Here is a 56,120-nt window from a genome sequence, read left to right as displayed (position 1 = left end):
CTTTTCGCCGAGGACACGAAGCTCACCACCGATTTCGTTCTGACCTAAAGCTGTCAAACGCTGTAGGCGCAATTCCAGAATAGCTCGCGCTTGAGCTTCAGAAAGCTGATATGTTCCATCTTCCTTTATTGCATATTCCGGATCATCAACAAGCTGGATCAATGCAGAAACAGAGCTTGCATCCCAAGCCTTACCCATCAATTGTGTGCGAGCAGTCACTGGGTCCGGGGCTGCGCGAATAAGTTTGATAATCTCATCAATATTTGCTACGGCAATCGCCAAGCCTATCAATACATGGGCCCGCTCGCGCGCTTTGTTCAAAAGATATTTTGTTCGCCGGGTAATAACTTCTTCCCGGAAGTCCAGGAAAGCTTCCAGCATTTCCTTGACGTTAAGCAATTCCGGTTTTCCGTGATTAAGCGAAAGCATGTTAACACCAAATGATGTTTGCAACGAGGTGTAGCGGAAGAGTTGATTTAAAACGACTTCCGGCATTGCATCTCGTTTGATCTCAACGACGACACGTACGCCATGACGATCAGATTCATCCCGCAAGTCACCAATACCTTCGACCTTTTTAGCTCGTACAAGATCGGCAATCTGTTCGACAAGCCGCGCCTTATTCACTTGATAGGGAATCTCTGTAACGATCAGAGCCTGACGGTCCTTTCTGATCTCTTCAATATCGACTTTGGCCCGAATGATTACGGATCCCCGGCCTGTGGTAAGCCCACTTACAGAGCCGGTTCTGCCAAGGATAACTCCGCCTGTTGGAAAATCCGGGGCAGGAATAAATTCAAGCAATTCTTCCGCAGCCATTTCCGGCTTAGCTAAGAGTGCAATACTGCCGTCAATAACTTCACCTAGATTATGCGGCGGAATATTTGTCGCCATTCCAACAGCGATACCACCGGCGCCATTGACTAAAAGATTTGGATAACGGGCAGGCAGAACCGAAGGTTCGCGCTCACTATCGTCATAGTTGTTAACAAAATCGACTGTATCTTTATCGATGTCGTCGATAAGACTTTCCGCCGCCTTTTGCAGCCGGGCTTCTGTGTATCTCATGGCCGCCGCTTTATCACCATCCATGGATCCGAAATTGCCCTGACCTTCCACAAGCTTCAAACTCATGGAGAAGTCCTGTGCCAAGCGAACCATGGCATCATAAATCGCGCTATCGCCATGGGGATGATATCGACCCATAACATCCCCGACTACACGGGCAGATTTTCGGAATGCTTTATCCGAGGTATAGCCATTTTCGTACATGGCATAAATAATCCGCCGATGGACGGGTTTGAGGCCGTCACGCGCATCCGGCAAAGCACGGGAAACAATGACACTCATGGCATAGTCCAAATAGGACCGCCGCATTTCCTCTTCTATGGTAACAGGGACAATATCGTTATCAGAAGGGGGTATAGTTACGTCGTTCAAGGCAGGCTTCCAGAATAAACTTATCCATGCTCAGAATGATCTCTAGCATGCTGTAAAACTCAAAACTCCCTTCCCTTTTTAAGCGCAAGAGAAGGTTACCTTGTTCTACAAGAAAAGAGGCGCCCGCGCAACCTTTTGCAGTTGCGAGATAGCGCCCAATAAACTCTTTCTATGTATCGACTTGAATCAACTGGATTGGCAGCTCAGACACCGGAAACGGTACCGTTTTTTGCTCCCGGCAACGGGCTTGTTCTTACCACCCGGTTAGCGACCATTCGGCCATGTAACTTGTTGATAATTTTACTGCCCGTCTTTTCGAACATAAAGGGAAAAATGGCATGTACTAAAGCACAAAATCCAGCAACGAACAGCCAGAAGGAAAATGTTGAAGACATTTCCATATGCTCAAAATAGGTTTCATTGACCGATGAAGGGTGTTCCGTGAATAATGTTGATAAGGCCATAATCTTTGTCCGTTTACTTGAATTTCTATACCTGTTATATAAGAAGCATAATACCTAATTTCAGCGAAATATTTACCCTTTTTTGACATATTTAGTTACTAATGTGAAACAAATATCCCTATTTTAGCCGTATATTGGATTTAAATACCATGGACACCATAGATAAGAAAATAATGAACTGGCTGCAACAGGATAGTTCCATTGCAGTCGCAGATCTGGCTGAGAAAGTAGGCTGTTCGCGAACCGCTTGTTGGCGGCGAATTAAATCAATGGAAGAAACCGGCTTGATAAGGCAGCAGGTTACGCTTCTCGATCGAAATAAACTCGGATTGTCCGTCACGGTATTCGTCGCAATCAAAACCAGCCGCCATGACGTGGATTGGCTGCAAAAATTTGCAGAGACCGTTGATAATTTTCCAGAAATCATGGAATTTTATCGCATGAGCGGAGACATAGATTATCTGCTAAAAGTTGTCGTTCCAGATGTTGCAGCTTATGACAATTTTTATCATCGGCTTATTCAAAAAATAGACTTATCAGATGTCAGCTCAAATTTCGCCATGGAAGAAATTAAATTCACGACCGCGCTTCCCCTTTAAGATAGCCAAAATCATTTTGTGATCCGAGGTCGACCGTATGCGGTGGCCTTGAGAAGACTTTCGACGAAGAATTCCTTCCCCTCGATAACGGCGGTGTTATCTTCCCTTTTGAATTTTACGCGAATGTCGTCGGCACCTGCCAACCGTGCATGCTCTTTTGCTTCATCCCGCAGAGTTTGTTCAGCATCGGCAACCGCCTTCTCTAACGTCGAAAAATCTCTTGGATCACCGGAGTGATAAAGTCGAAAGTAATCGCTTTCCGTCTTGGAAATTGACGCATCAACGCTAACGCGCACCTGCCCTACAACTGCGCCAATAGCATTCGCCACACCGGCATATTCAGGAATTAGTGCTGTCGTGTTGAGCTGAGCGGCAACGTCAGGATAATAAACATGGGCGGAAGCCCCCAACGCAACGATGGGCAATTTAAATTTAACGTCGACGTCCACAAATGGATTAGGCTCTTCGCGTACCGATCCGGCAATTAACGTTTGAGACAATGTTGGAGATAAAAAACGGTCCCCTTCAAGGGCCGCCGCCAGCAGGGTTTCGTTTGATTTTCTGACCAGCGTTTTAATAATCAGTTTACTCATATCCACGGCGGAAAGCGCGATTGACTTACCCTTACTGTTCTTATTATTGGCAAAAAGCCTGGCTGCCTTTTCCGCGGCACTGCGATCCCAGTCCGTGTGCAAATGCAAAACATGGGCTGCATCTGAAGGCGTCAAGCCGCAAATCATCACAGCTCCCTTGGTCACCAAGCTTTCAAGAGCTATATGGTGCTTTCGTTTTGCCAGCCATTTTTCCAATGGACGCGGACCTCCAGATAAGTCTGCGAGCATCTCCTTTTCCAGATCACTAAATGACCCCATAAGGGATAAATTTTGACCAACGGCGACAGCAAACCGCCCATAAAGCTCATTGCCTCTGCCACGACTAAGCTGCAGTTCTAGAGTGTCATGCACGAGAGCCGGATAACTTTCTGCCAGCAAACTTACAGGAATGAATCTACGTGGACCCAGTTCAAGCTGCAAATCAAGACCGGATTGTCGTACAGAAACTTCGCTATCGCCCCCTAGGCCAATCGTATACATGGCGACGGCTTCAACCATAGTCCGCCATCCGCCCACCGTTGCGCCATTCTCATCGAGACGGGGATTGCCGTCCTGTAAAACAGCAATATCCGTCGTTGTCCCGCCAATGTCTGAAACTACAGCATTTTGCAAACCACTTAAATAAGCGGCACCGACCAAACTGGCTGCCGGCCCCGACAAAATAGTTTCTATAGGCTTGATTTTAGCTATTTCTGCGGAAATCAAAGCACCATCACCTTGCACGACCATTAACGGAGCGGCAATGTTATGGGCTTCAAATAATCCTTCTGTTGCTTCGATTAAATGATGGATCAAGCTGATCAGGCGGGCGTTCAATACCGACGTCAGGGCACGTCTCGGGCCGTCCAATTTACTGGATAATTCGTGGCTACAAGTTACACTCGCCCCAGTTCGTTCCAGTATGATTTCTCGTGCGCGAATTTCATGCTCAGGATTACGAGTAGCGAATAATCCAGCAACGGCAAAAGCAGTGACTTCATTACCCAGTCGATCCAACTGCGTCTTCAATTCCTTCTCGTCAAGATCAGCCAAAGGCTCCCCTTGCCCATCATGACCACCGCTTAAAAAAACAACTGGATCTTCTTTAACGGCGCTTCGTAAATCATTCCGCAATAACGCAGTTTCACCAAAGCCGATCATTATAAGGCTAATATGACCTCCCTGCCCTTCAACTAAAGCATTCGTTGCCAGCGTTGTCGACAAAGAGACCAGAGCAATTTCACTTGGATCAGTTTCCGCCGTTGCCAGGACTTTTTCAATTGACTGACCAATTCCAATCGCAAAATCATGTCGTGTTGTGAGGGATTTTGCACTCGCGACAACACCTTGCTCTTCATGGAATAACACCGCGTCCGTGTAAGTTCCACCCGTATCAATACCCAAAAGCAGCGACATGTTTCTAGGATCCTTCAAGATCTGGTGTTGGAAAAGTTACCACTTCAATTTTATTACCATCTGGGTCCTTTATAAACGCACCAAAATAGTTGGTCATCTCACCCTGCCTCGGTCCAGGAGCCCCATCATCCAGCCCACCTAAAGACAACGCAGCCCTGTAACATCTGGTCACGATTTCTTCACTTCGAGCCCGCAAACAAATATGGCTCCCGACATTTGCCGGCACAGCAGATATCTCGGGCCGCAAGTTCAGCCAAAATTCTGGATATTTTTTACCATATCCAGCTGTCGCAGGGCGATCCACAATCCGGGTCATACCAAGCTCAGCCAGAAACGCATCATAAAAAATCACACTGCGTTCAAGATCTTTTACTGCGATGGAAATATGATCTATCAAAATCCTGAAGTCCTACCCAAATGCAATTACAAACACAAAAAGGCTGCCCTTGACGGACAACCTTTTGTAAATTCGAAGCGACAAAAGATAACGGTTCCTAGAAAGGAATGTCGTCGTCAAAGTCACCGCCCATACCGCTGCCGGACGGGCCGCCATATCCGCCGCCCTGCTGTGCGCTGCCTTGCTGTGCGCCGCCAGTAGGCGCGCCACCAGAAGCTGCTCCTTCGCCATAGCCGCCACCTTGGCTGCCACCTTGACCACCGCCGGCACTATCAAGCATTGTAAGCGCTGAGTTGAAACCCTGCAAGACGATCTCAGTCGAGTATTTTGTAATACCATCCTGTTCGTACTGACGTGTTTGCAATTGGCCTTCCAGATAAACTTTCGAGCCCTTTTTTACATATTGCTCAACAATCTTGCAGAGGCCTTCATTAAAAATCACGACACGATGCCATTCGGTTTTTTCTCGGCGCTCTCCGCTCTCTCGGTCACGCCAAGATTCAGACGTGGCTATTCGAAGATTGCACACCGGTTTTCCATTCTGCATATGGCGAACTTCAGGATCCGCCCCCAGGTTTCCAACGAGGATGACTTTATTAACACTACCGGCCATGTTTTAACTGCTTTCGATTCTAATTCTGCGTAAAAATTTCTGGCCAGACAATAGCGTGCAAAATCCTCTTTGAACAGAGGAATTCGATGATTTTGCCAACCGTGAACAAAATGAAAACATTTTTTTGTTTAGGGACTGGTAATTTCACTAATTCCGCTATAAATTCCAGCTCAGATTCACGTTCATATCAGGTACCTTATCCGAATGCAGAAAACGCTCAGCATCCGCGGCGCACGCGAACATAACTTGCAAAATGTAAATATTGACATCCCACGCGACCAATTGGTGGTTATTACTGGGATGTCCGGTTCCGGCAAATCCTCCCTCGCCTTTGATACCATCTATGCCGAAGGCCAGCGGCGCTATGTTGAAAGCCTGTCGGCTTATGCTCGGCAATTTCTCGAAATGATGCAAAAGCCTGATGTTGATCATATTGATGGGTTAAGCCCGGCTATTTCCATTGAACAGAAAACAACATCGAAAAACCCGCGATCGACTGTGGGAACCGTCACAGAAATATACGATTATCTACGTCTTCTCTATGCCCGGATCGGCGTGCCCTATTCTCCTGCAACTGGGTTGCCAATTGAAAGCCAGACTGTCAGTCAAATGGTCGATCAGGTAATGGCGAAAGGTGCGGACAAAAGATTTTTCCTTATGGCGCCAATTGTCCGGGGTCGTAAAGGCGAATATCGAAAAGAGTTTTTGGACCTGCGCAAACGCGGTTTCCAACGGGTAAAAGTTGACGGTGAAATATATGATATCGAAGATATTCCAGAGCTAGACAAACAAATAAAACATCATATTGACGTTGTCGTAGACCGCGTTGTTATCAATGACGACATCCAAAGTCGCCTTGCTGATTCCATTGAAACAGCATTGGAACTGGCTGATGGTTTATTCGTCGTAGAAGATGCGGATAGCGCAGAACGATTTATTTTTTCGGCGAAATTCGCCTGTCCTGTTTCCGGCTTTACCATAGAAGAAATTGAACCCCGCATTTTCTCGTTTAACAACCCTTATGGTGCCTGTACATCCTGCGGCGGACTCGGCACTGAAATGTATTTTGATCCGGATCAGATTGTTCCCGATGTCACCTTGACATTACGAGGCGGCGCAATTGCCCCCTGGTCTCGTTCGCAGATACCGGCGCCCTATTATATGCAAACGCTGGAAGCTCTTGGCAAGCATTACGGTTTTACAACTACAGAGCCGTGGGAAGAAATTGCCGAAGAAGCAAGGAAAGCTATTCTTTTTGGAACCGCCGACGAAAAAATCCAGATCACGTTTGATGATGGAATGCGAACATATAAAACCAACAAGCCCTTTGAAGGTGTTATCCCTAATATTGAGCGCCGTTGGCGAGAAACCGATAGCAGTTGGGTTCGTGAAGATTTAGAGAAGTATCAAGATAAGACCAATTGCAGCAAATGCAGCGGTCATCGCCTGAAAGAAGAAGCGCTCGCTGTACAAATTGACGGCCATCATATTGGAGATGTGGTGAGCAAGTCGATTTTGGACGCACGCATATGGTTTGAACATCTGAGCACTGTCCTATCCCCAAAAGATCTCGCCATCGGGGAACGGGTTCTAAAAGAAATTAACGAGCGTCTCGGCTTTCTTGTGGATGTGGGGTTGGAATATCTAACGCTGTCCAGGGGCTCCGGCACTTTGTCTGGCGGGGAAAGCCAACGAATTCGACTGGCTTCACAAATTGGTTCCGGATTGACTGGTGTTCTTTATGTCCTGGACGAGCCGTCTATCGGTCTGCATCAACGAGACAATGCCCGTCTTCTGAAAACCCTAATTAATCTTAGGGATCAGGGCAACTCCGTAATCGTCGTAGAGCATGACGAAGAAGCCATCATGACAGCCGACCATGTGATTGATATGGGGCCGCGTGCAGGCAGCCACGGCGGTAAATTAATTGCCCAAGGCACACCCAAAGAAGTAATGGAAACTGAAGGCAGTGTTACTGGAAAATATCTTTCTGGCGAATTAGAAGTCCCGCTTCCCGCCGTTCGTAGAAAAATACAAGAATCCCGGCAGCTTAAAATCATCGGCGCCCGTCATAACAACTTAAAACGCGTCAATGTAAATATTCCACTTGGCACCTTTACCTGTGTTACCGGTGTGTCCGGAGGCGGCAAATCCTCTCTTATCATCGAAACCTTGTACAAAGCTATCGCTAAAAAGCTGAATAACAATCGTAATCATCCGGGACCGCATGACCGGATTGAAGGCATCGAATGGTTGGACAAAATTGTTGATATCGATCAATCCCCCATTGGCCGTACACCCCGATCAAATCCAGCGACATATACAGGCGCTTTTACGCCTATTCGTGAGTGGTTTGCGGGCCTTCCTGATGCGAAGGCGCGCGGTTACAAATCTGGACGCTTTTCCTTTAATGTAAAGGGCGGACGCTGTGAGGCTTGTAAAGGTGATGGTGTCATCAAAATTGAGATGCATTTCCTTCCAGATGTCTATGTACAATGTGATGTCTGCATGGGAGATCGCTATAACCGGGAAACGCTGGAAATCAAGTTCAAAGATAAATCGATTACAGATGTTCTCAACATGACGGTTGACGAAGCCGCCGTGTTCTTTAAGGCCGTTCCAAATGTACGCGAAAAATTTGAAACATTACAACAAGTTGGCCTCGGTTACATACATGTTGGGCAGCAAGCCACGACACTCTCTGGTGGGGAAGCACAACGTGTGAAGCTTGCCAAAGAATTATCCAGACGGGCAACCGGCCGGACCTTGTATATTCTCGACGAGCCGACGACAGGTTTGCATTTTGAAGATGTCCGGAAATTAATGGAAGTGTTGCAAGCTTTGGTCAACACCGGCAACAGTGTTTTGGTTATTGAACATAATCTGGAAGTTATTAAAACCGCGGATTGGGTTGTCGACATGGGGCCAGCCGGCGGTGACGCGGGCGGATACCTCGTTGCGGAAGGAACACCTGAAGATGTGGCGAAGGTCAAGGAAAGCTATACCGGCCAATACCTGAAAACGATATTAGCCAAGCGGCCTGCGGTAAAGCAAGCTCCTTCAAAATCCGGCAGAACCAAAGCCGCATAAGTAAAGTAGACAAACGACTATGGTCACAGAAACGAAACCCGTTCATATCGTCGGCGGCGGTTTGGCTGGCAGCGAAGCCGCCTGGCAATTGGCTTCCGCTGAGATTCCAGTTGTTCTGCATGAAATGCGGCCAGTTCGAGGCACCGACGCTCATTTAACTGATGGCCTTGCGGAACTCGTGTGTTCAAATTCGTTTCGTTCCGACGATGCGGAGAACAACGCTGTCGGACTTCTCCACAAGGAGTTGCGATTGCTTGGATCTCTGATTATGGAATCTGCAGATATCAACAAGGTTCCGGCTGGTGGCGCCCTCGCCGTTGATCGCAATGAGTTTTCTGCGTATATTCAGAAAAAAATCGAAGCCCACCCATTGATATCTATTGAGCGGGAAGAAGTGATTGGCTTGCCACCAGTGGAATGGGGCCACAGCATTATCGCGACCGGTCCTTTGACGTCACCAGCTCTGGCGTCAGCCATCCATGAGGCGACCGGCGCCGACGCTCTTGCGTTTTTTGATGCGATAGCACCTATTATTTATAAAGAAAGTATTGATTTCAATACAGCGTGGTTTCAGTCACGATACGACAAGGGTGACGGTTCCGATTACATCAATTGCCCGATGACTCAAGATCAGTATAATGATTTCATCGCAGCGCTTCTCGCGGGTGATAAAACCGAGTTCAAGGAATGGGAATCCAATACACCTTACTTCGACGCATGTTTGCCAATCGAAGTCATGGCGGAGCGCGGTCCGGAGACATTGCGGTTTGGTCCCATGAAACCCGTAGGTCTGACAAACCCTAATTCACCAGACAAACCTTACGCAGTAGTTCAATTAAGGCAGGATAACAAGCTAGGTACGCTGTATAATATAGTCGGCTTTCAAACCAAATTGACGTATGGCGAACAGAAGCGCGTTTTCTCGACAATTCCAGGGTTGGAAAAAGCTGAATTTGCACGCCTTGGCGGATTACATCGCAACACATTTATTAATAGCCCCGTTGTCCTTGATAGGGAATTACGGTTAAAAAACCTCCCGCATATTCGCTTTGCTGGCCAAATTACCGGTGTCGAGGGATATGTTGAAAGTACCGCGATTGGCCTCCTGGCAAGTCGACTGACAGCCGCCGAAATCAAGGGCTTTAGCCTTACGCCGCCGCCTGTAACGACGGCTTTAGGCGCTATACTTAGCCATATTACCGGCGGCGCCGATGCCAAGTCCTTTCAGCCCATGAACGTGAATTTTGGCCTGTTTCCACCATTCGAAGAGCGAATTCGAAAGAAGGAGCGAAAAATTGCCTATACCGGCCGTGCTTCCGATGACTTTCAAACCTGGCAAACCGAGAACTAGAAAACGATCGGTTTAGTAACCTTTTATATACGATGTCCGTTTACTATATGACCTAATCGGTTCAGAGATGACTTAGATGTTTCCTGAACCATCGATTGCCATTTGGCTTGAAATATAGTGGACAGTAATATGAGTAGTACGGAAGCAAACCAGAAAACCGCCGACAAAGACGAAGTGAATACTACTGGAGAAGCATTGGATCCGAGCGTGTATTTTTCGTTCGAACATAAGATCTTCACAGTCGAAGGTGCGTATTTTCAGCTGACTCATGACAGCAAGGAACCCTGCTTTTTTGTGAAACTTGGCGATATGAAAGGGGCGATACCGACCCGATCACTGTGCAAGGAATTTGGGATCGACGAAGAAAGCTCGGACGCGAAATTACTCGGTACTGTTGGTAGCGCTCTAAAATATGTCAAAGAAATCCGGCCAAATGATTCCATTCCACGAGAGTTACTTGACGGCTCGGCTTCATGGTCCATCGAAGAGCACCATAAAGATCTCGCGCGCGGCCGTATCACCGTCCAATTGATTTCATGGCTCAGCGGAAACGAAGAAATTGTACTGAATAGGAAAGAACTGGATACAATTTCTAATGATCCGAACACGAAAGAGCGTGTTCAGGATGCCTTTCGGGATATCGCTGAAAAACTTGGAGTAACAAGAGAAGACGTGGTAGCCAAAATAGACGATATCATTCGTGAACTCGCCTATATTGAAGCGCTGCGTGATTATTATACAGGCATCAAGAAAATCAGCACAAATCTGACACGCCTTTCTACAATCTACAAGCGGGATCGCGGTACTTCCGATGACATAAACCGCATGCAGATCTTACTTGATCCGGTTATTAAGAAATTCGACCGAACTTTTACCGAAATAGATGCACAAACATGTGAAGTTCTCGTTATTCTGAAAAATTTTGACCCAACGGTGCAAACTGTCCGTGATGCCCGAGACGATCTACATCAGCGATTTATGATCTGGGGAGAAATGGTAGAAGGTTGGAAAGGTATGATAATGGAAGAGGATTCCCTTATCGAGCGGCAACTTAAGGTTACCTATCAATTCCTTGCACGTAATTACATGCAATCGCAATCCTGGCGTCTGGGAAATCTTTGATTATCTTTTTCACCCTGTAAGTAGCGTAAATATTTTTCGAACCGGGCCTATATCCATTCGTCTATGCGCCGGATCGAACTTTGCGCTCGCTATCCTCGACAGATACAACTCATTTAACGCTAGCAAAGAATAACTCGGGTTTTCGCTCTTCGGCCGTCCCCGCACCACCTTTTTCGCTTCAGTCTGTTCTGTCTCAGCCAAGTCAACTAGGTCCTTCACGATGTTGTAAAAAGCGAGACGGTTTTCATCCTGAAAAACATTCTCCGGTAACAAAGTGTAGTTTTTCAATATCTCTTGCGGAATCAAAAGAAGATCCTGATTGGCATGGTAGGGAATAGCCCGAATAATTCCTGTTAACGCGAAGGCCTTTCCAGCCTGTTGCGCTGCATTGTACCCCGCCTCTTCCGTATTTCCCGTGACACGATAAATCAGACCATTCAAGAGGCCGCCCGTCCCCATCGCGTATTCCAGCAATTCAGAGTTTGTAACAAACGGGCATGGATCCAGATCTGTGGATCTTGTGTCAATTATGTTTTCGAAAAGCGAAACATCTAAATCATGTTCTGAAATGATAATTTTAAGGCTTCGCAATATTGGATGGTTCAAATATTTTTCATCACCCAAATTTTTCAGCGCGTCGCGCCACCACTGAAACCTAATATCTCCGAGCAGAACTTCTGATACTGTTTCCCGAACTTTCGAAATTTCTCCATTAAAGGCCAGTAACGCATGAATACGGCTTCGCGACGACGGCGGAGCAAATAACGATGCTAGCCAACGATCGTAATCAAATCTCTTGGCCTCTCTTGCCAAAAAAGGGGCATCTTTTAGTTCAGTCACAGGAAAATTTGACCTAGTTTAGAATTATTCACAAAAAGCTGGAAGCCTATAGATTTTGCTATATATCTGTCAGTACAACATATGGCGAGTTCTTTCCTGCTTCCGGGAAATGGATTTTACCACATAATTTAAAAACTGCTTAACCCAATAGATTGGTAAAGGATTTACTATGGCTTTTGAACTCCCGGCGCTTCCTTACGCGAAAGACGCTTTAGCTCCTCATATCTCGTCAAACACGTTAGATTTTCATCACGGGAAACATCACAATTCTTACGTTGTCAATCTGAACAATCTACTCGGCGAAGATAGCCGCTCACTCGAAGAAATCATGAATGAAACAGCCGGAAATGCTTCAAAAGCGAGTGTGTTTAATAACGCGGCACAGATTTGGAACCACACCTTCTATTGGCATTCTATGGCCCCTAGTGGCGGCGGTGCGCCAACAGGCGCAATTGCCACCAAAATCAACGAAGACTTCGGATCCTATGACAAGTTTGTCGAAGAATTCAAAGCCGCAGGTGCTACCCAGTTCGGAAGTGGATGGGCTTGGCTCGTTTTGGAAAATGGCAAGCTGAAGGTAACGAAAACTGGAAACGCCGGGTGCCCACTTACAGATAGCGCAGTTCCACTCCTGACAATGGATGTTTGGGAGCACGCTTATTACCTAGATTTCCAAAACCGCCGTCCAGATTATATCGCGACATTCCTAGAAAGCCTTGTAAACTGGAACTTTGCTAACGCTAATCTTGCAAAAGCCTAAACCATCGGCATATCAACACGAAAGGCGCCCGGATAATCCGAGCGCCTTGTTTTAATGTGATGCCGTCCGCCTCTAATAAAGGTTTTGAGCCGATATCATTGCATAAAGCATGGGAATAGACAGCAGAGTATTTGTCCGCGAAAACAACATAGCTGTTCTGGCAGATGCGGCTTTCGTAGCGGCATCAACCTCCACCATTCCAAGGGCTTTTTTCTGGTTTGGCCAAATAACGAACCATACGTTAAACCACATAATAATGCCCATCCACATACCAATGCCAATGGCGAGGCTCTTATCCACCGCAAAACCGTTTTGGGCGCCTAAAGTCAACGCATCAACTAGGTAGCCACTCATCCACGCGAGCAACAAACCAGTTACGATCGTAGCCATGGCTGCCCACCGAAACCACCAAAGAGCCGCTGGTGCTATCACTTTACCGATAGCTGGTTTTTGCTCATCGGGAATATTGGGCATATTTGGGATTTGGACGAAATTGAAATAATATAATAGCCCAATCCACATCACACCGCTCAACACATGCAGCCAACGCATTATGAAGGCGCCATAGGCATGTCCCATAGCAAAGCCATCCCCTGATGCCATGCTCACAACAACTGCCATAACAATTGTCAATACGATCCCAGCAATAACGGTGTTTCTCAGATTTGAAAGAATACTCGACATAAACTTGTCCCCTTTTCTCAAAAGATAAACATTCCCGCTATTTTCTTTATTATTGAGCGCAGAATGTTACACGCGCAAGATCATACGATCCGGCATACCTATGTGTAAAGGGTCGTTTTTTAGACCGCAACCAGAGCAGCAGCAACTTGCCGCCCTTCCAGCAAAAGAACATTATATGTTCGTACGGCAGCGCCTGTATCCATGGCATCGATAACGATACCTTTGTCGCGGCATGAATTTCGAATGTCTGTATCGATAAAAGCCATAGTAGCCCCGCAGCCTATCAGCAGAATTTCGACTTTAACATCCGCCGCATTGAGCGCATTCAAACTTTCGACCGACAAGTTCGCAATTGCGACGACATCCCAGAGTAATGTTTTTTCAGGAAGAACAACAACGGACCCGTAGTATTTAACGCCACTTACGCGAAAGCCGCCATCACCATACCCGTTTATTAACTGCTGGCCCGCACTTGGTATTCCGGAGATGTCCTGCATTTTACGTCCTCGGCAATCGGCAGATGTTAGCCTTTTTCGCCGGCTTCAGTGTCAACTGTATCGCCGCCCTGGAAACCATCCTCTTCCTCACTCCGATGACGAAGACCAATAACCGTCAAAATTGGCGCGGCGACAAAAATAGAAGAATATGTACCGATAACCACACCAAATATCATCGCCGTGGCAAACCCGCGGATTACCTCCCCGCCAAAAATATACAACGCGGCTAAGGCCAGTAACGTCGTCAAAGAGGTTATCGTTGTCCGTGCCAATGTCTCGTTGATAGAGAAATTGATCAGCTCCGTGACTGGCATTTTCTTGAATCGCCGAAAATTCTCACGAATACGGTCATAGACTACAACGGTATCATTGATTGAATAGCCGACTATGGTCAGGATAGCCGCAACGGACGCCAGATTGAATTCAATCCCGGTAACCGCAAACATGCCAATTGTCAGCACCACATCATGGACAAGGGCCACTACGGCGCCAACAGAATAATGCCATTCGAACCGCAACCAGATATAGACGAGGATGGCAAATACGGCGACAGCTACGGCTTCGATTGCAGCCAAAACCAGCTCTTCGGAAACCGTCGGTCCAACAAATTCGACCCGGCGGTAGGATATGTCCTCACCAAAATCCGAATTGAGCTGAGCCTTGATTATATTTACGGCCTCTTCCTGCGCTTTCGCTTCGCCAGGCTGACGCTGGACACGAATGAGGATGTCTTCCTCCGATCCAAATGTCTGAAGGGCCACTTGGCCCAAACCCAGTCCTCCGAGAGAATTTCTCATGTTACCAAGGTCCGGTGCCGTCGGCATGGCCACTTCTATGAGGATACCGCCTTCGAAATCGATACCCTTATTGAGTCCAGGGCCGAAAAACATGATAGCCGATCCGACCACCAAAAGAGATGAAAGAACTAACGCCATCAACCGGAATTTGAAAAAAGGGATATTGGTTTTCGCTGGGACGAGCTTAATTTTATACATGATGCCCGCTCCTAAATTTCTAATGTCTTTGGCCGCTTACGCTGCATCCAGAAGGATATCAGCATGCGGGAAAGCATGATGGCCGTAAACATGGAACTGATGATACCAATCAGCAAGGTGACAGCAAAACCCTTAACTGGCCCCGACCCCATGACGAAGAGGATCGTTGCCGCAATGCCGGTCGTTACGTTAGCATCGATGATTGTCGTAAAAGCGCGATTGAAACCGGATTCGACCGCATTGAACGGCGTTTTCCCGGTTCGCAACTCTTCGCGTATTCGCTCGAAAATCAGAACATTAGCGTCAACCGCCATGCCGATGGTCAGGACGATACCGGCAATGCCCGGTAATGTCAGTGTCGCGCCGAGGATCGACAGAACCGCCATAATAAGGAACATATTCATTGCGAGGGCCACATTGGCAACCATCCCGAACAAGCCGTACGTGGCAATCATAAAGAAAGCCACAGCCACAATACCAATAATACCGGCGACCTTACCGGCCGCAATAGAATCTGCACCCAAATCCGGGCCAACAGAGCGTTCTTCAAGTATCGTAAGTGGCGCCGGCAAAGCCCCTGCCCGTAAGAGCAGCGCAAGATCTTGCGCTCCTTGAACATTGAAACCGCCACTAATAACTGCACTGCCACCCAAAATAGGCTCGTTGATACGTGGTGCACTAACAACTTCGTTATCCAGAACAATCGCAAAAGGCCGGCCGACATTGTCGGACGTCGCGCGACCAAACTGCTTAGCACCTAACCCGTCAAACCGGATAGATACAACAGGTTGGCCATTTTGAAACGTTGCCTGCGCATCTTCAAGATTCTCACCTGAGACCATAACCCGGTTTTTAACAATATAGGACGGATCACCTTCTTCGACCGAGCGAAGACGCTTTGATCCCGGAGGGACTCGGCCACCTGATACGTTGGTTGCTGAGACATCCAAGAGGTGAAACGTCAGCTGCGCAGTTTCACCAAGCAGGCGCTTGATCCGATCAGGATCATCCACGCCCGGTAATTGCACCAAAACCCGATCTGCTCCCTGACGCTGAATGGACGGCTCGTTCACACCTGTTTCATCAACCCGTCGGCGGACAATTTCAATGGATTGATCGACAGCGGAGCTGATCCGTTGCGTAATTGACTGATCACTCGGCGTTAATGTTGCACTCCCGTCGTCATCGATGCTGAGTACATTGTCGCGCTGACCATTGGGCATGATATTTGATAACACGGATAAACGTTCACGTGCCTTTTCTTCATCCGCCATATCGCGCAGAACAAAAGATACAACATTATTCTCATGCCTCAGGTCTTTATACCCAACATTATCTCCTTGCTCACGCAAGTTATCCCGCACTGCGTCAACCAAACTTTCCATCATTTTTGTCGTTACAACTTCAGCATCAACTTGCAATAGCAGATGCGATCCACCTTGCAAATCCAGGCCCAGACTTACCTGCTTAGAGGGCAACCAATCTGGCAACCCTTCAAGAGCAGATTTACTGACAAAATTTGGAAGTGTGTACAGAATGCCGAAGGCGCAGACAAATGCGACGACGATAATCTTCCACGTCGGGAATTTAAGCATGCTCGAACGCCGTTATTTCTTGAACAACTTGGACAACAATCCACCGCCACCTGCGCCAGTGCTTTGATCCCCTGACGGAGCTGCCGCAGCAGGATCTACCTTGCCTTTGACATCCGTCAATGTTGACTTGACGACATTGATTTTGACTTCAGGCGCGATTTCGACTTGAACGACATTGTCATCACGAACTTTCGTCACTTTACCCATGATACCACCAGAGGTCACGACATTGTCACCGCGACTTACGGCTGCGATCATTGCCTTGTGATCTTTGGCCCGCTTTTGCTGAGGGCGAATAAGCAGAAAGTAGAAGACGACACCGATCAACACGAGCGGCATAATTTGCATAATTCCTTGGTCCATAACTCAGGTCCTTTGATCCATTTAAAATACGGATGCAGCGATAACCGCCCTACCCTTAAAATTCCAGAACGACTTTTATAGTGTTCTTAGGCCTCAATGCAAGCCGCAATCTACCTTGGAGGCATATTTGACCAACAAGAATTTCTGCTAGTAGGCCTTGTACAATCTTGTCGGCACTGGCATTTATAGTTTCCATCCCGTAATTTGGGTTTTTGTTTTCCTTTTTCAATTGGTCATCATGAGTGAAGAAAAAATTCTCGAGCAATTAAGACGCATTGCAGACAGTCTCGATCGAATAGCCCCCTCTTCGAGAAGCGAGCCGGATATTGATGCCGGAGACGCGTTCGTCTGGCAGGCAGAGAGTAACAGTTTAAGACTGATCCCGAAGGTCAATCACGTCGGCATGTCCATGCTGCAAGGTATTGACAGGGTGAAGGACATACTACTTGAAAATACAATGCGGTTTGCTAAGGGCTTACCAGCCAATAACGCACTTTTGTGGGGCGCGCGCGGCATGGGCAAAAGCTCACTGGTAAAAGCTGCCCATGCTCTGGTTAATCAGCAGTTGGATCATTCACTTGTCCTCGTGGAAATTCATCGCGAAGATATCCCTTCGTTACCGACCCTCATGCAAGTCCTTCAAAAAACGGAACGGCGTTGTGTCTTGTTCTGCGATGACCTGTCTTTCGATAGTGACGATTCAACGTATAAATCCCTAAAAACAGTTCTCGACGGCGGACTTGAAGGGCGCCCATCCAACGTAATTTTTTACGCGACGTCAAATCGCCGTCATATGATGCGGCGGGACATGATTGAAAATGAGCGCTCCACCGCAATCATACCGTCAGAAGCGATCGAGGAAAAAGTATCCCTTTCGGACCGATTTGGGCTTTGGCTTGGCTTTCACAGCTGCTCTCAGGATGAATATCTAGATATGATTCGGGGTTATCTTGCTCACTACAAAATTCCGATTTCTGAAAAAGAATTCACAGCAGAGGCCATCGAATGGACGCGCACACGCGGTTCCAGATCCGGCCGTGTCGCCTGGCAATACATTCAAGACATTGCCGGACGGACAGGAACGATCATAGAATAATCGAAAGGGAGAGCGATTACGTTCGGGGTAATTGCATATCTTCTCCCAATTGCTAATTTTTCCATCACGACCTTGGAAGGAGCTATTGCAAATGAATTCGGCGGACCTAACGACTTACATTCAAGACCGCGTGCCGTTATGCGGCACTTTGCACATTCATGCGGAGAAACTTGATGCAGATGAGGTCGTCCTCTGGCTCGATTGGGCGGCAGACTTGTGCACGAGTAATGATATGTTGCATGGCGGAGCCGTAATGGCGCTCGCAGACTCGGCCGGCGGTGCAGCGGCAATGGCAAATTTACCAGAAGGCGCCCTGGGAACATCAACTATTGAATCGAAAACCAATTTTCTCGGCGCTATCCGCAATGGGCAGGTAATTGCCACGTCCCGACCTTTACATGTTGGCTCGTCGACAATTGTCATCGAAACAGAAATTCGAAATAATGACAAATTGGTTGCTAAGGTCGCTCAAATTCAAACAGTTCTCCGTCCGCGAAATTAGCCACGCCGATGAAATATTGCCAACTAAGTTACTTCAGATATTTAGTGGGATTAACGGCCCTGCCCTTTTTTCGAATCTCGAAATGCAACTGGCTTTCCGTGACATTCCCGGAGGATCCCACATAGGCAATTATATCACCTTTTTTTACTGCCTCTCCCTTGGACACCGCTGATTTTTTTGTATGCCCATAAGCGGTAACATAGCCATCAGCATGGGAAACCAGTAAGAGATTACCAAAGGATCGCATTTCGTTACCCACATAAGAGACAACACCGTTTTCCGATGCTCGGATTGGGGTTCCCGCTTTGACACGAATATTCACGCCATCATTATGATAGCCAGAATCCTTTTTCCCATACCATGAAATTACTTTACCTTTCACAGGCCAAGCAAAGGATTTGCCACTCCGCTGCGGTAAATCCTTAACGCTATATCGACGGCGTGGGACGGGCGGTATATCGAGTTTGGCCACTTGAAATGCGGGTTCCTGAGACGCAAGGGCCGTTTTTTTCTTTACCGGTTTAGGCGCGGGCGTAAATGTTTTAGTCGGTGCCTGAGGCGCCACTGCAACAACTTCTGTTTTCGGAACCGGAACAACAGTTGCTGACGAATTAATAACCACAGTTTTCAATGGTTGTACCGATAAAGATTTTTTCGGATCAGGCCAGCGTGTTGAACTTACAGAGGCGACCTGTACCTGTCCGTTATTCTTCATTGGAATCTGTAAGTTTGTTCCAGGCATCAATGTATATGGTGACGCCAGAAAATTATAATGCGCGACATCCGGCATTTCGACCTCATACACCCGCGATATAGCATACAATGTTTCTCCCGGACGGACAGAATGTGTTCTGAACGCCGGAACCTTTAGTTGCTGTCCGGGAAATATTGTATAAGGCGAACGCAAATTATTAAGAGTTACAACCGATTTAATCGGTACATTTTGTCGTGCTGCGACTTTTGAGAGAGTATCTCCCCGATTCACAGTCACAAAATGATAGGATAAATTCTGATAATTTGGCTCAAAATCGGAGGGAACTGTATATCCGGCGGCAACAACCGCGGTTGACGTCTTTTGCGGGGCAGAATAGGTGCGTGAAGACCCACTGGTCGGTAAATAGGTGTTATACAAACACCCAGATAATACCAACGAAAGTACGCAACTACAGGCTACGCGAACAAAAATGTTAAGATTCCACGCCATCATACGGACAATATTAAGCATATTTCGCTATGATTAACAATAGATTTAAACTGATACCAAATGTTGTGATGAATTAAGACTCTTCCGCAACCCCTTGAACCATCGGTACGAATCTAACGGGCAACATCACCTCTTCCGACACGTCCCCAATCTCATTCTTTGAAACTTTGACGATATGCTGGTCTACAGGGTCTTTACCAACAGGAAGGATCATGATGCCGTCATTTCCAAGCTGATCAAGAAGATTTTGCGGTATTTCTTCTGCGGCGGCTGTCACCAAAATCCGATCAAACGGTTCTTGTTCCTGCCACCCCTTATGCCCATCTCCCACTTTCGAAGTGATATTGGTAATTTTCAGTTCTTTGAACAGCTCTTCCGAACCTTGCAGCAGATTTCTGTGCCGCTCAATGGTATAAACTCGTCGGCAGAGCCGCGCCAAAATAGCCGTTTGGTAACCCGACCCTGTCCCAATTTCCAGTATTTTCCGTCGCTTATCGAGCTCAAGTATCTGAGTCATATAAGCGACGATGTAAGGCTGGCTGATGGTTTGGCCACTGGCAATCGGTAACGCGATATTTTCGTAAGCTCGATCGCGGAAAGTCGCCGGTACAAACACTTCACGCGGCACCCTTTCGATCGCTGAAAGCACGTCCGTACTGCCGATCCCCAAGCGCCGAAGCTCCATAATCAAGCGGATTTTTAAGGCCGGATTATCGTTCACTCGAATACCTTATTGAGACGGGCAGCAAGTTTCTGCTCTGTAAGATTAAGTTTTAGCGGTGTCACAGAGACTTCCTGACTGATAACGGCCCGTAAGTCTGTACCAACCGAAGGATCACCAAAAGACGGCCGGTAACCGAGCCAGAAATAGTCCCGACCCCGGGCGTCCACCCGATCATCAATAGTCAAATTTGAAAGATCTCGTTTGCCCTGTGATGTAACTTTTATTGCACTTACATCTTCCTTCGCAACAGCGGGAAAATTGATATTCATCAATACATCGTCTCCCCATGGCGTCTCCAGAAGTTTGCGAATAATCTCAGGTGCCATCTCGCCAGCCGTATCCCAATGAATTACATCGGAATCCAAAATGCATTGACTGATTGCAACTGATCGAACGCCAAGCAATGTTCCTTCACTTGCGGCGGCAACAGTTCCAGAATACAAAACATCCTCACCTAAATTCCCGCCCCGATTGACGCCGGACAACACAAGATCTGGTTGTTTGTCTTTAAACAAATAGTTCATAGCCATCATAACGCAATCCGTTGGCGTACCCTCAACGGAATATTCACGATCCGAGAATTTGTTAATGCGGAGCGGATCATGCAAAGTAAGTGATCGCGACGCTCCACTTTGTTCTTTTGCCGGGGCCACAACATAGATATCGTCAGAGAGAGCTTCAGCAATTCTTCGTAATGTTTCCATGCCAGGCGCATCGAAGCCGTCATCGTTGCTCAATAGAATACGCAATTTTTTTATCCTTCACGTTTATTATTTTTGTTTTCAATTCGCGTGATGCCGCCCATGTAAGGGATCAAAACTTCAGGAACTACAACACTTCCATCTTCTTGCTGATAATTTTCCATCACAGCAATCAATGTTCGTCCAACCGCAAGGCCTGAGCCGTTTAACGTATGAACGAAGAGATTACCTTTTTCACCTTGCGGGCGATATCGAGCTTTCATGCGGCGTGCTTGAAAGTCACCGCAAGTGGAGCAACTGGAGATTTCCCGGTACGCCTGCTGCCCCGGCAACCATACTTCCAGATCATAGGTCTTTCGCGCCCCAAAGCCGGTATCGCCATTGCACAGAACCATGACTCGATATGAAAGGCCAAGACGTTTCAAAACATCTTCAGCACAATCAGTCATCCGTTCATGTTCCGCATCTGATTGTTCCGGCGTCGTGATAGACACCATTTCGACTTTCGCAAATTGATGTTGTCGCAGCATTCCTGCGGTGTCTTTCCCCGCGGAGCCAGCTTCTGAACGGAAGCACAAAGTATGCGCTGTATACCTCATTGGGAGATCAGACTCGTCCAATATGCGTTCCCTAACCATATTTGTCAGAGAGACTTCCGCAGTTGGGATCATATATTGATCTTCGCTGGTTTTATATAAATCTTCCTCAAACTTTGGCAATTGCCCTGTTCCATACAAAGCGCCTTTTCGGACCATTACGGGCGGAGACACTTCTAAATAACCTTTCTCGGCTGTATGTAAATCAACCATAAAGGCCGCCAACGCTCGCTCCAGACGCGCTATCAGTCCACTGGTGACAACAAAACGGGATCCGGACATTTTCGCCGCTGTTTCAAAATCCATCATGCCAAGAGCATCGCCAAGTTCATAATGCTCTTTTGGCGTGAAAGTAAATTTCGGCTTGTCACCAACCACTCGAAGTTCTGTATTGTCTTCTTCGCTTTGCCCATCAGGTACATCGTCTTTTAGAATATTCGGCAGAACCGACAAAGCCGCATCCATTTTCTCGTTCAATACCCGCTCTTGCACTTCGAGATCTTGAACAGAAGTTTTCAATTCCGCCACTTCCATAATCAAGGCGTCAGCATCTTCACCTTGCGATTTGGCTTTACCAATCGCTTTTGCGGCTTCATTTCGACGTGCTTGGATTTCCTGCAAATCTGTTTGTATTTTACGTCTTAGTGTATCCAACACCATCAATTCTGCTGAAACCGGCGCAACTTTGCGGCGTGCCATTGCAACATCCAGTGCATCGGGGTTTTCCCTGATCCATTTTAAATCGAGCATCTCTTTGCCATTTCGGTTTTATAAAAACATAGGATTTTATGTTGTATAAGCGCGTGGTCGCCCGCAGTCCAGCGGGCTTTCACTTCACAGCTTATTTTATGTCTTTTTTGTGCCCAAGTCTCCACACTTCACCGGAAACTAGTCTTCGTTATCTTCCAACGCTTCGCGTGCTTCTCGTTTTTTCTCCACCATACGAACGCTGACAATTGAGATCGCATAGAGAAAAACTATCGGGATGGCCAATGTGATTTGGCTCAAGGGATCGGGCGGCGTCAACACGGCCGCTGCAATGAATGCGAAGACGATTGAGTATTTGAATTTTGCTTTAAGCCCCGCAGAGGAAACAATGCCGACACGTCCAAGTAATGTGAGCAAAACTGGTAATTGAAAACATAAACCGAAGGCAAAAATCAACTTCATAGACAGGCTGAGATACTCGCTCACACGGGTTTCTGACTGGATCGGAAGCGACATGGGTTCAGCCGGTGTTGGCAGATAGTTTGCCAATTTCGGGAACTCCTCGATTAGCGCCGTAAAGGCCCGCGAATACATTGTGGCGTCGCCATTGCTTTCAAAACTAAGTAGGAATTTCCAAGCCAACGGCATAACGACTTCATATGCTAGCGCTCCGCCGGCAAAGAAAAGTAATGGAGTTACGATAAGAAAAGGCAGGAACGCTTTCTTCTCATTTTTATACAGGCCAGGCGCGACAAAAATCCAGATTTGCGTTGCTATCACTGGAAAAGAGATAAAGAGAGCGCAGAAAAAAGCAATTTTGATATATGTAAAAAAGGCCTCATGCAGTCCGGTGAAAATCATCCGGCGACCTTCGACGTCGTCCCCCATCGCTTCAACCAACGGCTCGACGAGGAATGCAAACAAATCCTCAGATACCAGATAGCAAAGAATAAAGGCGACGAGCAAGGCAACAACAGAATAAACCAATCGATTGCGAAATTCGATAAGATGCTCCATCAAAGGAGCCTTGGTATCTTCTATCTCCGTATCACTCACGAGACTTTGGTTTCCGGTTTACTGGCATTGTCAGGATTAACGGATGCGCCGATGCTATTTTCTGCGACATCGCTCTCTGCAGCCTCGACCTTAGTTTCTGTTCCGGTTTCTGTCGCGGTTTCCACAACAGTCTCCTCGCTTGATCCCATGGGATTTGAGTAATTATTCTCACTTAGACGCGGATCACGGATCTGAGGTTTGACATCATCGAACATATTTTCAAAACTACCCGTAGGATCAACAGCGTCTTCAACTTGCTTCTTCAGGTTAAAATCTGTGGATTGTTGCAAGTCTTTCTTAATTTCATCAAGCTGCGTCTCCTTTGCAAGATCATCAATGCCTGATTGAAAGTCACGCGCCATGGACCGAGCTTTACGGACATATTTTCCAATGGTGGCAATCGCGCGCGGCAAATCCTTCGGGCCGATAACCAGCACCGCGATAATTACCACGAACATCATCTCTGCCCAGCCAATATCAAACATGGCTTACCACTCGATCACTTTGGAAAACATATTTACAAATGCGCAAGGGGTATTCAGCCTTGCGCAGCTTTGTCTTTTTCTTCGGTTTTTTCACTTGCGCTCGCCGAAGCCTCAATCTTCTCAGGGTCTTCTTCGGATTTCTCCGCTTGATTATCCTCGTTCATTCCACTTTTGAAGTTTTTAATACCTTTCGCCAAATCTCCAGCGACACGAGGTAATTTCCCTGCTCCAAAAATGATGAGCACAATGACAAGGATCAAAATAATCTGCCATGGACCAATACTCATAACTTAAGCTCCTGTTCTCATTTCGAGAATCTGTAAATAGATGCAATTTACCGCTGGGGGATAATTCAGCCTTATACTGGCTTATTTTTTTATCCTCTGCGACCTTCCTAGGCCCTATATAACGGTCTAAAGGTGTTTATACGACATTTTATTTCAGTTTCACACGGTAATAACGGATTTTTCTTACGCCACCTCGTCAGCAAACACGAATACTTGTTTTAAATTAAGGGAAATCGAGCAGCTTTCACCAACTTCGGGAGTTTGTAATGTCGCTACTCTCGCAGTCACGCGGGATCCATCTGAAAACCCAACGTCAACAAGGGAAAAAGCACCCAAATTTCGAGCATTTACTATTTCGCCAACCGGATTTCCAGGCACCGCATCAGATACAAACCTGATTGCTTCAGGCCGCACAAGGACATTTTCGACGGCGTTGTCCATCAGGTTTCTAGGAACAGGAACTGGGCCAAGAACGGTTGATAATTGGTCACCATGCATAACAGCTGGAATATGATTCACATCACCTAGGAACGAAGCAACAAACTTATTCACCGGATTATTGTATAAATCTCCCGCAGATCCTTGTTGAATTATTTTGCCATTTTGCATCAGAACAATTTCATCGGCCATCCGCATAGCCTCTTCCGGGTCATGGGTCACCATAAGAACCGTCGTCCCCATTTCCTTTAGCAGAGCTTGCGTTTCATCTCGAACATGATTACGCAACACCACATCCAGGCCCGAAAAGGGCTCGTCCATCAAGATTATTCTGGGATTGGGTGCCAGCGCCCGCGCAAGCGCCACACGCTGCTGCTCACCTCCCGAAAGCATATGAGGATACTTTCGTGCAGCGTCCTCCATACCGACTGTTTCGAGCATATGTAAAGACTGAGATCTGCGCTCCAGGGCCGAAAGATGGGACAATCCAAAAGCAACGTTGTCTTGAACGGATAAATGAGGGAATAGAGCATAATCCTGAAACACGAGGCCCACACGCCGGTCTTCCGGACCAACGAAAATCTGATCGTCCGCCACCACCTCACCTTTAATAAAGATCTTACCTTCTGTTGGACTCTCCAAACCGGCTGCCAGTCTCAACGTAGTGGACTTCCCGCAACCAGACGGACCTAACAAGCAAACCAGTTTACCTGCCCCTACTTCAAGGTGCTCAATATCGACGGAATAAGCCCGGCTGTAGCTGTGGCGCACATTTTCAAAGACAAGGTTGCTCATTTTTGCTCGTTTCGAAGTGAGCCTTTATGGCCCGGGCGGGATTTAGCGATTGCGCGACTCAATACGATAACGGGAATAATTCCGGCGACCACGATCGCCAGAGAGGGTCCTGCAGCAGCGCCTAGTTGTTCATCTGTCGCCATTTCATATGCGCGAACCGCTAGAGTGTCAAACCCAAAGGGGCGCAGTACCAAGGTAGCCGGCAGCTCTTTTAAAACATCTACAAACACCAGCAACAAAGCCGTCATTAAGCTTCCGGATATAATCGGGAGATGAACCCTGAACAACGCCTTAATACCCGTTACTCCCAAGGTTTTTGCGGCACGATCCATGTTGGGCGTAATTGTGTCAACACTAGCCTCCACGGTATTTAAAGCAACGGCTAGAAATCGAACGACATATGCAAAAAGGAGCGCCACCATAGTGCCGCTCAATATAAGTCCAGTGGAATAGCCCAAAGTCGCTCTCGTCCATTGATCTATGCTGTTATCAATGAACCCAAATGGCAATAGAACTCCAATCGCCAGAACAGGGCCTGGTATTGCGTAACCCATTGAGGCGATCCTAATTGCTGTTCGTTTTACTTTTTGAGATGAACGGCCTTCCCGGCGCAATCCGTAAATCAGCAATATGGCTAGAACCAGTGAAGCCGCAGCTGCAAGGATCGCGACACCTACGCTATTGAAAACCAGAATTGGAAACTGACGATTAAATATTTCATCGAAATGATCAATGCTGTCTTTTACTAACCACGCGGTCGGCAATAGAAAACCCAAAAAAATTGGCAAACTGCAAGCAATTATCGCAGTGAATTTTCTCAACCCCTGCAATTTGAATCTAGTAATTTTCTGATATCTGCCTGTTGCGTGATGATATTTTTTTGATCCGCGGTTAAGTCTCTCTAGCAAAATCAAGGCAAAGACAAAAATCATCAGAATTGCCGCCAATTGGGCCGCAGCGGCCGGTTCTCCTAATCCAAACCAGGTGCGGTAAATACCGGTCGTAAAGGTATCAATAGCGAAATACTGAACGGTTCCGAAATCACTCAATGTTTCCATCAATGCTAACGCAAGACCCGTCACTATTGCGGGCCGTGCTAGCGGAATTGCTACCGAAAAAAATACTCGCCAAGGGCCGCGTCCTAAAGTCCGGCCGACTTCCAGTGCGCAAATCGATTGCTCCAAAAAAGCCATCCGACTGACAAGATAAACATAAGGATATAGCACCAGGCCAAGCATAACGATAGCGCCACCAAGACTTCGAATGGGCGGAAACCAATAGTCCTGCCGCGTCCACTCGAAATACTCTCGTAAAAAAGATTGGAATGGTCCGGAAAAATCAAACATGCCGGTATAGGTATAGGCAATAATATAAGCTGGCATTGCGAGTGGTAGAAATAATGCCCAGGTGAACAATTTACGGCCTGGAAAATCGCACATGGTTACGAGCCAAGCGCTGCCCACGCCGATCAATAACACAAGAACAGATACACCCGCTGCAAGCCCAAGTGTATTCATCAAATACACAGGAAGAACTGTAGCAACCAAATGAGACCAAATATCGCCAGAGGGTACGAAGATAAACCCGAACACGACAAGGATCGGAATAGAAATTATCAGCGCCACAAGAAACGAAAACCAGGTAGTTATAGATACAGCTCGGCGCCCATTTCCCTTTCGGGAAGCCAGTACGGCTTTATCTGCATCAAAAACTGTCAACGAGTGAACCTTTATCCCATTGCGTTAAAGTAGCAATCAATAAGACGATTGCTCGGTCCTGTATATAATAATCATTCTTAATGGCAATGAGCAATGTGACAAGTTGCCTTTTTCTACAAGAGAATGCTTTTGAAAAATTGCCCATAAAATGACAATCGGCCTCTCCCGTAGACTATTTGTTAATACAATTGACCTAAATTCATAAAAGCTAAAGAAAGAGTGTTGTAACAGGCAGAGGTTAATGGGATTCTATCGAGTAATATGTATCGGTCTTTTGGCGGTCGGCCTATTGTCGACTGTCGGGCAAACCCCTACCGTTGCCAATGAGGATGCTGAGGTTCGTTTTACGGCAGAAGAAGCAAATTGGCTTTCTAAACATCCCACAATTCGCATCGGACCAGATCCGACTTTCTCCCCAATCGAGTATTTTGATGACGACGGCAATTTCGAAGGAATCGCTGCAGACTATCTTCGTCTTCTTGAGAAAAAACTTGGTATCACTTTCCAAGTCGAACAGCTCGAGAATTGGAATGCTTCAATTGAAAAAGCCAAAAAGCAGGAAATTGATGTCTGGACTGCAGCTGTTGAAACACCTCAACGCGCCGAATACATGCTTTTCACAGAGCCCTATTTAAAAGTACCCGCCGTAATTATGGTGCGTGACGATAGTGAAAAAGACAACCTGACCATTGAAAGTCTTGATGGCATGCGTATCGCGGTCGTCGAGGGATATGCTGTTCATGACTACATCGTTAATTCCCATCCTCATCTCCAACTAATTTTAGTTCCAGATGTAGAAACGGGATTACAAAAATTGTCCTTCGGTGAAATTGGCGCTTTTGTCGGAAACATAGCCACGGCAGCGCGTTATGCTGAAGTAGCTGGCATTGGTAATATCCGGGTCGCCGGTAATTCCGGATATTTTTACAAGTGGGCCCTTGCGAACCGGAAAGATTGGCCCCTTTTAACATCCATCCTACAAAAAGGCCTCAATGCAATTACCACCGCCGAGAGTCAAGAAATTCAGCAACGCTGGATCAGTTTGGGAACGCGCAACTCCCTTTGGACGCCAGAATTTATATTTGGCCTGATTTCGATTGCATTTCTGGCTATCGTTGTCGGCATGTTGCTCTGGACACGATCCTTGCAACGGCTTGTGGAAGCTCGAACTGATACGTTACAGCGAGAACTGTCTGCGCGAAGTGAAGTTGAAGAAAAACTTCAAAAGCAAAAAAACCTGCTGGATGAAGTTGGATCATTGGCCATCATTGGCGGATGGGAAGTCGACTTACGTACCAACGAGCTCTCTTGGAGCACCGCAATGTTTCATATTCATGAGGTCGACGAAGATTTCTCTCCAAACCCGGCCGCATCCATCGAATTTTATGCCCCGGAAGCACGTGATACAATCATTCAAGCGATCGCGCATGCAAAAAAGACCGGTGAAGGTTGGGATCTTGAAATTCCTATAATAACCGGAAGAGGACGGCATAAATGGGCGCGTGTGCGTGGTCAATGCGAAATTCAGGACGGCGAAGTCGTTCGATTGTTTGGCGCCTATCAGGATATTTCATACCGACGGGAAGTCCAGAAAGACCTTCAGCGAAGCAAGGAAGAACTGGCAACCCAGCTTAAGGAAGTTGAATATTCCCATCAACAGCTTGAGGATCAAGCGTCGGCACTAGTTGAACTTGCCGAAGAGCAGAAGTCATTGCGAGATAAAGCTGAATTGGGAGAGAAAAGCAAAGCAGAATTTCTGGCAACAATGAGCCATGAAATCCGAACACCAATGACCGGCATACTCGGCATGGCGGATCTTCTTCTAATGGAAGATCTAACCGCCGACCAACGAAAACAAGCTCAGACCATAAAAGGATCTGGTGAGATCCTTTTGACTATTTTGAATGACATCCTTGATCAATCGAAACTCGACGCTGGTAAATTTGAACTGAGTAACTCAGACATCTATTTACCTGATCTCATTGAAAGCAGTCTGGAATTAATGAATGACCGAGCAAAGCAAAAAACCCTTTCTTTGGCCTATATTCCCGAAGAAGGCTTACCACAGGGTATTAACATTGACGCCACTCGGCTTCGACAGATTCTAACGAACCTTGTCACCAATTCAATCAAATTTACAGAAACAGGTGAAATTACGCTCAATGTCAAAAGACTTTCGGAGGACGAGAAAACCGAAAAATTATGCTTTGAAGTTACGGACAACGGGATCGGTATTTCGCAAGAACATCAACAACGCCTTTTTCAGAGATTTGAACAAGCAGACGCCTCTACCGTGCAACAATATGGCGGATCCGGCCTCGGCTTATCAATCTGCAAGCAATTGGTCGAGCTCATGGAAGGCGAAATCGGCGTCGAAAGCGAACTAGGCAAAGGCAGTACTTTTTGGTTCACGATACCGTTGCGGCATGCAGCCGCGGATATGACACCCTTCGCCGCACCTGAAGCGGTCGGCATTGTAACAAGCAAAGAAAACTTGAAAATTCTTGTCGCTGAAGACAACACGGTCAACCAGATATTGATCACGGCACTCCTCAGCCAGGCAGGTCATAGTACGTTCATCGTCGACAATGGCAAAAAGGCTGTCGTTGCTGCGCTAACTGGCCTGTATGATCTGGCTTTGTTCGACGTACGTATGCCAGTGATGGATGGCCCCGAAGCGACAAAGAAAATTCGCTCCAGCGGCAGTTTGAATTCAAATCTCCCAATCATCGCCATTACAGCGGACGCAATGAAGGAACATTTGCCCCGCTACTATGAAGCCGGAATGAACGCAGTTGAAACGAAGCCAATCGATTTGCCGAGACTTCTTTCAACAATAGATAAAGTTCTCAGAGCCGCAAAATCCGGCGGCGCAATATCTGAAGAAGACAAGCAAGTTACTCTGGAACTTGTGAAGCCCGCGCTTGGTGACGAACAAAAATTTATAGATTTATGTAATCAGCTCGGTAAAGAAACCATTCAAGATCTTCTTCAGCAGACCCCGGATTCTTTGATTGAAAATGTCGATCGATTGAAATCCGCTATTGCTGACAAGAACAAAGGTGACATTCGTTCGGCCGCTCATGCTATTCGAGGAATGAGTTCTTCTATGTGTGCGGTAAGATTGGCCCTCTTCGCTGCAGATATCGAGGATCGCGCCGAAAAGTCTCAAGATGTTGAGGTGCTACTGCCCAAACTAGAAGAAACGATCCGGGAAACACTCCACTGGTGGGCGCGGATCAGTGAATTGCAATTGCGGGATATAGCTTAAAACTCTTCTTCAGAATCCAATTCATCCTGATCGTCATCGTTCTCTTCATCCAGGCCTTCCTTCGACAGGTGACTGAAGATACCCGAAGGCTCGGAATCCAACAATCCTGCGGCCTTTAATTCATCAAATCCCGGAAGATCTTTGATATCGTCCAAGCCAAAATGAATGAGAAATTCTTCGGTTATGCCATAAGTAACTGGGCGCCCGGGTGTCCGGCGGCGCCCCCGAGGTCTGATCCATCCGGCCTCAAACAAGACATCCATTGTCCCTCTGCTAAGACCAACTCCTCGTATTTCCTCAATTTCTGCACGTGTCGCCGGTTGATGATAAGCGATAATCGTCAAGGTCTCCAAAGCTGCCCGGCTCAAGCGTCGAGTTGTCTGTCGTTCTTCTTCGAGCATCCAAGACAAGTCTGGTGCCGTCAAAAAAGTCCATTTTCCCGCAAGACGGGTCAGATTTACGCCTTTATGTTGATAATGTTCTTGAATGGTTTGTAAAATCGCCGCAATTTCAGCACCTTCAGGCAGTCTGGCGGTGAGAGTTTTCTCATCCAGTGGTTCACTTGCAGCGAACAGCAACGCTTCCGCCATTCTTACATGATCCGGGTCAACACTCATGAACTACCCTTCTTTTTCTTAATCTCAATCGGGCCAAATGTAGCGGACTGGCGGATTTCCAGTTGTCCTTCTTTAGCCATTTGCAAACTCGCTAGCAATGTGGATGCCTGTGCTGATCTATGCCGAAATGGATCCGTTAAGTTTTCCGGTAAATAAGACATGAGATTCGTCCATTCGGGCAACTTCCCCAACATCTTCTCCAGACGGTCCATGGCGGCTTCGACGGAATAAATGGCATCTCGCATCAACCGCAAAGGGTTGGTTATTCCCTTGCGCGCTTCCTGATCTGCATATGCTTGCAAGAGATCCCGTAAGCTACATTCGAAAATGGAATGACGAATGATACGAACTCCTTCCGGCTGCCCACGCTGCATCTGGTCCCTGCCGATGATCGTCCCGTTCATGAGTGCTTCTGTTGCTTTTCGCATGGCTTCCAATTTTTTCAACTGGAAGGCCAATCTATCTGCAAGTTCCTCTCCAGTCGGCCCATCGTCTTCGTGCGCCGGTAACAACAATCGTGACTTCAAATAGGCCAACCACGCAGCCATCACTAAATAGTCAGCCGCAACCTCTAAACGCAATTGGCGCATCTCCTCGACAAAACTGAGATATTGTTCCGCTAATTCTAGAATTGATATTTTAAGGAGGTCAACTTTCTGATCACGCGCGAGCACAAGCAACACATCCAACGGTCCCTCATACCCATCCAAGTCTACAACGAGTGAGTTTGTAGGAAGTGGAATGACATCAGAATTTTCTTTTCCCGATTTTTCAAAAGAACCCTTGTCCACCATCTGAAAAGGTTACTTCAGGCCAGCTAGATTGGCAATGAGATTGACAACGTACCCGATAGGTTCATTCAGCAACCAACTCACCGGATTGAAATCGCTCCCAAGCTGCCGAAAGATCATCGGGACAATGAAAATAGTGCCTATTAGGATTAAAAATCCATATCGTTCTAGTTTTGCGAGAGGAACTGCAAGGGCATTGGGTAAAATGCCGACCGCAACTCGGCCACCGTCCAGCGGTGGTAAAGGCAATAGGTTAAAGACACCTAATACAACGTTGAGAATAATCCCGTTTTTAAAATTTTCTGCAAGCCAATGAGCCACGTCAGCGGGAAAGAAAGACAATAGATGAAAGCCTAGCGCAAACACAAAAGCCAGAACAAAATTCATGGCAGGCCCGGCAAGCGCCACCCAAACCATATCTCGCCTTGGTTTTCCAAGTCGGGCAAAATTTACAGGCACCGGTTTCGCGTATCCAAACAGAAACGGTGCTTTTAGAAGCAAAAGTATTCCTGGAATTATAATAGTGCCCATGGGGTCAATATGCTTGAGCGGATTAAAGGTTACCCTGCCCTGACGCTTTGCCGTATCGTCGCCGAGCTTCCAGGCCACAAAACCATGGGCAGCCTCATGGAGAGTAATCGCCACCAAAGCTGGAACAACCCAAACCGAAATTTTGTAAAAGATATCTGTGAAATCCACTATTCTTCCTTAACTTTCAGCCAACAAAACACCCAGCTTAGCAAAATCAGCGATTGGATCGAGTGGTTGTCGGGGGTGCTTAAAAATCTTATTCCCTGTTTCAATTCGGGAAAGCGCTTTTTCACTTAGAACGCTACAAACCGGCGCAATTTCTTGCATTTCCAATATTTTTCCAGAGCAGTGAAGGACAATATCAACGCCTGCTTCCAATGCCCGTGCCGCTCTGTCGGCAAGATTTCCGGACAGTGCATTCATATTCAGATCATCCGTCAACAAAAGCCCATCAAATCCAATTTCGCCACGGATAATCTCCTCAATTACCTTGGCTGATTGCGTTGCTGGATATTCCGGGTCGATCTGATCAAACACAATATGGCTGGTCATTCCCCAGGGCATATGTGCCAATGCCTTAAAGGGCGCAAAATCGGTTTCTCCAAGTGCACCCAGGGACGCAGTAACTAATGGCAACTCATGATGGCTGTCAACGGTTCCACGGCCATGGCCAGGCATGTGCTTGATCACAGGAAGAATACCAGCTTGTATCATTTCTTCTGCAACCAATGCCCCAAGCTCCGTGACGACAGCCGGATCTGAGGCAAACGCCCTATCACCAATGACGGCAGCCGTTTCCGGTAGGGATAGATCTAAACAAGGTGTGCAATCTACTGTCACACCCAATGACAGCAAGTCTGCAGCTATTAACCGCGTTGTTAGCGCAAGAACGTCGCGCGCATGTTTGGGATCAGATTTATACAGGTCACCAAAAAACCCAAACGGCTTAGCCTCAAACCAATGAGGAGATCGTAGGCGTTGGACTCGACCCCCTTCCTGATCAATAAGGATCGGCGCGTCCGGACGCCCAACTGAGGACCGAAGCTGTTGAATAAGGCGTCGGACCTGATCCGGCGTATCTACATTCCGTGCGAATAGAATAAACCCATACGGCTGCTGTTCAGCATAAAAGTTTACTTCGTCATCACTGAGCTGTAATCCAGCGCACCCTAATATTAGGGATTTACAATTGCACAGCTTATTTGCTGACAACGAGGCAATCCTGCTTTTTTGCTTTCAAGGATTCACAAAGCTTGTTGGCGTTCGATTTATTTTCATACGCGCCAGCCTGCAACCGATGAAAAACGCCTTTATCTTTAACATCAATATCTTGCACCCGGTAACCCACATCGCCAAGAAGAGAGGCAAATTTACCTTTCAGTGTAGTCCATTGTTTTTCGGCAGCTTCCTTGTTCCTGAAAGAGCCTAATTGTACACGATAGCGGACACCACTGGTGTTTGTTTTTGGCGCTTTTGCAACCGGTTCCGGTTGTTTCGTTGCGACGGTTTTCTCGGGCAATTGGACTGGTTTAGGTGGCACAACGACGGTCGGTTTCTCCGGAGCAGTTTCCACGCTTTTCTCTATCAATTTTTCTGCCGGGGCATCATCTGCTTTGACCATTGCCTCAGGTGCCGCCGCTGCCATACTTTTTTCTGGCGTTGGATCATCTGTTGATTCTTCCAATGGCGGCATCAGCTTTTCAACTTTTTCTTGAGGTTCTCCAGATTTCAAAACGCCGAAAACCTGTTTATCCTGATGTGGAATATCCATCCCCCCGGGCTCATCGGGCTTTACCTTCACGGGTGATGTATCAGCGCTAATGATCGGGGGTGCCAGTTGTACGCCTTTTTTAACGCCTTGATCATAGGCATACCAAATGCCAACGCCAAATCCAGCAACGATCAGGATTGCCAGAATAGCGCCAATCCACTTGCCCTTACTCATTCCCTGATTGTCGTCCCCGTCATAATAGTCATCATCAGGAAAATCGTTATTACTCACTAGACAAACTCCTTTGTCGATTGGAGATCAAGTATTTCTAACCCTTGATCCAATATCTTTTTAGTCGCGCTTAACAAAAGCAATCGCGCCTGCGTCGTCGACTCCGCTCTCAAATATTCCGATGAAATCGGGCGCATCTCTTCAACCAGACGGAAAAATAGCAAGGAAACGTCCTGCAGGAAAGCAATGAGATAAAAAACATCTCTTTTACGCATAGATTTTTCCACAGCCAATGGCCACCCAGATAGCAATTTCGCTAATTTTACTTCTATGGGCAGGCTTAGGACCGACTTATCTGCAGTCGTCTGCTCAACTGCTTTCGTGTGATCCAACAACTTCGTCAAAAAATTCTGCGCATAGGGAATACAAAACACGGGATTACCATACGTCTTATCTATGGCCAAAATGGGGCTGAATGCTCCGGTAAATGCTGGCGGATTGGCAATCAAAGCAAAAATTGTCTGGGACTCGCCGCATTTCGCATAGGCCGCTTCCAGGGGAAATCCGACTGGGTCTCGTTTTGCACCTTTTGTTTCAACGAAAGTCCATCCTGTCAAAGCAGCTAGTTTCAGCAGCCCGTTAGCATTTGATTGCTGTCGCGCACTATTTAAATCGCTGACTTCGCTTGGAAACTCGATGGAAATTTCCAGATTTTCTGGATATTTCGCATCCAATCCGTATTTCTCACCCTTTTCAAGAATTTCCTTAAGACTTTTTTGCCAGATTTCCTCTTCGTATTTAAGGTTTATATGTCCACTTTCCGCAAGAACCGCTATTTTCAGGTCAGCAAGTTGTGAAAATGCAGAAATCAGGCGAAATTCAACTTCGGAATCTGTTATATATTCCTTTGATTTCAGCAAGATAAGGGCATTTGTGCACAGATCACCCCAGCCAGCGTTTTTAGGTGGTTTTAAAAAAACGTCGCGGCAAATTTGTTGTTTTTGTGCATTATCCAGCCCTTCAAGCTCATTTATAGCTTGAAAAAGGCTCCTTCTAGCATGAGATAAGTAACTCAAAGACATATAATCACCAACTTATTAAACGGCAGAAATTGACAAAGAGAGTTAGAGTTAATACATCATTGAGTATATAGTATGTAATATGAAGGCACATGTTCCCTTTCTTTTGAATGCAGGACGTTATGTTTGCAAGTGATAACTCAGAATCCCTGGTAAAACTGTCGGAATCGGCAGCGGACAGGATAAACGTCATTGTCGATGAAATGCAATCTGACAAGAAGATGTTGCGCGTCGCCGTAAATGGCGGTGGGTGCTCTGGCTTTCAATACAGCTTTGACCTGGAAGATACTCAAAATCCCGATGACCTGGCTGTAAGTAATAAAGGCGCTACCTTACTTGTTGACCAAATCTCATTGATGTATCTGGCCGGATCAGAAATTGACTATGTAAACGACCTGATTGGTGCGTCCTTTCAGATTAAAAATCCAAATGCGACGGCCTCTTGTTCCTGCGGGTCATCATTTGCCGTTTAATAGCCGATCCAAAAATGCTACATAAAAGCTCGGGTTTGAACCGGGCTTTTTTAATGGGAAAATGAGATGAAAATAGCAAGCTGGAATGTCAATTCGGTAAAGGCCCGGTTGCCCCGGCTTGTGGATTATCTCAAAGCCGCTAGCCCCGATGTCCTCTGCTTGCAAGAACTAAAAGTGATCGATGAAGCCTTCCCGCGAATGGAAGTCGAGGATCTAGGCTACAATGTCGAAACACATGGCCAGAAAACCTATAACGGTGTTGCTCTTCTTTCTAAATTCCCCATAGAGGACGTTATGCGGCGCTTGCCCGGCAATGACGCCGATGAACAGTCACGCTATATCGAAGCGACAATCAATAATGTGCGCGTCGCCTCCATCTACCTTCCCAACGGTAATCCTGTGGATACAGAGAAATTCCCCTATAAGCTGGAATGGATGGATCGGTTGATAGAACGGGCGAAATATCTCCTCACCCTGGAAGAACCAACGGTCCTTGCAGGCGACTACAATGTAATCCCGCAAAATGAAGACTGTTACGATGCGAAAGCCTGGGAGGGTGACGCCCTCACCCTACCTGATAGTCGTAACCGATTTCGCCATATCCTTAACCTTGGCTACGCCGATGCTTATCGCACCTTTACGCCAGAAGTTAATTATACTTATTGGGATTATCAGCGCGGCGCCTGGCAAAAAGACAATGGTATTCGCATAGATCATTTACTGCTCTCACCGCAGGCGACAGATCGCCTTTCTTTGGTTGGTATTGATAAAGAACCACGGGGCCAGGAGCGCCCTTCTGACCACACACCTATCTGGTGCGAACTCAGCGACTGAATTTATTAACTTTTAATCGGTACCGATAACCCAACTCTCTTAATTTGACGTTGTATGGAACGGATCGATGTGGAAATATGAATTTGCTGACGGCAAATGAAGGGCCGACCACGGAAGCTATACCGGTAGCTCGTATGCTTACAACTCAAGAATTAGACGCGACGGAAGAGGTGCCGATTGGTTTGTTGCCTGAGCCCGCAGGAAAAATTTGCCGTAACGAAATGGTAGTTAATGGAGCACTAGGCTTTTGTTCCAAGGCCCTCAACATAAGTTTTATGCACGCTTTCAAGTAATGCACGCATTTCCTGACATTGATTCAAACCACTTAGGCTGTCATAAATTCCATAATGGCTAAGTTGATCATAGCCCTGCTCAAAAGCTGTACCTCTTGAGAATTTTCTCTTGAATTCTTGTACAATTTTGTCGTCAGCACCGGTACCACGAAACTGAGCGCAAAGTTCATTATAACCGACAACATATCCCAGCTGGTAAGCATCTTTCGCAACTTTCGCCACTAACGCCGGATCTGGAGCTGCTGTTTCCGTTGTTGTACAGGCTGCCAATGACAAAAGCCCGACCACCATTAAAAATTTATAGGGTCGGAAAACAGCCGGCAAAAATCGCATCTAAAATCTCCTTTTTTACGCGCATAAATATAGAAATAATACTCTTATTAGAAGATATTTCGGGTGTATTTGCAACACAATAATACAACTATGGTTAACGTAAAAAGGGCTCGCTGATTTCTCAGAAAGCCCTTTTAGTTTGCTGTCAGAAAACTATTTCTTAAGCTGATCCACATCCCGAACAGCGCCACGGGCAGCGCTCGTAGTCAAGGCCGCATAGGCACGGAGTGCCGTTGTAATCTTACGAGGCCTGATTTCGGTTGGTGCCCAAGCCTGCTCACCCTTCGCAACCATATGTGCATGCCGGCGAGCCATTTCTTCTTCACTGACGTCAAGATGAATTGTTCGGTTGGGAATATCAATCTGAATGATGTCATTTTCCTCAATCAACGCTATCGGGCCCCCTTCCGCTGCTTCCGGAGATACATGCCCTATGGATAAGCCCGACGTACCACCAGAGAACCGGCCATCCGTCAACAACGCACTTGATTTTCCAAGCCCTTTTGATTTCAAATAGGAGGTCGGATACAACATTTCCTGCATGCCCGGCCCACCTTTGGGTCCTTCATAAAGAATAACCACCACGTCCCCGGCTTTAACCTTATCGTTTAGTATGCCCTCCACTGCCGTATCTTGGCTTTCGAAAACACGGGCGGGGCCGGAAAAGACAAGACTATTTTCATCAACACCGGCTGTTTTAACAATACAGCCTTCTGCCGCAATATTACCGTAAAGCACAGCCAGTCCGCCGTCTTGAGAGTACGCATTTTCCTTCGACCGGATACAGCCATTTACACGATCGACATCCAAATCCGGATAACGTTTTTCCTGGCTGAAGGCTTCTGTGGTTCGAACGCCACCTGGTCCTGCCCTGTAAAATTCCTGAACAGTATTGCTCTTGGTCGTTGTTACATCCCAAAGTTCAATTGCTTCACCGACAGTTGGCGAATGGACTGTTGGTAATTCCGTATGCAGTAAATTCGCACGAGACAGCTCACCGAGCAGCGCCATAATGCCCCCGGCGCGATGAACATCTTCCATATGATACGTCTGGATGCTGGGCGCCACCTTACACAAATGAGGCACCTGCCGGCTAAGTCGATCGATATCTTCCAAGGTGAACCCTATTTCACCCTCCTCCGCTGCTGCTAGCAGATGCAGGACCGTATTGGTGGACCCTCCCATGGCGATATCAAGAGTCATGGCATTTTCAAAAGCTTTAAATGACGCAATGTCGCGCGGCAATAATCCCGGCTCATCCATTTCGTAATGGCGCCGTGTGATGTCAACAATTGTCCGTGCCGCATCAAGAAACAGCTGCTTGCGATCCGCATGTGTCGCCAACATGCTGCCGTTGCCCGGCAGGGCGAGACCCAAGGCTTCAGTAAGACAATTCATGGAATTCGCAGTGAACATACCGGAGCAGGATCCACATGTCGGACACGCAGATCGTTCTACTTCTGCAACTTGCTCATCGGAAACAGTCGGATCTGCTGCCTGGACCATGGCATCGACCAGATCGAGGCCAATCGGCTTACCATCGGCCATGCCCTTACCCGCCTCCATTGGGCCACCGGAGACAAAGACGACGGGAATATTGAGTCGCATCGCTGCCATTAACATACCGGGCGTAATTTTGTCGCAATTTGAGATACATACCAAAGCGTCAGCACAATGCCCATTCACCATATATTCCACTGCATCGGCTATTACTTCTCGCGACGGCAAGCTATACAGCATGCCATCATGGCCCATAGCGATGCCGTCATCGACGGCAATCGTATTGAATTCTTTGGCGACGCCACCGCATTTTTCGATTTCTCTAGCTACCATCTGACCGAGATCCTTCAGATGGACATGTCCCGGTACGAATTGGGTGAAGGAATTAGAAATCGCGATGATTGGTTTCCCAAAATCGCTGTCGCCCATACCGGTGGCCCGCCAAAGAGCTCTTGCACCTGCCATGTTGCGGCCATGGGTTGATGTTTTCGATTTATACTCGGGCATATTTTTCTCACTTTTTGAGCAAATTCTGTTTGTATCTAAGTAATACCTTCTGGACCGGAGAACAAGCTTAAGCCGCTCTTCCCTCTTCTTAGCACTCTCTGTTTGCCTATTTACTACTTTACTTTGTATTTAAAAATTCTTTTACTATTTAAAATATTCTTGGCTATCGGGAACATGAGGCGATTTATAATGCAATGTGAAGGAATAACGCGTGCCGGGCGGCGATGTCGCAATAAAGCCCTGGATGACGAAATATTTTGCGAAATCCATTTGCGGGTAAATAGAACTTATAACCTAGCCCTGCTGGTTCCCTTTCTGACAATCCTTTTACTCTGCTACTTCTTCGTTTTTGGATTAATTTTTGACACTTTGGTTTACGGCGTTTTTGATCTCAACTATCTAAAATACGCCGGTTTGTCAGACTTTTTTATCAGTATGTTTCGCACCGGCGGCATGCTAACGGTCGTCGTTATAAAAATGTGGCTCGCTATTTCTGTTCTACTTGCCGTGCTCTTTGCGGTAACATTGCTCGGCCATATGATTATCCAGACATCTCATCGACATTTAAAACTTGGACTTCGCTTTAGAATCATAGGTCTTAGTTTGGGGATTTTTGTTCTAAATTTTTTGCATATGTTTGTTTTTCTTCTACCAGATGGAAACCGCAAAGATCCGTCACATATTTTGATTGGCCGAGAACATCTGGCGCGATCCCTTAAGCATAAAAAACAGAGTGCGACGAAAATCATTCCAGAAAAAGCACGCAACACGGCTTCAAAATATTACCAACTTTTCTTACTTTTTTTCAGGTTTAGAAATCATCGATTTTCCGCAATAATTTCCATTTTAGTGCTGATCTCTGCGCTATCAATTTACCATGCGGGAGAAAAAGCAAAAGAAACGCGAAGCTGCATAATGAATGTCGCCCAAAATGGTTCCATAAACAGAACTACTCCAGACGCATTATATCCTGGATTAAATATTGAAAATCTTTGCAAATCGGACGGAGGAAATCAAATAGAAGATTTGAACTTATTCCTCAGTTTCGCTCGAACATTAGGTGGTTTCTTTACGTTTCCCGTCGTCCTGTTTGATATTCCGTCAAAAAGCAAACCCGTCATTTTCCTCGGCTCAACCGAACGTTTTGAGTTGTTTTTTAATGGCGAAACAGGAATGCCATTCGCCGTGCCGGTACAATCCTTGCCTAATCTTTTTTCATCGTCCTCAAGTAATTCACTTACTAAAAACCCAGAATTTACAGTGCTTAAGACCACGGTGCAAAAAATCAGCGATAAAGTGGCAACTCTTTCGAAAAGCGGCTCCGAAAAACTTGTCCTAACCAGCTCAGTTCTAAAGAACAAAATCGCCAAAATTGAAGAACGGGCAAATCGTTCAAGAAACAAATTACATCAGCTTGAATTGGGGTTGGATAAATTCAGTTATGAGCTCTTTCAAATGGAAAAAACTTCAACTAAAAGAATTTCCGCATCTATTCCAAAAGGTTGCTGGAATACTCAACCCGAATTAATCCTTCCGTTCGAATTTGGTGAAGAAAACATATCGAGCTTTATCACGATGAAAAAAATCAAAAATCTTGCTCTGACTTTCACAGAAAGACAAAGTCAATTCATCATCATTTCAGGGTTTTCAGACCCAACTGGTTCCCAGCTTGATAACGACCGCCTTTCTCATCGCCGTGCCAATGAAGTCAAATCTTTATTGGTGCGGACAGGTGTCAAGGAGACAGCCCTCTACAGCATTGGTCATGGCGAAAATTTCAGCGATAGCTTACCGCGCCGCCGCGTCGAAATCCGAGACTGCACAGCGCTGTCTCGGCTCACGGCTAACTAACTTGTTTATCGCTTTCAGCCCAAAAAGATTTCCGAAGTTCTGTTTTCAATATTTTGCCGGCTCCAGAAAGCGGAAGCGGATCAGTAACGAAGGAAACGCTGCGCGGACATTTAAATCCGGCAATCAAGGTTTGAGAATGGTCAATGATATCTTGCTCAACCGCTTCTTTTCCCTCTTGAAGGCGAACGACCGCATGGACTTGCTCTCCCCATTTTTCGTGAGGTATGCCAATAACTGCGCATTCCGCTACTGCCGAATGCTGGTAGACAGCGTTCTCGACTTCCGCTGAATACACGTTTTCACCACCTGAAATAATCATATCTTTGACTCGGTCGACAATATAAACAAAACCCTGTTCATCCATATAGCCGCCATCGCCAGAATGCATCCATCCACCACGAAGAGCTTCGGCTGTTTGCTCCGGCTTATTCCAGTATCCGAGCATAACATTCGGGCCACGCACACAAACTTCCCCGACGGTGCCATTGGGCACTTCATTATCATTTTCGTCAAAAATCCGAACATCTACCGAATAAGCTGCTCTGCCCGCAGATTTGAACCGCCCGGCATTTGGGCCTTCTAATACATGAAATTCCGGCCCTGTATATGTCACCAACGGCGCACATTCCGTTTGTCCATAAGCATGAGTGAAACCACAGTTCGGCAGAACTTCTATTGCCTTTACAATCACAGCTTCAGGCATCGGAGACGCACCGTAGACAATATCGCGAACACTAGATAAGTCATAATTACCAACAGTGGGATCATTCACTACCATATTGACCATGGTCGGCACCAAAAGCGTGTTGGTCACCTTATGGTCCTGCATCGCCTGCATGGTTCCTGCTGGCGTAAAACCGGGAATAAAGACGTGAGTGGCCAGTCCCATAGTCACACCAAACACCGCACAGCCATCGGCAATGTGAAACATTGGTGCTGCATGAAGCCAACGAGATCCTTCGTTGAAATTAAAGGCAGGCATTGAATTTAGTGTATTCGAAACAAAATTACGGTGACTGAGCATGACGCCTTTTGACACGCCGGTTGTACCCCCTGTGTAAAAAAGGCCCGCCAACTCATCATTGTTGCGGCCCGCATCTTCTACTAGGTCATGGTCTGCCACAAGTGTCTCGTAATCCAACATACCAGCTGGGGTATCGCTTTCACCGATATAGATAATATGTTTCAGGCTCGGCACCTGTTCTCTCAATTGTGCAACAACACCGGCGAAGGCATCATCGACCAACAGGATTTCAGAGCCTGAATCATTGAGCCAATAAGCAAATTCAGGAACAGCCAATCTGGTGTTCACTGGAACGAAAATACCACCGGCCCAAGGCGTAGCGTAATAAAACTCCAGATACCGATCAGAATTATGGGCAAGAATAGCAACCCGCTCCCCGTCACCGATACCCAGGCTCCGCAAAGCGCCGGCGAATTTTTGAACCCGATTAGAAAACTGCTTGTAGGTATGTTGCCTTTCACCGCAGATCGTCGCGATCAAATCACCTCGGGTCTGAACCGCACGCTTTAGTATCTGAGTAATATACATCCCGTACTCCCTTTTGAGTTTTTTTAGATTATTGAGGATATACGCGATCAGGTAAAGCGTAGGATGAGCCAGCTACGCAAAAACAAAAAAAAACGACGCCTCGGAAAGGCGCCGTTTGTCTTAAACGTCTGAAAAGCCGTGTATTAAGCTTGCAACGCTGTCTTTTGCTTACGACGACGAGCCAAGAAGCCCATGCCCAATAGCGCTGCGCCAAAGAGCGGCAAAGCGGCTGGAATCGGAACAGCAGACAACCGTACGTCGTCAAGATATCCACCATAAGTATCTTGTTTGCCAGTTGCTTCAAACCAAAAAGCAACATTGGTAGCTTCAGACAAACTGAAGGTTTCAATATATTGAACCCAGCCATCTTTTTTCACGCCTGTTACTTCGTCTTTGAAGATACTTTCATCGTTATCGGCATCGGCGATACGATATCCAATACCGTTTGTGCCGGCATCCTTGGTCCGTCCCCGGTACCAAAAAGAATATTCATACGATCCTGCGTCTAGTGAAACAATTTGCTGCATTGCAGAATTGCTCTCGTAATTTTTTGGCTGGCCTTTATCATCCAGATTGTGGCTATCAAGTTCGATTTTCTGCTGGCCACCATGTGGGCTCGAGCCACCAATATTCTGGCCACGTTGAACTTCAATTCCTTGGCCATTTGTTCTTGCCCAAGCGCCGACATTGTCGAAAACACCCCAGCCGTTGTTGCCCAAACCTTTATCGGTTTCAAATCCGCCATCCGAAATTAGGTTGACGCTTACCGCCGCCGCTGGTGATGCCAGAACAGCTGTTAATGCAGCTGCGGCAAATGTTGTTGCAATTACCTTTTTAATCATCGTGCGCTCCAATACATAAATCAAATCAACTTAAAAAATTGAAAACCCATAAACCTAAATACTTGAAAGGAAATTATAATAAAATTTTAGGTAAATATATCTCTTTATTTTAATAAGCGTCGAATTACGTATATTAACTATAAAGGTATGATTTAATTGCAACATTAACCATTTCAATTAAGAAACAATAGGGCGTTATGGTTAATTTTCGCATCTTTATTCTGCAGGTATTCGCTAAGAAACTCGAATTTTAAATATGATTCCGGCGATATCGCGAAAACCAACATTATCTTTTGGCTAAAACTAAAACGGCTAGACGCGTCTAATATTGCTAATTAGTATTAGATTGATCGCAAAGAATTAATGAATAAAAAGATCCGTATTTGCGAATGCCACAATATAGGACCCAAATAATGCCAGCCCTCTCCATCAAAGATGCCGAAGTTTTCTATGAAAGTGCGTTTGCCCCGTGGGTAAAGGCCCTGGATATCAGTTTCGTCCGAGTTGAAAAGGATGGCGTAACACTTCGAATTCCGGCCTCCACTGATCTCAACAGAATGGGGGGAACAATGAGTGGACAGGCGATTATGGCCCTTGCTGACACTGCCATGGTCTTTGCTGTGGCGGCTTTTGCAGGTGATTTCGTAAATATGACGACTATCAATCTTCAGACGTCATTCTTAAGACCAGTTAAAGATACAGAATTGTTCGCCGTCGCGCGGATTATTAAACCTGGCAGGACAATCATGTTTGGAGAAGTTAATTTACACACAGGCGATGCAGATAAACCTGTCGGTCATGTCACCAGCAGTTATATGTTGCTTTAGGGATCAACGAAGGTTGTCATCTATCAGGTTTTCGGAAAGCTCCGGCGACGCGAGCATTATACGTCGGCGCTGTCGCAAATCTTCCATTTCAAATATATCTTCCGGACTATTGTTATTGTCAGCTGTTACCTCAACAATATTTTCTCGAACTTTACCAAATTGATGACCGGCTGGATGAAACCCGCGGCTGAGCAAAGAATGATAATGCCACGCGTTGTAAACAAAGATAAAAACGAACGTCGACAAACCTAATGTCGCGAAATTGACGATTGTCATGCCGATAAAGCCAAATATATGGCCGCGATATAGGGCGGGAAAGGGACCAAAAAACAGACAGGTCCACGCGACGCCGCTATATCCCGTGTCGCGCTTGCGCGAAGTGGGTTGAATCATTTTAATGGCATAAGCCATAATTCCCTCCTGGACAGTATACCTGCGTATGCCAGCTTCACGTAGCAATTTGACTAATGAGCCAGTTCCGGCAAAAGCACCCTTATTTCAGAGGTATCAGGAGTTTATGAACAAAATCTTTCGAAAAATCCGTAGTTTTAGGTAGTTTTTAGCTTAACCCAATCCAATTTGGAAAAAGCTATTCGCAATCAATCCCTTAGAGATTACTGTGCGAATTAAGATATTTTCAGTCGTAACCGGGCGGTGGTGTAAATCCACCAAAACGCTCCTCGATCAATCGGCATAAGGCTAAAGAGGTTCGATCTTCGCCATATGCAGCAACAACCTGCAATCCGACGGGAAGCCCAGCAGGTGTCTTCCCCGCCGGAATTACTGTCGACGGTAAATCAACCATATTTGAATATCCGGCCCAGAACATTTGATCCGTACTGGGTTGCAAATTGCCATTGATATCAATCATGCGATCCTGGCGTTCGCCAACCTGATTTTGCGGAAATGCCGGCCCCGCCGCAGCGGGGCAAATAAGGACATCGTAGTCTTCAAAGAAAACCGCCCATTTTCGGGCCATCAAATGCCGCTCGTTATTCAAACGTAACCATTCCTTATGCGGCAACGTTCCCGCCCGTGCCATCAAGGTCAAATAACTTTTATCGTCGGAACTGCTATTTGCCACTATTCCCCTGAAACGCTCCAATTGTTCCTCCGACAACGCACCAGAAGTCGCCGCGCGTAGAAGCAAAATATAAGTCTCATAGGCATGCGCAATTTCGATATCAGGGCGGGCCGTCCGGCTTACCGTTGCACCACTGGCCGCAAGTTTTTCCGCCATTTCGTTCAGGCAAGCCTGATAATCATTATCCACATCGAAACCGGGCGCCGATGTCATCACCGCAATCCTGAAGTCAGATAGTTTTTTGTGGCGCGCCGGCTTCAAGTCCAAAATCCAAGCGGAGCTATCTGGCTGTCCCGCCCCTGCCATGATGTCTAAAGCAATTTCCAGATCAACAGCTGAACGGGCGATAGGGCCCAATACGGCGATGTCACTATCTGCGACGATCCCGGGTGGTTTCTGGCCATGCCCCGGAACAATTCCATAAGTTGGTTTATGACCGCAAACACCACAATAATGCGCAGGATTGCGAATAGAAGCACCGATATCAGAGCCAATTTCAATTCCGCTCAAACCCGCAGCCATCGCGGCAGCCGAACCGCCAGAGGAGCCGCCGGGAGTCAGGTTGACATCCCAGGGGTTATTTGTCGTTCCATAAATGTCGTTGAAGCTCTGCCAATCCGCCAGCATAAACGGAACGTTCGTCTTTCCGAAAATATTTGCCCCGGCATCCAACAAGCGCTGAACGCTCATCGCGTTACGCTCCGGAAAATGATCTTTCCAAGCTGGATTGCCCCATGTCGACGGACTACCCACCAGATTATAACTTTCCTTGATGGTCATGGGAACGCCTGCAAGCAGCCCTAACCGATCCCCCCGCGCCCGCGCTTTATCTGTTTCTCGCGCTCGCTGACGGGCGCTGACTTCATCCATCCAGATAACCGCATTTAAAGCACTATTATATGTTCCATTACGTTTAAGATAATGATCCAGCAGCTCTTCCGCGCCGATTTCGCCTGTCGCAATTTTTCTAGCTTGTTCATAGGCAGGGAGAAAATGAATTTCTGTCATCTTAATGTCCTTTGGTTAAAGCGATGGGGTGCGCTATTTTTTTATTTGGAAAGAATAAGACGAGTGAAGTTTAGAACCATAAGGGATCAAGAGACAATTAAAAAAATATGAGCACAAAAAAAGACGGCCCTAATGAGCCGCCTCTTTTAGAAAGTCAAAAAAACTTATAGTTCGGCAAGCCTAGCTGCCGCGTCATTGAGCTTCGCCAGTTTGAGTTCTGCAACAGCCAACTTGGCTTTCTCACCTGTGACCACGTCTTCTGGCGCATTGGCGACGAATTTTTCGTTCCCAAGCTTTTTATTCAAACCCATCATATAGCCATTTAGATTACCGATTTCCTTGGCCAAACGATCCTTTTCCGCCCCGACATCCATGGTTTCAGCCAAAGATAATCCAACGGTTGCACCACTATGAACGAATTGCAACGCCCCCTTTGGCAACGCCATATTGATTGATTTGCTCTCAAGCCGTGCCATACGGGAAATTATCGCCCAGTTGCGATCCAGCCATTGATTTTGCTTTTCATCGCCGTCGTTGAATATAAAAGGAACTTTGGCGCCTGCCGGAACATTCATTTCACTCCGAACTGCGCGAACGCCTGCGATCAGTTCCTGCACCCAGTCCATCTCTGCCTGTGCTGATGTCATTGCATAATCCGGGTAAACCGGCCAATCAGCGACGATGAGATCTGTTGTCCGCTCAATGCCAAGATTGCCCCAAATTTCTTCGGTAACGAAAGGCATGAAGGGATGTAGAATCTTAAGGATTTGATCGAGGCCCCAGGCAGCCGTAGCTTTTGTTTCCGCCTTGGCTTTCACATCATCCCCTTGAAACGGCAGTTTTGCAAACTCAAGGTACCAGTCACAAAATACATTCCATGTGAAAGCATAGACCGCGTTTGAGGCATCATTGAAACGATACCCTTCCAATGCAGCCCGAACGGCAGACTCGCATTTTACAACTTCACCAACGATCCATTGGTTTACTGGCTGCTCAACCGCAAAAGGATCAAAATTCTTCGGTGCGATGCATTCATTCATTTCGCAAAATCGTGCCGCATTCCAAAGTTTAGTGGCAAAATTACGATATCCTTCAACCCGCTGTTCAGACAAGCTAACATCTCGGCCCTGCGCGGCGCTAACCGACAGGAAGAAACGCAATGCATCGGCACCATAAGTGTCTATAAGATCCAACGGATCCACGACATTGCCCTTTGATTTAGACATTTTTGCGCCATGCTCATCCCGGACCAGTGCATGTATATAGACAGTATGGAACGGCGCTTCATCGGTGAAATGCAATCCCATCATCATCATCCTGGCAACCCAGAAGAAGATAATGTCAAATCCGGTTACCAACACATCTGTCTGATAGTATTTCGCCAGCTCAGGTGTTTTCTCGGGCCAGCCAAGGGTTGAAAATGGCCAAAGGGCAGACGAAAACCATGTATCAAGCACATCTTCATCGCGGATCAATGGCTCCGTACGGCCATAGTGCGCCTCGGCCGCCGCAATTGCTTCTTCTTCGGTCTCTTCCACGAAGAACTTGCCATCCGGTCCGAACCAAGCCGGGATCCGGTGTCCCCACCAAAGCTGGCGAGAAATACACCAGGGTTGAATATTTCGCATCCAGTCGTAATAGGTATTAGTCCATTTGGCAGGAACAAATTGTGTGTTGCCATTTTCAACGGCTCGAATTGCCGGTTGTGCCAATGTCGCCGCGTCGGCGAACCATTGATCCGTCAAGAGCGGTTCGATCACCACACCGGAACGATCACCATAGGGAACCGTATGGGGGTGATCATCAATTTTTTCCAGCAGGCCGAGTTTTTCCATTTCCGCAACGATTTTTTTTCGGGCAGCAAAACGTTCAACTCCCTGATACTCGGAAGGAACAGCATCATTCAAATGGGCATTTTCGTCCATTATACTGATGACCTCGAGGCCGGCGCGCTTACCAACTTCATAATCGTTAAAGTCATGTGCCGGTGTTATTTTAACAGCGCCAGAACCCTGTTCTGGATCTGCATAGTCATCTGCAACGATAGGAATTCGGCGTCCAACGATAGGTAAAATGGCGAATTTACCAACAAGATCTTTGTAACGCTCATCATCAGGATGGACGGCGATCCCGGTATCTCCAAGCATGGTTTCCGGGCGAGTTGTCGCAACGGTAATAAAACGTCCGTCCTCTCCTTCGACCGGATAGCGGAAATGCCACATATGGCCATTAACTTCGCGCTGTTCGACTTCCAGATCCGAAATTGCAGTATGAAATTGCGGGTCCCAGTTTACCAGGCGCTTGTCGCGATAGATCAGCCCTTCTTTGAAAAGCTGCACAAAAACCTTACGCACGGCGACAGATAACCCGTCATCCATGGTAAACCGCTCGCGGTCCCAATCGCATGTTGCGCCTAGTCGTTTAAGCTGTTCAAAGATCAGCCCACCGGATTCACTTTTCCATTCCCAGATTTTATCAACGAATGCCTCACGGCCGAGATCATGACGGGAGATCCCCTTCTCCGCCAGCTGTCGTTCAACGACCATCTGTGTGGCGATACCGGCATGGTCCATGCCCGGCTGCCAGAGAACATCTTTACCGCGCATCCGTTCAAACCGGACGAGAATGTCTTGAAGTGTATTGTTGAGAGCGTGCCCCATATGAAGGCTGCCTGTCACATTTGGCGGTGGAATAACAATGGTAAAGGCATCATCCGTGTCGGCTCGCCCACAAGAGAACGCGCCTTGCTCCATCCATTTCGAATAGAGCTTTCCTTCGACCTCTTGGGGTCGATAAGATTTGTCCAGCATTGCTGAACCTTTCTTTATTGATAAATCTGCAAAAAGTTCGGGAGTAATATAGTCGGCTCACCGCCCTGCAGGAAAGACTTTATTCGTCTTCGTCTGCACGATCGGCAAGCTTGCTCACTTCACGCTCCACAATACGCTGAACAATCTGCGGGAGATTTTGATCAAGCCATTCTTTCAAAATTGGCCGAACCATATCTTTGACCATTTCTTCGAGTGTAGCATTGTTACCCATTTGTAGTCCCCGTGAAGAGGCAACCGCGCCAGCCAGGTTGGCAAAAGCAGAAGTGGTTGCAGCGATAGTAGGATCAGCCAGCAGGCTGTTAGTTGTCAGAGATTCCGAAGCGGCCATTGCCGGTTCGGCTTCCGTGTCGTCTTCGATGTCAGAATCTTCTTCAATCTCAGATTCAGCGCCCAATTCAATTTCTTCTTCGGCAGCCGCAATTTCTTCCTGAATTTCCTCAGTCAGTTCCAAAATGTCATCCTCATCAATTTCTGGTTCGGCTTCCGGTTCTGGCTCAGAAGCCACTTCAGGTTCTGGTTCAGGTTCTAGTTCTGGCTCAGATTCTGGCTCTGAAGCCACTTCGGGCTCCGGCTCCGGCTCAGGCTCTGCAGCAGCTTCGACTTCTGGTTCAATCTCTTCAACCGCCTCAGCGCCAGCTTCTTGGCCCTCTGTTTCTTCGTCGCCATCTTCAGAAATAATACGGCGAATGGAAGCCAATATCTCTTCCATCGTCGGTTCTTGTTCTGTTTTCTGATCACTCATGTTCAATCCACCATCGAAACAAAAGGTCCTGCCATTCCGTACAAGTTGCAGAACGCCTCAATAAATTTGTCTTCGCCTCTAATATGGCACTGTTCCTTTAAGGAACCCTTAATTCAGGCCGCCATCAGTTCCAACCCATTTATCCCGAACACGGTCATAGTTGGTTGCCGGATCATAATAATCCACATCAAGCTGGAGATCGCGCGCATTCAGCCTTCCGATAGAGGCCACGACATTATAAACCGCGACATATTGGTCCCGCTGCGCAAGCACCAAATTTACCTTACTATCCAATAGTTCTTGCTCAGCATTCAAAACATCCAGAGTTGTCCGCGAACCTACCTGCGCTTCTTGTTCCACGCCTTCCAACGCGATGGTATTGGCGCGAACAGCTTCCTGGTTAGAACCAATTCGAGAACGGGCCGTTTCCAACTGTTCCCATGACTGGACGACGCTTTCCCGGATCAGACGAACCGCTTCTTCAATTTCCTGCATTCGCTGGCTGTTAATCTGGCGGGCCTGACGTACTTGGCTGTAAACCGAGCCTGACTGATAAAGCGGGACAGTCAAAAAAGCTCCGATACTTGCCGTATTGGCCCAAGTTCCATTTCCGGATACTTCATTACCATGAGCCAAAGTACCATCCACCGAAATAATCGGAAGAAGTTGACCCGATGTTGCCCGGATATCGTGCCGCGAGCTTTCTTCGTTGAATTTTGCTGTTTTAATATCAGGATGGTTTTCGAGCGCAGTAATCAGTGCGGCATCCTCTGATTCCGGAAAATCAGCCGGAATCGCCGGTATTACCAGTCCCTCTGGCGCTTTTCCGACAATGCGTTCAAAATTTGCCCGCGTTGATCGAAGGTTTCCTTCTGATTGAATCAGGTTGGAAATCTGATCTGCAAGTCGGGCTTCCGCCTGCGCGACATCGGTCCGGGTAATTTCACCCACTTCAAACCGATCTTGCGCTGCTTCCAGTTGGCGTCGCAGAACGGCGACGTTGTTATTGTTCAGATCAACAACAGCGGTTCCACTCAAAACACTCACATAGGCTGATACTGCCTGCTGATAAATAGCCTGTTCAGTTGACAAAAGAGACTCACGTGCCGCAAGCACCGTGGCTTCTGCTGATTTTGTCGTCGCATCTGTTATGCCGCCGGTATAGACAGGCTGAGACACGGTCAAAGTGGCCTGTGTTGGTGTCGTATCCTTGCTGCCACCCGGATTGTTCGTAATATTGGTATTACTATGTTGTGCCGAGGCGTCTGCCGTCGCGAAAACTTCAGGGCGCCATCCGGAGATCGCCTGCGAGACATTTTCGTCGACGCCACGAACACTCGCACGCTGCGCTTGTAAGGTCGGATTATTCTGATAAGTCGCTGCCAGTGCCTCATTCAGTGTCTCGGCGCTCACACCAGATAGCGGTAAAATTACCGCGATAACTGACGCGACAGTTAAGGCCATTTTATTCATCTTTACTCGCCTCTCAAATCCAATTTTGGATTACCAAGAAATTAACCATATAATAATTTAGTCCCGAACACTGTTTTTATCAACTAATATAAACAGTTCTCGTCACTACAAACACATCATCGACTATTATTGAACCAAATGATTATAGAAATCTTAACCTTAACAAGAATGTTCGATTATTACGTTGCCATTATGTAACAACCTTCTTGCTCCGCTAGAATTCAAATGTCGCGGGCGCCATCAAATCTTTTAATACCGGAACAGATGCATCAAAGGCTTTGCGCGGGAAAAACTGATCCCCAGTCCGCATATAAACAGTCGCCGTTCCCGGATTGCCCCCCAAGACGCAAACTAGCCGTCCGTCGTCCGTCAACTGTTCAAGTAAACTCATCGGCACAACATCAATTGCCCCATTTATATGAATGACATTATAGGGCCCATGTTTTTTGTTCCCGTCTGCCAACTCCCCTTCGACAATGGCGACATTATCGCATTCTAACTTGTTTAAGGTATCTGACGCTTTTGCAACAAGATCCGGGTTTTTGTCGATCGCAACAACAGCTTGGGCCAATTGCCCGAGTACAGCGGAAGAATAACCGGTGCCTGCCCCGATATCTAAAACCACATCAGTGCTTTTTACGTCTGCCTCTTGCAGCAGCCTAGCGAAAACACGGGGTTCAACCACAAACCGCCCAGGAGCGACTTCCAGATCTTCATCTAGATACGCCACTGCACGCAACTCTTTAGGAACAAATTCTTCACGTGGCACAGTATCCATGGCGTCGGCGACACGGTCACTTGTTACCTGATTGGGGCGCAATTGGCTTAGCACCATATGATGGCGCGCTTCGGCAAATTTTTCGGTTATCATAATATTCGAGATTACCCTGTTTTAATGCTACGGCTTTTATACTGAATAATGCAGACTAAAGGCAAGGCATAACGCGGATATTCTTATGTATCATCCCTTAGGATTTATAGGCCGATCCTCCGTCCATTCATAAGTACCCCCGTCTCGTTCGCGAACCGCTTGTTTCCAGCCAACATTTTCACTTCGGCGCTTGAAGTTTAAACCTTCAGGAGAATGCCGTGTAATGCCGTCAAAAATTGTCGCCAACCGCTGGGTACTTTCCATACCTGTGGCTTCAATGGCCTGATTAATTACCATTTTCTGCATTGTCAGCTGATTTATAGGAACCGTTGCCATGCGCTCGGCCATGGCTTCTACTTCCGCATCCAGTGTTTCATCTGGCACTGATTTGAGAACAAGTCCCATTGCGGCTGCCTCTCGACCATCAATCTTATCACCCGTAAACAACATGCGTTTGGCCTTTTCTGCACCGAGGCGATACACCCACATTGCTGTCGTCGGGCATCCCCAAACCCGCGCCGGCATATAACCAATTTTTGCATTATCTCCCATGATCGTCATATCCGCGCAGAGAGCGATATCTGAACCACCCGCGACGGCAAAACCATGAACTTTACAGATGACCGGTTTCATTGCCCGCCAAAGCGACATGAAATGTTGGGTATTTTGCCACATAAAGGCGTAATCTTGCATGGGATCCCACGGCATCTCTTGAGTAATTACATTTTTACCCTTGCTTTCCGCATAATAGGTCAAGTCGTATCCCGCACAAAAAGCCGGCCCATTGCCGGCGAGAATCATCACATGGATATCCCGGTCCGCGTCAGCTTTCGCAACGGCTTCGGATAGCTCTTGTGGAAGATCATCATCTATGGCGTTCATGACATCGGGTCGATTCAGGGTAATGCGCCCAATACGACCATCTTTTTCAAACAATACCTTCTTCATCCCAACCGCCTATTCTCCTGTGAATCTGTAATCAGCTCTTTTGTATTTGTATCTAGAAACTGCCGGAGCACAACTCCAGAAAAAACCCTACTTCAAAAAAAATGACCCTGCCATAATTTCCCTGTGTTTGTGTGGTGTAGTTCGCGTTGGCACCGCGTGAAACAATTTCTGGGCGCTTTTTTGAAGATAACTGGAAAGTTACAATGTAACGAAATCCGGGAATTGGGTAACACCTATATTTAGTATATAATCTATAGATAAAATAGTCATTAGGCTGCTAACAATGGATAAAATACAATCTGGAAAACCTGAAGAAGGTGACTACTCGGCCGGCTATTATGCTGGACTAAATGATATAAACAGCAGAATTGATAGCTTGCATATCCGGCATCGCGAAGATACCAGAACCACATTCATCGTTGTGGTTATCGCCGTTATCGTCGCCTTTATTGGCGGCTTTATGATCCGGGACCTCTTGTAAAGCTACGCTGATCGAAATCAGTTGCCCTGAAAAAAATCACGCAAAGTGAAAAATAATTTTTCGTCGATAGAATAAACAATTACGCCAGTTGCATTGTACGGACATCACTCACTCCGGAATTTCTTATTTGGTTAACTTTAGGATGCGCGGTTGCAGGCTTACTTATATGGGCTAACGTATTTACTTAGCGGCCGATTAGTTTCGGCGATCCTTATACATTTCACGCTTAATATTGTTCACCTCATATTTTTCACTTATCCAGTGTCCATTTCGTAATCAGAAAAATTCCAGCCCCTTAAAACCGTTCATAAATGGTAATTTTGGACTCCGTATTCGACTCCTTGACAGCCCTCCGGCAAGCTCTTATAACGCCTAGGCTTTTTAAGCAAACACCACAGTTACGAGGCCTGGTGGCGGAGTGGTGACGCAGCGGATTGCAAATCCGTCTACACCGGTTCGATTCCGGTCCAGGCCTCCATTTTTCGCTTTCCCTTATTGTGACATTTTCTGTTCCATGTATCGCGGCCAAATCCCGACCATTATCTACTGATTGCCAACTCAGATCTGCTTGGGTAAGCTGCCCGGCATATTCAGTACAAAGGAAATTGCCATGAGACTCATCCTAGCCCTCCTCCTCCCCTTCATTGTCTTCTTTACCATCGGCAAACCTTTTCAAGGCATTTTTTGCTTGATTTTGCAGATTACCTTAATCGGATGGATACCGGCTGCGATCTGGGCCGTCTATGCGTTAAGCCAATATAATACGGACAAGAAAATTGCCGAGGCCCACGGCGAATAGCTAACAGAAACAGGTTTTTCCAATCCGCGTCATAAATTTTTTTCGGTTTTACAAAATCAAGGCTTGGCAGGCTATCGCGCAATTGCTATAAGCCGCCATCCCGAAAGCGTTCGGGCTACTGATCCCCGATAGCTCAGTTGGTAGAGCAGCTGACTGTTAATCAGCCTGTCGCAGGTTCGAGTCCTGCTCGGGGAGCCAATTCAAAAAGCCTCTGGAGTGCGCTTCAGAGGCTTTTTTTTCGACATAATTTGAAAGCGCAGAAAACCATGAAAACAGTTCTTCTACTGTTCATCGCAATTTTTCTAAGTGCTTGTAATACAGCCCCGAAAACACTCGCCGAAAAATGCGCTGGCTACACTCAAGATTATCGCGACAATACCGAGGTCATCACCAATAATAGAAGCGGGAATAAGCGACAACGGTTAGATGCCGACAGACGCCTAGATCTGAATATGGCCCTCAAGAACAACGCTGTGTCAGATAAATGCGATGTTTCCAATTGGCCTGCCCAACCAGACCGGGCCATTTAAGCTTATTGTTGATATTTATTCTGAACAGGCCGTTAGACTGTTACGCTCTGGTTGATCAATGTATTTCACTAACTGTTAGAGGCTTACACAAAGGCTATTTGAGAAACTGACGTTACCTACGTCCGCTGGCTCTACCGAGAAAATCTGAGATAAATAGGCATAATTGCTCATTACCAACCCTGTGCACGCAAAGATTTGACAGTCACGTCTACCTATGTTTCCTTTTACTATCAAATTTCTTAATATGAGGGAACATAATGAAAAAGCTGATAATTTTACCGCTACTCCTAACCGTCGCTGCCTGTACAACAACCCGCGATGACCGGACGTATAGTTGCGAACAACTGACCGCTGAGTATGCTGAGAACACAAAATCCGTCACCGGCTATTTTGGCGAGGGCAAGCAAAAATTCGGCCAAGGTAATGACGTGCTCAATACAAACCAGGGCATCAAAGCACGTGCCGATCGTAAAGGCTGCGATACAAAATTATGGCCCGCCCAGCAGGATGCCATGTTCTAGAAACGATATATCCACAATAACAGGGCGCCCGGTATTTGCTTCGGGCGCCATTGACCTTGTTCGTCCGTTGCCTCTAAGGTAATCAAAAGATCTTCCCTCTTTGCGAACAGGAGATAAAAGAATGCCGGAACAGGCACAGCTGGATCACGCGGTCATCAATGTTGGTTTTGATATGGACCAAGCCGCACAAATATTTTCAAATCTCGGATTTCACCTGACAGAGCGCGGATATCATTCCCTTGGCTCCATTAATCATCTGATGATGTTCGGTACCGATTATCTCGAACTTATTGGGCTGCCCGCAGAAAGCAAAGGCGCCGCTGCCGGCCGGCCGGATATTGCGGACGCGCCGTTGGGCCTGAATGGTCTCGTTTTTAAAACGGCCGGCGCACAAGCTAATCTGGATATACTGGAAAGCTTGGGGATTGCCGCCGGGCCTACAAAATCCTTTACTCGTCCA

The 56,120-nt window shown here is 46.9% G+C and carries 54 protein-coding genes and 2 tRNA genes (1 of these 56 only partly in view); 19 read left to right on the top strand and 37 right to left on the bottom strand.

What is annotated here, in order from left to right:
- Positions 1-1,440, bottom strand: a 1,440-nt coding sequence (locus V7723_RS04770; protein WP_335683293.1) for a DNA topoisomerase (ATP-hydrolyzing), incomplete at its 3' end; no start/stop codon positions are given.
- 203 nt (positions 1,441-1,643) lie between these two features.
- Entirely contained in the window at positions 1,644-1,904 is a 261-nt protein-coding gene (locus V7723_RS04765) for a DUF6356 family protein (RefSeq protein ID WP_335683292.1), read from the bottom strand.
- Between the two features lie 149 nt (positions 1,905-2,053).
- Here V7723_RS04765 and V7723_RS04760 point away from each other — a divergent pair, with 149 nt between their 5' ends.
- Complete coding sequence (locus tag V7723_RS04760) at positions 2,054-2,503, top strand: Lrp/AsnC family transcriptional regulator (protein ID WP_335683291.1); 450 nt, start codon at positions 2,054-2,056, stop codon at positions 2,501-2,503.
- A gap of 11 nt (positions 2,504-2,514) precedes the next feature.
- Here the strand turns inward: V7723_RS04760 and V7723_RS04755 are convergent, their stop codons facing one another.
- The 3 genes from V7723_RS04755 to ssb all read right to left on the bottom strand — a co-directional run bounded on the left by V7723_RS04755 (position 2,515) and on the right by ssb (position 5,522).
- Complete coding sequence (locus V7723_RS04755) at positions 2,515-4,512, bottom strand: hydantoinase/oxoprolinase family protein (protein ID WP_335683290.1); 1,998 nt, start codon at positions 4,510-4,512, stop codon at positions 2,515-2,517.
- A 4-nt stretch (positions 4,513-4,516) separates the two neighbouring features.
- On the bottom strand, positions 4,517-4,909 hold the full coding sequence (locus V7723_RS04750) for a VOC family protein (protein WP_335683289.1): 393 nt from the start codon (positions 4,907-4,909) through the stop codon (positions 4,517-4,519).
- A 97-nt stretch (positions 4,910-5,006) separates the two neighbouring features.
- A complete protein-coding gene (gene ssb / locus V7723_RS04745) occupies positions 5,007-5,522 on the bottom strand; it encodes a single-stranded DNA-binding protein (RefSeq protein WP_335683288.1) in 516 nt (171 codons plus the stop codon).
- 204 nt (positions 5,523-5,726) lie between these two features.
- Here ssb and uvrA point away from each other — a divergent pair, with 204 nt between their 5' ends.
- From uvrA to V7723_RS04730, 3 genes are all read left to right on the top strand, one after another.
- Complete coding sequence (gene uvrA, locus V7723_RS04740; protein WP_335683287.1) at positions 5,727-8,612, top strand: excinuclease ABC subunit UvrA; 2,886 nt, start codon at positions 5,727-5,729, stop codon at positions 8,610-8,612.
- A 19-nt stretch (positions 8,613-8,631) separates the two neighbouring features.
- Entirely contained in the window at positions 8,632-9,963 is a 1,332-nt protein-coding gene (gene trmFO, locus V7723_RS04735; RefSeq protein ID WP_335683286.1) for a methylenetetrahydrofolate--tRNA-(uracil(54)-C(5))-methyltransferase (FADH(2)-oxidizing) TrmFO, read from the top strand.
- A 129-nt stretch (positions 9,964-10,092) separates the two neighbouring features.
- Entirely contained in the window at positions 10,093-11,085 is a 993-nt protein-coding gene (locus V7723_RS04730; protein ID WP_335683285.1) for a hypothetical protein, read from the top strand.
- A 9-nt stretch (positions 11,086-11,094) separates the two neighbouring features.
- Here the strand turns inward: V7723_RS04730 and V7723_RS04725 are convergent, their stop codons facing one another.
- Positions 11,095-11,925: a squalene/phytoene synthase family protein gene (locus tag V7723_RS04725; RefSeq protein WP_335683284.1), complete on the bottom strand. Its 831-nt coding sequence runs from the start codon at positions 11,923-11,925 to the stop codon at positions 11,095-11,097.
- A 169-nt stretch (positions 11,926-12,094) separates the two neighbouring features.
- On the opposite strand from V7723_RS04725, the gene V7723_RS04720 reads away from it, so the two are divergent.
- Positions 12,095-12,685 (top strand): superoxide dismutase, encoded by a 591-nt coding sequence (locus V7723_RS04720; RefSeq protein WP_335683283.1) that lies wholly within the window; start codon positions 12,095-12,097, stop codon positions 12,683-12,685.
- 72 nt (positions 12,686-12,757) lie between these two features.
- Here the strand turns inward: V7723_RS04720 and V7723_RS04715 are convergent, their stop codons facing one another.
- The 5 genes from V7723_RS04715 to yajC form a co-directional block, all read right to left on the bottom strand.
- Entirely contained in the window at positions 12,758-13,369 is a 612-nt protein-coding gene (locus V7723_RS04715) for a urate hydroxylase PuuD (protein ID WP_335683282.1), read from the bottom strand.
- A 119-nt stretch (positions 13,370-13,488) separates the two neighbouring features.
- Positions 13,489-13,866: an Mth938-like domain-containing protein gene (locus V7723_RS04710; protein ID WP_335683281.1), complete on the bottom strand. Its 378-nt coding sequence runs from the start codon at positions 13,864-13,866 to the stop codon at positions 13,489-13,491.
- Between the two features lie 26 nt (positions 13,867-13,892).
- Positions 13,893-14,861: a protein translocase subunit SecF gene (gene secF / locus V7723_RS04705; protein WP_335683280.1), complete on the bottom strand. Its 969-nt coding sequence runs from the start codon at positions 14,859-14,861 to the stop codon at positions 13,893-13,895.
- 11 nt (positions 14,862-14,872) lie between these two features.
- Complete coding sequence (secD, locus tag V7723_RS04700; protein ID WP_335683279.1) at positions 14,873-16,456, bottom strand: protein translocase subunit SecD; 1,584 nt, start codon at positions 16,454-16,456, stop codon at positions 14,873-14,875.
- A 12-nt stretch (positions 16,457-16,468) separates the two neighbouring features.
- Entirely contained in the window at positions 16,469-16,819 is a 351-nt protein-coding gene (yajC, locus tag V7723_RS04695) for a preprotein translocase subunit YajC (protein ID WP_335683278.1), read from the bottom strand.
- A 238-nt stretch (positions 16,820-17,057) separates the two neighbouring features.
- On the opposite strand from yajC, the gene V7723_RS04690 reads away from it, so the two are divergent.
- Together V7723_RS04690 and V7723_RS04685 are read left to right on the top strand one after the other, a co-directional pair.
- Positions 17,058-17,915 carry an ATP-binding protein gene (locus tag V7723_RS04690; RefSeq protein WP_335683277.1) on the top strand — a complete coding sequence of 286 codons (858 nt, stop codon included), beginning with the start codon at positions 17,058-17,060 and terminating at the stop codon, positions 17,913-17,915.
- A gap of 91 nt (positions 17,916-18,006) precedes the next feature.
- On the top strand, positions 18,007-18,417 hold the full coding sequence (locus V7723_RS04685) for a PaaI family thioesterase (protein ID WP_335683276.1): 411 nt from the start codon (positions 18,007-18,009) through the stop codon (positions 18,415-18,417).
- Between the two features lie 28 nt (positions 18,418-18,445).
- On the opposite strand, the gene V7723_RS04680 is transcribed toward V7723_RS04685, so the two are convergent.
- The 9 genes from V7723_RS04680 to V7723_RS04640 all read right to left on the bottom strand — a co-directional run bounded on the left by V7723_RS04680 (position 18,446) and on the right by V7723_RS04640 (position 27,129).
- On the bottom strand, positions 18,446-19,642 hold the full coding sequence (locus V7723_RS04680) for a peptidoglycan DD-metalloendopeptidase family protein (RefSeq protein WP_335683275.1): 1,197 nt from the start codon (positions 19,640-19,642) through the stop codon (positions 18,446-18,448).
- Between the two features lie 52 nt (positions 19,643-19,694).
- Positions 19,695-20,306 carry a protein-L-isoaspartate(D-aspartate) O-methyltransferase gene (locus V7723_RS04675; RefSeq protein WP_443024189.1) on the bottom strand — a complete coding sequence of 204 codons (612 nt, stop codon included), beginning with the start codon at positions 20,304-20,306 and terminating at the stop codon, positions 19,695-19,697.
- 32 nt (positions 20,307-20,338) lie between these two features.
- Complete coding sequence (gene surE, locus V7723_RS04670) at positions 20,339-21,094, bottom strand: 5'/3'-nucleotidase SurE (protein ID WP_335683273.1); 756 nt, start codon at positions 21,092-21,094, stop codon at positions 20,339-20,341.
- A gap of 5 nt (positions 21,095-21,099) precedes the next feature.
- Positions 21,100-22,392: a serine--tRNA ligase gene (gene serS, locus V7723_RS04665; protein WP_335683272.1), complete on the bottom strand. Its 1,293-nt coding sequence runs from the start codon at positions 22,390-22,392 to the stop codon at positions 21,100-21,102.
- Positions 22,393-22,530: 138 nt separating this feature from the next.
- Positions 22,531-23,406, bottom strand: coding sequence for a twin-arginine translocase subunit TatC (gene tatC / locus V7723_RS04660; protein ID WP_335683271.1), 876 nt, complete (start codon positions 23,404-23,406; stop codon positions 22,531-22,533).
- On the bottom strand, positions 23,403-23,891 hold the full coding sequence (tatB, locus tag V7723_RS04655; RefSeq protein WP_335683270.1) for a Sec-independent protein translocase protein TatB: 489 nt from the start codon (positions 23,889-23,891) through the stop codon (positions 23,403-23,405). The genes tatC and tatB overlap by 4 nt, the downstream gene beginning before the upstream one ends.
- A 53-nt stretch (positions 23,892-23,944) precedes the next feature.
- Positions 23,945-24,178: a twin-arginine translocase TatA/TatE family subunit gene (gene tatA / locus V7723_RS04650; protein WP_335683269.1), complete on the bottom strand. Its 234-nt coding sequence runs from the start codon at positions 24,176-24,178 to the stop codon at positions 23,945-23,947.
- Positions 24,179-24,361: 183 nt separating this feature from the next.
- Positions 24,362-25,411 (bottom strand): ABC transporter ATP-binding protein, encoded by a 1,050-nt coding sequence (locus V7723_RS04645; RefSeq protein ID WP_335683268.1) that lies wholly within the window; start codon positions 25,409-25,411, stop codon positions 24,362-24,364.
- The gene (locus V7723_RS04640; protein ID WP_335683267.1) at positions 25,408-27,129 is read right to left on the bottom strand and encodes an ABC transporter permease; all 1,722 of its coding nucleotides are present in this window, start codon (positions 27,127-27,129) and stop codon (positions 25,408-25,410) included. Before V7723_RS04640 ends, V7723_RS04645 begins: the two co-directional genes overlap by 4 nt.
- Positions 27,130-27,370: 241 nt before the next feature.
- On the opposite strand from V7723_RS04640, the gene V7723_RS04635 reads away from it, so the two are divergent.
- Complete coding sequence (locus V7723_RS04635; RefSeq protein ID WP_335683266.1) at positions 27,371-30,400, top strand: ATP-binding protein; 3,030 nt, start codon at positions 27,371-27,373, stop codon at positions 30,398-30,400.
- On the opposite strand, the gene scpB is transcribed toward V7723_RS04635, so the two are convergent.
- Genes scpB through V7723_RS04605 form a run of 6 tightly spaced genes read right to left on the bottom strand, consistent with a single transcriptional unit; the run spans position 30,397 to position 35,363 of the window.
- Positions 30,397-31,017: an SMC-Scp complex subunit ScpB gene (gene scpB, locus V7723_RS04630; RefSeq protein WP_335683265.1), complete on the bottom strand. Its 621-nt coding sequence runs from the start codon at positions 31,015-31,017 to the stop codon at positions 30,397-30,399. The genes V7723_RS04635 and scpB overlap by 4 nt on opposite strands.
- On the bottom strand, positions 31,014-31,811 hold the full coding sequence (locus V7723_RS04625; protein WP_335683264.1) for a segregation and condensation protein A: 798 nt from the start codon (positions 31,809-31,811) through the stop codon (positions 31,014-31,016). Before V7723_RS04625 ends, scpB begins: the two co-directional genes overlap by 4 nt.
- A 9-nt stretch (positions 31,812-31,820) precedes the next feature.
- On the bottom strand, positions 31,821-32,510 hold the full coding sequence (locus tag V7723_RS04620; RefSeq protein WP_443024188.1) for a site-2 protease family protein: 690 nt from the start codon (positions 32,508-32,510) through the stop codon (positions 31,821-31,823).
- 6 nt (positions 32,511-32,516) lie between these two features.
- Positions 32,517-33,551 carry a beta-N-acetylhexosaminidase gene (nagZ, locus tag V7723_RS04615; RefSeq protein ID WP_335683262.1) on the bottom strand — a complete coding sequence of 345 codons (1,035 nt, stop codon included), beginning with the start codon at positions 33,549-33,551 and terminating at the stop codon, positions 32,517-32,519.
- Positions 33,538-34,341, bottom strand: a complete 804-nt coding sequence (locus V7723_RS04610; protein ID WP_335683261.1) for an SPOR domain-containing protein — start codon at positions 34,339-34,341, stop codon at positions 33,538-33,540. The genes nagZ and V7723_RS04610 overlap by 14 nt, the downstream gene beginning before the upstream one ends.
- Complete coding sequence (locus V7723_RS04605) at positions 34,341-35,363, bottom strand: DALR anticodon-binding domain-containing protein (RefSeq protein ID WP_335683260.1); 1,023 nt, start codon at positions 35,361-35,363, stop codon at positions 34,341-34,343. Before V7723_RS04605 ends, V7723_RS04610 begins: the two co-directional genes overlap by 1 nt.
- Before the next feature lie 119 nt (positions 35,364-35,482).
- Between V7723_RS04605 and erpA the strand changes: the two genes are divergently transcribed.
- Together erpA and xth are read left to right on the top strand one after the other, a co-directional pair.
- On the top strand, positions 35,483-35,833 hold the full coding sequence (erpA, locus tag V7723_RS04600; protein WP_335683259.1) for an iron-sulfur cluster insertion protein ErpA: 351 nt from the start codon (positions 35,483-35,485) through the stop codon (positions 35,831-35,833).
- A 66-nt stretch (positions 35,834-35,899) separates the two neighbouring features.
- Positions 35,900-36,667 carry an exodeoxyribonuclease III gene (xth, locus tag V7723_RS04595; RefSeq protein WP_335683258.1) on the top strand — a complete coding sequence of 256 codons (768 nt, stop codon included), beginning with the start codon at positions 35,900-35,902 and terminating at the stop codon, positions 36,665-36,667.
- A gap of 239 nt (positions 36,668-36,906) precedes the next feature.
- Here xth and V7723_RS04590 read toward each other — a convergent pair whose 3' ends face one another.
- Both V7723_RS04590 and ilvD read right to left on the bottom strand, forming a co-directional pair.
- Positions 36,907-37,293 (bottom strand): hypothetical protein, encoded by a 387-nt coding sequence (locus tag V7723_RS04590; RefSeq protein ID WP_335683257.1) that lies wholly within the window; start codon positions 37,291-37,293, stop codon positions 36,907-36,909.
- 153 nt (positions 37,294-37,446) lie between these two features.
- Positions 37,447-39,300, bottom strand: a complete 1,854-nt coding sequence (gene ilvD / locus V7723_RS04585) for a dihydroxy-acid dehydratase (RefSeq protein WP_335683256.1) — start codon at positions 39,298-39,300, stop codon at positions 37,447-37,449.
- Positions 39,301-39,837: 537 nt separating this feature from the next.
- Here ilvD and V7723_RS04580 point away from each other — a divergent pair.
- Entirely contained in the window at positions 39,838-41,151 is a 1,314-nt protein-coding gene (locus V7723_RS04580; RefSeq protein ID WP_335683255.1) for an OmpA family protein, read from the top strand.
- Here V7723_RS04580 and V7723_RS04575 read toward each other — a convergent pair.
- Positions 41,144-42,703 (bottom strand): long-chain-fatty-acid--CoA ligase, encoded by a 1,560-nt coding sequence (locus tag V7723_RS04575; protein ID WP_335683254.1) that lies wholly within the window; start codon positions 42,701-42,703, stop codon positions 41,144-41,146. The two genes, V7723_RS04580 and V7723_RS04575, sit on opposite strands and share 8 nt — an antisense overlap.
- Before the next feature lie 143 nt (positions 42,704-42,846).
- Positions 42,847-43,545, bottom strand: coding sequence for a hypothetical protein (locus V7723_RS04570; protein ID WP_335683253.1), 699 nt, complete (start codon positions 43,543-43,545; stop codon positions 42,847-42,849).
- 413 nt (positions 43,546-43,958) lie between these two features.
- Between V7723_RS04570 and V7723_RS04565 the strand changes: the two genes are divergently transcribed.
- Entirely contained in the window at positions 43,959-44,372 is a 414-nt protein-coding gene (locus tag V7723_RS04565) for a PaaI family thioesterase (RefSeq protein ID WP_335683252.1), read from the top strand.
- Positions 44,373-44,375: 3 nt separating this feature from the next.
- Here V7723_RS04565 and V7723_RS04560 read toward each other — a convergent pair whose 3' ends face one another.
- The 7 genes from V7723_RS04560 to V7723_RS04530 all read right to left on the bottom strand — a co-directional run bounded on the left by V7723_RS04560 (position 44,376) and on the right by V7723_RS04530 (position 53,329).
- Positions 44,376-44,783 carry a hypothetical protein gene (locus V7723_RS04560; protein WP_335683251.1) on the bottom strand — a complete coding sequence of 136 codons (408 nt, stop codon included), beginning with the start codon at positions 44,781-44,783 and terminating at the stop codon, positions 44,376-44,378.
- 226 nt (positions 44,784-45,009) lie between these two features.
- Entirely contained in the window at positions 45,010-46,464 is a 1,455-nt protein-coding gene (locus V7723_RS04555; protein WP_335683250.1) for an amidase, read from the bottom strand.
- A 164-nt stretch (positions 46,465-46,628) separates the two neighbouring features.
- Positions 46,629-49,274: a valine--tRNA ligase gene (locus V7723_RS04550; protein WP_335683249.1), complete on the bottom strand. Its 2,646-nt coding sequence runs from the start codon at positions 49,272-49,274 to the stop codon at positions 46,629-46,631.
- Between the two features lie 79 nt (positions 49,275-49,353).
- Positions 49,354-50,037: a DUF2497 domain-containing protein gene (locus tag V7723_RS04545; protein ID WP_335683248.1), complete on the bottom strand. Its 684-nt coding sequence runs from the start codon at positions 50,035-50,037 to the stop codon at positions 49,354-49,356.
- A gap of 108 nt (positions 50,038-50,145) precedes the next feature.
- Positions 50,146-51,510, bottom strand: coding sequence for a TolC family outer membrane protein (locus tag V7723_RS04540; RefSeq protein ID WP_335683247.1), 1,365 nt, complete (start codon positions 51,508-51,510; stop codon positions 50,146-50,148).
- 214 nt (positions 51,511-51,724) lie between these two features.
- On the bottom strand, positions 51,725-52,381 hold the full coding sequence (locus tag V7723_RS04535) for a protein-L-isoaspartate O-methyltransferase family protein (RefSeq protein ID WP_335683246.1): 657 nt from the start codon (positions 52,379-52,381) through the stop codon (positions 51,725-51,727).
- 90 nt (positions 52,382-52,471) lie between these two features.
- A complete protein-coding gene (locus V7723_RS04530) occupies positions 52,472-53,329 on the bottom strand; it encodes a crotonase/enoyl-CoA hydratase family protein (protein ID WP_335683245.1) in 858 nt (285 codons plus the stop codon).
- A 283-nt stretch (positions 53,330-53,612) separates the two neighbouring features.
- Between V7723_RS04530 and V7723_RS04525 the strand changes: the two genes are divergently transcribed.
- The 7 genes from V7723_RS04525 to V7723_RS04495 form a co-directional block, all read left to right on the top strand.
- Positions 53,613-53,810 carry a hypothetical protein gene (locus tag V7723_RS04525; protein WP_335683244.1) on the top strand — a complete coding sequence of 66 codons (198 nt, stop codon included), beginning with the start codon at positions 53,613-53,615 and terminating at the stop codon, positions 53,808-53,810.
- A 404-nt stretch (positions 53,811-54,214) separates the two neighbouring features.
- Positions 54,215-54,288 (top strand) — tRNA-Cys (locus tag V7723_RS04520).
- 132 nt (positions 54,289-54,420) lie between these two features.
- A complete protein-coding gene (locus tag V7723_RS04515; RefSeq protein ID WP_335683243.1) occupies positions 54,421-54,609 on the top strand; it encodes a YqaE/Pmp3 family membrane protein in 189 nt (62 codons plus the stop codon).
- 122 nt (positions 54,610-54,731) lie between these two features.
- Positions 54,732-54,807: transfer RNA gene (locus V7723_RS04510), tRNA-Asn, on the top strand.
- 68 nt (positions 54,808-54,875) lie between these two features.
- A complete protein-coding gene (locus V7723_RS04505; protein ID WP_335683242.1) occupies positions 54,876-55,139 on the top strand; it encodes a hypothetical protein in 264 nt (87 codons plus the stop codon).
- A 257-nt stretch (positions 55,140-55,396) separates the two neighbouring features.
- Positions 55,397-55,660, top strand: a complete 264-nt coding sequence (locus V7723_RS04500) for a hypothetical protein (RefSeq protein ID WP_335683241.1) — start codon at positions 55,397-55,399, stop codon at positions 55,658-55,660.
- A 121-nt stretch (positions 55,661-55,781) separates the two neighbouring features.
- A protein-coding gene (locus V7723_RS04495) for a VOC family protein (RefSeq protein ID WP_335683240.1) crosses the window boundary here: on the top strand, positions 55,782-56,120 show its 5' end (the start). It continues 507 nt past the right edge of the window; the window shows 339 of its 846 coding nt (coding positions 1-339); its start codon is at positions 55,782-55,784; the stop codon falls past the right edge of the window.

Source organism: Sneathiella sp. (assembly GCF_036960985.1).
In the GTDB taxonomy this organism is placed as follows: Bacteria; Pseudomonadota; Alphaproteobacteria; order Sneathiellales; family Sneathiellaceae; genus Sneathiella.
The sequence above is the reverse complement of the archived record's forward strand: the minus strand, read 5'-3'. Positions and strand labels throughout refer to the sequence as shown.

What these genes read in the sequence shown, in the direction of transcription:
- V7723_RS04605 (WP_335683260.1), bottom strand. Translation starts at nt 35,363, where the DNA reads ATGTCTTTGAGTTACTTATCTCATGCTAGAAGGAGCCTTTTTCAAGCT.
- V7723_RS04675 (WP_443024189.1), bottom strand. Translation starts at nt 20,306, where the DNA reads ATGGAGCTTCGGCGCTTGGGGATCGGCAGTACGGACGTGCTTTCAGCG.
- yajC (WP_335683278.1), bottom strand. Translation starts at nt 16,819, where the DNA reads ATGGACCAAGGAATTATGCAAATTATGCCGCTCGTGTTGATCGGTGTC.
- tatA (WP_335683269.1), bottom strand. Translation starts at nt 24,178, where the DNA reads ATGAGTATTGGTCCATGGCAGATTATTTTGATCCTTGTCATTGTGCTC.
- V7723_RS04765 (WP_335683292.1), bottom strand. Translation starts at nt 1,904, where the DNA reads ATGGCCTTATCAACATTATTCACGGAACACCCTTCATCGGTCAATGAA.
- V7723_RS04500 (WP_335683241.1), top strand. Translation starts at nt 55,397, where the DNA reads ATGAAAAAGCTGATAATTTTACCGCTACTCCTAACCGTCGCTGCCTGT.
- V7723_RS04710 (WP_335683281.1), bottom strand. Translation starts at nt 13,866, where the DNA reads ATGCAGGACATCTCCGGAATACCAAGTGCGGGCCAGCAGTTAATAAAC.
- V7723_RS04545 (WP_335683248.1), bottom strand. Translation starts at nt 50,037, where the DNA reads ATGAGTGATCAGAAAACAGAACAAGAACCGACGATGGAAGAGATATTG.
- V7723_RS04565 (WP_335683252.1), top strand. Translation starts at nt 43,959, where the DNA reads ATGCCAGCCCTCTCCATCAAAGATGCCGAAGTTTTCTATGAAAGTGCG.
- tatB (WP_335683270.1), bottom strand. Translation starts at nt 23,891, where the DNA reads ATGTTTGATATTGGCTGGGCAGAGATGATGTTCGTGGTAATTATCGCG.
- ssb (WP_335683288.1), bottom strand. Translation starts at nt 5,522, where the DNA reads ATGGCCGGTAGTGTTAATAAAGTCATCCTCGTTGGAAACCTGGGGGCG.
- secF (WP_335683280.1), bottom strand. Translation starts at nt 14,861, where the DNA reads ATGTATAAAATTAAGCTCGTCCCAGCGAAAACCAATATCCCTTTTTTC.
- trmFO (WP_335683286.1), top strand. Translation starts at nt 8,632, where the DNA reads ATGGTCACAGAAACGAAACCCGTTCATATCGTCGGCGGCGGTTTGGCT.
- V7723_RS04690 (WP_335683277.1), top strand. Translation starts at nt 17,058, where the DNA reads ATGAGTGAAGAAAAAATTCTCGAGCAATTAAGACGCATTGCAGACAGT.
- V7723_RS04720 (WP_335683283.1), top strand. Translation starts at nt 12,095, where the DNA reads ATGGCTTTTGAACTCCCGGCGCTTCCTTACGCGAAAGACGCTTTAGCT.
- V7723_RS04530 (WP_335683245.1), bottom strand. Translation starts at nt 53,329, where the DNA reads ATGAAGAAGGTATTGTTTGAAAAAGATGGTCGTATTGGGCGCATTACC.
- V7723_RS04625 (WP_335683264.1), bottom strand. Translation starts at nt 31,811, where the DNA reads ATGGTGGACAAGGGTTCTTTTGAAAAATCGGGAAAAGAAAATTCTGAT.
- secD (WP_335683279.1), bottom strand. Translation starts at nt 16,456, where the DNA reads ATGCTTAAATTCCCGACGTGGAAGATTATCGTCGTCGCATTTGTCTGC.
- V7723_RS04635 (WP_335683266.1), top strand. Translation starts at nt 27,371, where the DNA reads ATGGGATTCTATCGAGTAATATGTATCGGTCTTTTGGCGGTCGGCCTA.
- V7723_RS04580 (WP_335683255.1), top strand. Translation starts at nt 39,838, where the DNA reads ATGATTATCCAGACATCTCATCGACATTTAAAACTTGGACTTCGCTTT.
- V7723_RS04590 (WP_335683257.1), bottom strand. Translation starts at nt 37,293, where the DNA reads ATGCGATTTTTGCCGGCTGTTTTCCGACCCTATAAATTTTTAATGGTG.
- V7723_RS04680 (WP_335683275.1), bottom strand. Translation starts at nt 19,642, where the DNA reads ATGCTTAATATTGTCCGTATGATGGCGTGGAATCTTAACATTTTTGTT.
- V7723_RS04760 (WP_335683291.1), top strand. Translation starts at nt 2,054, where the DNA reads ATGGACACCATAGATAAGAAAATAATGAACTGGCTGCAACAGGATAGT.
- V7723_RS04515 (WP_335683243.1), top strand. Translation starts at nt 54,421, where the DNA reads ATGAGACTCATCCTAGCCCTCCTCCTCCCCTTCATTGTCTTCTTTACC.
- V7723_RS04560 (WP_335683251.1), bottom strand. Translation starts at nt 44,783, where the DNA reads ATGGCTTATGCCATTAAAATGATTCAACCCACTTCGCGCAAGCGCGAC.
- V7723_RS04540 (WP_335683247.1), bottom strand. Translation starts at nt 51,510, where the DNA reads ATGAATAAAATGGCCTTAACTGTCGCGTCAGTTATCGCGGTAATTTTA.
- V7723_RS04570 (WP_335683253.1), bottom strand. Translation starts at nt 43,545, where the DNA reads ATGATTAAAAAGGTAATTGCAACAACATTTGCCGCAGCTGCATTAACA.
- V7723_RS04525 (WP_335683244.1), top strand. Translation starts at nt 53,613, where the DNA reads ATGGATAAAATACAATCTGGAAAACCTGAAGAAGGTGACTACTCGGCC.
- V7723_RS04535 (WP_335683246.1), bottom strand. Translation starts at nt 52,381, where the DNA reads ATGATAACCGAAAAATTTGCCGAAGCGCGCCATCATATGGTGCTAAGC.
- V7723_RS04575 (WP_335683254.1), bottom strand. Translation starts at nt 42,703, where the DNA reads ATGTATATTACTCAGATACTAAAGCGTGCGGTTCAGACCCGAGGTGAT.
- V7723_RS04645 (WP_335683268.1), bottom strand. Translation starts at nt 25,411, where the DNA reads ATGAGCAACCTTGTCTTTGAAAATGTGCGCCACAGCTACAGCCGGGCT.
- V7723_RS04505 (WP_335683242.1), top strand. Translation starts at nt 54,876, where the DNA reads ATGAAAACAGTTCTTCTACTGTTCATCGCAATTTTTCTAAGTGCTTGT.
- V7723_RS04730 (WP_335683285.1), top strand. Translation starts at nt 10,093, where the DNA reads ATGAGTAGTACGGAAGCAAACCAGAAAACCGCCGACAAAGACGAAGTG.
- V7723_RS04755 (WP_335683290.1), bottom strand. Translation starts at nt 4,512, where the DNA reads ATGTCGCTGCTTTTGGGTATTGATACGGGTGGAACTTACACGGACGCG.
- V7723_RS04555 (WP_335683250.1), bottom strand. Translation starts at nt 46,464, where the DNA reads ATGACAGAAATTCATTTTCTCCCTGCCTATGAACAAGCTAGAAAAATT.
- V7723_RS04685 (WP_335683276.1), top strand. Translation starts at nt 18,007, where the DNA reads ATGAATTCGGCGGACCTAACGACTTACATTCAAGACCGCGTGCCGTTA.
- scpB (WP_335683265.1), bottom strand. Translation starts at nt 31,017, where the DNA reads ATGAGTGTTGACCCGGATCATGTAAGAATGGCGGAAGCGTTGCTGTTC.
- xth (WP_335683258.1), top strand. Translation starts at nt 35,900, where the DNA reads ATGAAAATAGCAAGCTGGAATGTCAATTCGGTAAAGGCCCGGTTGCCC.
- V7723_RS04550 (WP_335683249.1), bottom strand. Translation starts at nt 49,274, where the DNA reads ATGCTGGACAAATCTTATCGACCCCAAGAGGTCGAAGGAAAGCTCTAT.
- serS (WP_335683272.1), bottom strand. Translation starts at nt 22,392, where the DNA reads ATGCTCGATTTAAAATGGATCAGGGAAAACCCCGATGCACTGGATGTT.
- uvrA (WP_335683287.1), top strand. Translation starts at nt 5,727, where the DNA reads ATGCAGAAAACGCTCAGCATCCGCGGCGCACGCGAACATAACTTGCAA.
- ilvD (WP_335683256.1), bottom strand. Translation starts at nt 39,300, where the DNA reads ATGCCCGAGTATAAATCGAAAACATCAACCCATGGCCGCAACATGGCA.
- V7723_RS04715 (WP_335683282.1), bottom strand. Translation starts at nt 13,369, where the DNA reads ATGTCGAGTATTCTTTCAAATCTGAGAAACACCGTTATTGCTGGGATC.
- erpA (WP_335683259.1), top strand. Translation starts at nt 35,483, where the DNA reads ATGTTTGCAAGTGATAACTCAGAATCCCTGGTAAAACTGTCGGAATCG.